Genomic DNA, 57,671 nt, shown 5'->3' on the forward strand with positions numbered 1-57,671 from the left:
GCACCGCGTCGTCCCCGGGTCCCGACCCCTCCCCCAGCCGCTCCAGCCGGTCGAACCGGACGTCGCCGTGGGTCAGCGTGCCGGTCTTGTCCAGGCACACGACGTCCACGCGGGCCAGGCCCTCCACCGCCGGGAGCTCCTGCACGAGGGTCTGCCGGCGGGCCAGCGTGAGCGTGGCGACCATGAACGCCAGGGTCGTCAGGAGCACCAGCCCTTCGGGGACCATCCCGACCAGGGCGGCGACGGTGCCGGTGACCGCCTCTCGCCACCCGACGTTCTCCGCGCTCCGGAACTGGCTCCACAGGACGGCCGGCGCCACCACGACCAGCACGACGGCGATCCAGCGCAGCAACCGGTTCGTGCCGGCGACGAGCTCGGAGAAGGTGGTGCTGAAACGCCGGGCCTCGGTGGCCAGGCGGGCCGCGTAGGCGTCGTCGCCCACCGCGGTGGCCTGCGCGCGCCCCCGCCCGGCGACCACGATCGCGCCCGACCAGAGGAGGTCGCCCGGCTCCTTGGCCACCGGCTCGGCCTCACCGGTGAGCAGCGACTCGTCGACCGCGAGCCCCGTGGCGGTGCGGACGACGGCGTCGGCCGGGACCTGGTCCCCGGCCCGGATCTCCAGCAGGTCGTCGAGGACGACGCCCGCCACGGCCACCTCGGCGACCGTGCCGCCGCGCACCACCCGGGCGGTCGGCGCGTTGAGCACCGCGAGCCGGTCCAGCGTCCGCTTGGCCCGCAGCTCCTGGACGATCCCGATCCCCGCGTTGGCGACCACCACCATGCCGAAGAGCGCGTTCTGCCAGCGCCCGGTGAGGACCGCGACCACCCACAGCGCCGCGAGCAGCCCGTTGAAGAAGGTGAGGACGTTGGACCGGACGATCTCGCCCACCGTGCGGCTGGTGCGGACGGTGGAGGTGTTCGTCCGGCCGGCGGCCACCCGCTCGGCGACCTGCGCCGCGGAGAGCCCCGCCGGCGGTGTCACCGGGCGGTCCGGCACGGCCGCGCCGGCGGCAGGGGACCGCGGGGTCTCGACGACGTCGGCACCCATGTCGCTCCTCTGCCTGGTCGTGCGGGGCGGGTCCACCTGACCAGGCCCGGTGGGCACCCGGAGGTGCCCGAGTGCCCGTGCCCGCCGGGACGTTGGTCCCTCCACCGGCTCCCCGCCGCGGCGGCACGGTGGGTCCCACCGCACGGGGAGGACGGGCCGGTGACCCACGGAGGAGGAGCCATGCGCGTGGAGGAACTGCTGGGCCAGGCCCGGGACGCGGTCACGGTGCGCCGCGTCTTCGGCGAGCCGTACGAGAAGGACGGCGTCACCGTCATCCCGGCCGCGCGGATCGGGGGCGGCGGTGGCGGGGGCAGCGGCTTCGACCAGGCGGGCCAGGAGAACTCCGGCGGCGGCTTCGGCGTCGGCGGCCGCCCGGCGGGTGCGTTCGTCGTCCGGGACGGCCGGGTCTCCTGGCAGCCCGCCGTCGACCCGAACCGGGTGATCGCCGTCGCCGGCGCGCTGCTCGGGATCTGGCTGCTGACCCGGTCCCGTCCCGCCCGGGCCCACCGGGGTGGCTGATCCGGCGTCCCGGATCCCCGGGGACGGGGAACCGCACACCGGGGCGGAGGGCTGGCTGCTGACCTACGAGGGGTACGACCCGGCGCAGGAAGCCCTCCGGGAGGTGCTCTGCGCGCTGGGCAACGGCCGGTTCGCCACCCGGGCCGCGGCACCCGAGAGCCGCGCCGACGGCGTCCACTACCCCGGGACGTACGCCGCCGGCGTGTTCGACCGGCTGGTCGACGAGGTCGACGGGCGGCAGGTGCCCAACGAGAGCATCGTCAACCTGCCCGACTGGCAGTCGCTGGCCTTCCGGCTCGGCGACGGCGGGTGGGTCGACCTCGCCGGTGCGGCCGTCTCCGGCTACGTCCAGGAGCTGGACCTGCGCCGGGGCGTCCTCACCAGGCGGTTCGTCGTCCAGGACGCCGAGGGCCGCCGCACCCGTGTCGCCCAGCGGCGGGTCGTCTCCATGGCCGCGCCCTGCCTGGCCGCCCTGGAGACGACCTTCCGCGCCGAGAACTGGTCGGGCACCGTGACCGTCCGCTCCGGCCTGGACGGCCGGGTGCGCAACTGCGGGGTGGCCCGCTACCGGGGCCTCCGGGGGGACCACCTGCGGGTGGAGGAGACCTCCACCGAGGGCGGGCTGCTCGTGCTCGTCGCGGAGACCGTCCAGTCACGCGTGCGCGTCGCGCTCGCGGCGCGGCACCGGGTGCGCGTGGACGGCACCGAGCACCCGGTCACCACCCGGACCACCACCCACGACGGCTACGTCGGCTGGGAGGCGGAGCTCTCCCTGCCCGACGGCGTGCCGGTCACCGTCGAGAAGACCGCGGCGCTGTGCACCTCGCGGGACCGCGGCGCGGGTGAACCGGGTGAGGCGGCGCGTGCCGAGCTGGACCGGGCCCCCGGTCTCCCAGAGGTGCTCGACGCCCACGTGCTCGCCTGGGCGCACCTGTGGCGGCGCTGCGACGTCGCCGTCACTGGCTCCCCCCGGACCTCGCTGGTGATCCGGCTGCACGTCTTCCACCTGCTGCAGACGATCTCCCCGCACAGCATCGACCTGGACGTCGGCGTCCCGGCCCGGGGCCTGCACGGCGAGGCCTACCGGGGGCACGTCTTCTGGGACGAGATCCTGGTGCTGCCGTTCCTCAGCGTCCGGCTGCCCGAGGTCTCGCGCGCGATGCTGCTGTACCGCTGGCGCCGGCTCCCGCAGGCGCGGGCGGCCGCCCGCGCGATCGGCCGGCGGGGCGCGATGTTCCCCTGGCAGAGCGGCTCCTCCGGCGACGAGGAGACCCAGCGGGTGCACCTGAACCCGCTCTCCGGCCGGTGGCTGGCCGACCGGTCGCACCTCCAACGGCACGTGGGCCTGGCGGTCGCCTGCAACACCTGGCGCTACGTCGAGGCGACCGGCGACGAGGAGTTCCTGTCCTCCTACGGGGCCGAGCTGATCTGCGACGTCGCCGCGTTCTGGGCCGACCTGGCCACCTACGACCGCACCGACGACCGGTACGACATCTGCGGTGTCATGGGCCCGGACGAGTACCACGACGCGCTGCCCTGGCGGGACACGCCGGGGCTCGACGACAACGCCTACACCAACGTCCTCGCCTCGTGGACCCTCACCCGGGCGCTCGAGTGCCTCGAACGGCTACCGGTCTGGCGGCGGGACGAGCTGCTGGACCTCCTCGGGCTCAGCCGGACCGATCTGGAGCACTGGGCGCACGTCAGCCGCCGGCTGCGGCTGTGCTGGCACGACGACGGCGTGCTGAGCCAGTTCCGCGGCTACGAGGACCTCGCGGAGTTCGACTGGTCCGGCTACCGCCGCCGGTACGGGGACATCGGCCGGCTGGACCGCATCCTGGAGGCGGAGGGCGACACGACCAACCGCTACCGGGTGTCCAAGCAGGCCGACGTGCTCATGCTGTTCCAGCTCCTGCCGGCCGACGAGCTGTACGCCGTGCTGGACCGGCTGGGGTACCGCTGGGACCGGCGGACGATCCCACGCACCGTGGCCTACTACCTGGCGCGGACGAGCCACGGCTCGACGCTGTCGAAGACGGTGCACTCCTGGGTGCTGGCCCGCAGCGACCGCCGCCGGGCGTGGACCTACTTCCTCGAGGCGCTGGACAGCGACATCACCGACGCCCAGGGCGGCACCACCGCCGAGGGCATCCACCTGGGAGCGATGGCGGGCACGGTCGACCTCCTGGTGCGCGGCTTCACCGGGCTGGAGACGCGGGGCGAGGCCCTGGGCTTCGACCCCTACCTCCCCGATGCACTTCACGAGCTGCGGTTCCGGCTGCGCTACCGCGACCACCCCGAGCTGGAGGTCGTGGTGGGGCACGACGCGCTGGTCGTGGGCGGCAGCTCCGCCCGTGCGACGACGCTGCCGGTGCGGGTGCGGGGCGGGGAGCACCGGATCGACCCGCGCGCCACCCTGGAGGTCCCGCTGCCCCGCCGGCGGGCCGACCGGCCCTGAACGCTCACAGCAGGCCGCCCGCCCGGAGGTTGAGCGCGGCGAGTGCGACGGTGAGGGCGATCCCGCCGACCGTGGCCAGGGCCAGCAGCAGGCGCCGGGCGCTCCAGCGCTGGATGCGGATCCTCGGGTGGTGCGGCAGCGAGGCGCGGAACTCCGCCAGCAGGTCGCGGCCGGACGCGTCGATCCGCCGGCGCAGCTGGCGGGGAACGGTGACCGACCCGGTGGCGGCGAAGGCCTCCGCCAGCTCCTGCTCGTCGAAGTACTGCCGCGCCCGTGCCAGCACCCGCTCGGTGCCGACGGCCAGCGCGAGGACGAGCAGCATGTTCGCCAGGTCCACCGCCTGCCGCCAGCGTGAGGGGCGCAGCTCACCGAAGGACACGTCGACGAGGACGGCCCGGGCCCCCTGCGCCAGCACGTTGGAGGGCTTGATGTCCCGGTGCGCGGCGCCGGCGGCCCAGAGCCGGCGGACCTGCACCAGCGCGTCGTCGACCAGCGCCTCCCCCACCGGCGCGTCGAGGACCTCCACGGCGTCGGGCACGAGCTCGGTGACCAGCAGGTACTCCCGCCCCGGCACGACCTCCACGACGCCGACGGGCTCGGGCACGCGGACGCCGGCGTCGCGCAGCAGGCGGAGCATGTAGTCCTCGTGCTCGACCAGGCGGCGGACGGAGGAGAACGGCGCCTCGTCCTCCAGCCGCCCGTAGCGGAGCACGCGGGCCAGCTTGTACCAGCGGTCCGAGTGCAGGTGGGTGCTCGAGTAGAGCTTGCCGAAGAGGAGGCCCTCCGGGGGACCGGCGATGCGCAACCGGCAGGGGGTCGATCCCGCCGAGCCGTCGAGCCGGTACGGCTCCAGGGCGGTCAACCTCAGCCCCAGCTGCTCGCGCACCGCCCGGGACACGGCCGCGCACCGCTCACCGTCCAGCCGCAGGTGGGCCTTCACCTGCCGGCGGAACGAGACCGGGAAGGCGTCCTCGGGCGCCAGCACGTGGAAGGCGACGGCCGCCAGACCGCAGCCCAGCAGCGCGCTGAGGACCTCGGTCGACGCCACGTCGTGCCCGAGCGCCACCCGCCCGGCCGAGACGACGCCCAGGAGCAGGACGACGGCGGACCACCCCCACCTCCGCGCCGGTCCGGAGGGGGTCAGCACGAGGAGCGTCGCCGTCGCCACGGTGGCGAGCACGAGCAGGGGCCAGGCCGGCAGGTGGACCGCGTCGGGCGAGCCGGTGAGCTCGTCCCGGAAGGCCCGCGCCAGCGTCGCCGGCCCCAGGGCGAGCTGGGCGACGGCGGCGACGACCGACACGGTGCCCAGGTAGACCACCAGGTGCCGCCACCGCGTCGTCCACACGAGGACCAGCAGCACGGGGAACCACAGCACCCGGTAGCCGAGCACCCCGCCGAGCCGGTTCATGCTCTCCGCCCAGCCGGGGACCTGCTCCTCGGCGCCGAGGAGCAGGTCGCGTGCCTCGCGGTCGAGGCCCGCCACCAGCTCCGGGTGGGCGCTGCGGACGAGCAGGCCGGCGACGGCCGCCACGACGGCGACCGACCATGCCAGGACCACCCGCGGGAGCCGGCGGCGGCCCGTCGGCTCCAGTCCCGAGGGCCGGCGCCACCGGTCCTCGTCGGGCCACCGCGGGCGGCGCACGTCCGCACCGACGGCGTGGCCGCGGTCCTGGGTCTCCACCTGCCGTCCTCCCGCCCGTCCGCTCGGTCGCGTCCCGGCGGTGCTCCCCTTGGATCGTCGACCGGTCACGCTCGGGGCACGCGGGCCCGCCGTCCCGCGGCGCAGGGCCGAAGGTCCCTCCCGCGACCTCGCGTCGCCGTGGCCGCGCGGCGCCGAAGGTCCCCGCGGGACGGGGTCGGGAGACCCCGGGCAGGCCCCCGGTGCGCGTCTAGCGTCGCCAGCACCGCCCGCCCGCCGTCCCGGGGAGTGCCCGTGCCACGCCTGCTGCCGCTCCTGCTGCTCGCCCTGCTCGGCGTCCTCGTCGGGGCCGTCGACGCCGCCCGGGGCGGCGACGGTGACCTGGTGGTGCTCCTGGCCGCCGTCGGCGTCGTGCTCGCGGCGGCGCTCGTCCTGGTGCTGCGCTCCCGGCACCGGATTTCGCTGCGTCCCGACCTCGCCACCTGGCTGCGCCGGCGGGCCGCGGCGACCGGCGAGCCGGCCGACCGGCTGGCCGACCGGTGCGTGGCCGCCTACCGCGCCGGGCTGACCACCGCCGGGGACGCGGGCCGGTGACCGTCACCACCGGTGTCCGGCGCGACGCCGTCGCCGAGCCGGTGGTGGTCCTCCGCCGCGGCAACCCCGCACCGCCCGGGGAGCTCGGCGGCAAGGCGGCCTCGCTCGACCGCCTGGTGCAGGCCGGGTTCCCGGTGCCTCCGACCGCGGTGGTCAGCGCCACCACCTACCGGTCGGTCGCCGCCCACCCCGACCTCGCCGGCCTGCTCGGCCGGCTGCGCGCCGGGGAGACCGTGCCCGCCGGCGAGGTCGACGCCGCGTTCCTCGCCGTACCGGTCCCGCCGTCCCTCGAGGAGCGGCTCGTGGCCACGGCCCGGTCGGTCGGGGGTGGCGCCCCGGTGGCGGTGCGGTCGTCGGCGACCGTCGAGGACATGGCCGGGGCCTCCTTCGCCGGCCAGTACCGCTCCTCGCTGGACGTCCCGCCCGACGACGTCCTGCACGCGGTGCGCCTGACCTGGGCCTCGCTGTGGCACCCGGCCCCGTGCGCCTACCGCCGCGCGTGGGGCATCGGCAGCGACGACGTCGCCATGCCGGCGGTGCTCATGCGGATGGTCCCGGCGCGCTCGGCCGGCGTCGTGTTCACCGTCGACCCGGGCGGCTCTCCCGGCCAGGTGCGCGTCGAGGCCGTGCCGGAGCTCGGCGAGGCGCTCGTCTCCGGCGCCCGCACGCCCGACGTCTGGCTCCTCCCCCGGCAGCCGCCGGGCGAGGCGGCGGCCCCCGCCCACGTGCGGGAGGCGGCGGCCCTGGCCCTGCAGGTCGAGGCGGCGTCCGGCGGCCGGCCGCAGGACGTCGAGTGGGCCTGGGACGGCAAGCGGACGTGGGTGGTCCAGGCGCGGCCCATCACCACCGGGCCCGACCGCACCGACGACGGCGCGGACACCCCTGTCGACGACGCCGAGCTGACCACCGCCGGGATCGGCGAGACGCTGCCCGGCGTCCTCCCGCCGCTGGTGTGGGACGTGGCCTCCTTCCTCGTCGAGGAGGCGCTGCGCGACGTGCTCGGCCGGTCGTGGGGGCTGCCCGCCGACCGGTGCGGTCCCCACGAGCTGGTCCGCCGCGTGCGTGGGCGGGCCGCCCTGGACCTGGACCTGCTCAAGAGGGCCGCCCGCAGCGTCCCGGGCGGATCCGAGGCGGAGCTGGAGCGCCAGTACTTCGGCTCCGCCGAGCCCGACGCCGACGAGGGGGCGCCGGCGTCCCGGTGGCGGACCGCACGGGTCCAGCTCCGGGCGGGCGCGGCCCGGCGGCGCGCGACGGCGGAGGCCGCGGTCGTCCTGGCCGCCACCGACCAGCTCCTGGCCGATCCGCCCGCGCTGCCCGCGATGGCGATCCCCGACCTGCTGGCCTACCGCCGGAGGCTGGTCGACCTGGGCACCCGCGGCATGACGGTGGAGTTCGCCGTCGCCTCGGCGGCGGTGGGCGCCTACGCGGAGCTGGAGGCGACCCTCGCCGGGCACCTCGGCGAGCAGGAGGCGGCCTCCGCCGCGCAGCGGGTGACCTCCGGTGCCGGCGCGCGGCGCACGCGGTCGGCCGGCACCTCCCGCTCGGTGTTCGCCGGCCCGACGTGGGCCGAGGGCGGGCAGGAGTCCCTCCCCGCGCACCGGTCCCGCCGGGTCGAGCGGGAGACGGCACGGCACGAGCTGGAGCGGCGGCTGACCGGGCAGCGGTCGTGGCGGCGGGTGCGGATCCTCACGGGGCAGGTCGTCGACGTGCGGCTGCACGTGCTCCGCCGGCTCGTGACCGACGCGAGCGACGGGCTGGCCCGCCGGGAGAACGTCAAGGCTGCGGTCCTGGCCCTCGGGGGCGAGGTGCGGCGCGTGCACCTGGAGCTCGGCCGGCGGCTGACCGGGGCGGGGGCGCTGCCCGATCCGGAGGCGGTCGACCTGCTGCGCGAGCACGAACTCGCGCCGGCGCTGGCCGGTGCCCCGCCCGCGCCGGCCGAGCTCGCCCGCCGGAGGCGCTGGCTGCGGCAGCGTGAGGAGGAGCCGCCGTTGCCGGTCCGGTTCACCGGCGACCCCGGCACCGCGCCGGTCGCGGTGCCGGTGGGGGACCGCCTCGACGGCTGGGCCGCCGCACCGGGCCGGCACACCGGGCGGGCGCACGTCCTGCGCGCACCGGACCCGGACCTCCTCGAGCCCGGGGAGGTGCTCGTGGCCGCCGCGACGGACGCGGGGTGGTCCCCGCTGTTCCTCCGCGCCGGCGCGATCGTCGTCGAGCGGGGCGGGCCGCTGTCCCACGCGGCGATCGTGGCCCGCGAGCTGGGTGTGCCGGCGGTGCTCAACGTCGCCGGCGCCACGAGCGTGCTGGACGGCCGCACCGTGACCATGGACGGGGACGCCGGGACCGTCGTCCTGCACGCCGGGGACGGCGCGCACGGGACCGGCGCCCGGGACGCGGGGGTGGCCCCGTGAGGCGCCGGGTCCGCGAGGACTGGTGGGCGCAGGCCGACGTCGACCGGGCGCAGATCTTCGTGCCCGCCATCATCGGCGCCGGCATACTCGTCTCCGCCTTCACGCTGGTGCGCGACGCCCTGCACGGCCGCAACCGGCGGGGGCGGGACCGGCGAACGTCGCTGCAGGGCCTGGCCACGGCGCACGGCGTCCGGACCGGCGACCCCCCGGAGGCCGCGCTCCCGGCCGGTCTCCGGCTCCGCGTCCACTACCTGCTGCTGGCCCTGAGCGCCGGCGCGCTGGCGGTCTACGGGGCCCGGGGCGCGACGAAGAACTACACCCAGGCCGCGGGCATGTTCGGCGCCGGCGTGTCGTGGCTGTACGCCCTCCTCCTCCTCGCCGCCGGAGCGATGGCCGCCCTCGCCATCACCTCCCTGGTCCTCCTCGTCCGCTGGCCCGACGTCCCCGGGCCGGTCCGGCCGCTGCTGGTCAGCACCCCGCTCGGCCGGCGGCCGCCGGCACCGGGCGCCCCGTCCGGGCTCGGGGTGCTGCTGCTCGGCTGGGCCGCGGTGCTCACCGGCGCCGCCGCGGCCCAGTTCACCTTCACCGTCGCGGGGGCACCCCAGCTGCTCGAGGGGGTGGACGAGACCGTGCCGGAGCTGCCCGGGTGGACAGGGCTGCCCCTGGAGCTGGTCGGCACGGTGCCTGTCGCCGTCGCGCTGTCGGTCCTGGTCGGCCTGCTCACCCGGCGCTGCCCGCCGTTCGCGCTCGGGCAGCTGACCGTGGTGGGCCTCTCCCTGGGGGCGCACCTGTGGTTCACCGACGCGGTGGAACGCGCCCACCCGCCCGACGGCCCGCTCGCGGGCCTGCTCGACTCGCTGCCCAGCGGCCCCGCCCTGCAGGCGACGCTGCTGGCCGGGTTCGTCCCCCTCGCCGTCCACGTGCGCACCCGCCGGCGCGGGCCGGCGCTGGCCGTCCTCGGCGGCACCGCCGCGCTCCTGGCCGGCTACGCGGTCCAGCTCGTGCGCGACCGGCTCTACTGGCCCTCCGACGTCGGCGCCGGCGTGCTCATCGGCACGGCGCTGGTGCTCGGCACCTGGTGGGCGCTGGAACGGCGCGGGCTGCACCGGGACTGCAGCGGATGCCCGTGGCAGCCGGCCGGTGCCACCCCGACCCCGGGCCTGGTGAGCCTGGGGCCCGCGCGTGAGCGGACCGTCCGGCGCCTGGCCCGGGCGTGGCTGGCCGGGGCGCTGGCGTTGTTCGCCGTCCTCGCCCTGGTGGAGGGGCTGCCCACCAGCCCGGAGGGCGACACGATGGGTGCGGAGCTGTCCCGGACCCTCCAGCTCGGGCTGCTCGCGCTGGCCGCGGTGGGGCTGCTGGTGGCGCTGCGGTCCGAGGCCGTCGGCGCCCTGCTGGCCGCCGTCGCCGGCACGGCCCTGGGCATCTTCGCCGCCATCACGTACCAGCCGTGGGTGAGCCTGCTCGTCGGTGCCGTCTTCCTGCTGCCGGCCGTCGGCTTCTGGCTGGTCTGGCAGCACCGCAGCTCGCTGCGGGCGGTGACCACCCTGGCGCTGGTGACCGCGCTGGTGCTCGGCGGCACCTACGGCGCCGCGGCGGCGGTGTACGAGCGGCTCTTCGGGCCGGCGCACCCCGTCTCCGCCACCCTGCCGCTCGAGGTGGACCGGGTGCTCTGGGCCTGGTCCGGCGGCGTGACCGGGCGGTCGGCACAGGTGGTCGCCGGCCTGGCGGACCCGTCCTCCACCGCCCGCCTGGCGGTGACCCCGGTCGACGGCGGCGCACCGCGGCGCTCCGCCGCCGTCGCCCCCACCGCACGCGGCGTCGTCCGGCTCGCCGTCGACGGCCTGTCGCCCGGCACGGCGTACCGCTGGACGGTCGAGGTCGACGGCCGGCCGGACGAGGGGCGCGGCCGGGGCGGCTTCCGGACCGTCCCCGAGGGCCCGGCGTCGTTCACCCTCGCGGTCGCCGGCTGCGCGCGCACCGGCTCCAGCGGGGCGGTGTTCGACGCGATCGCCCACGTCGACCCGCTGCTCTACCTCCAGACCGGCGACCTGCACTACGCGGACGTCTCCCGGGACGACGTCGGCGCCTTCGGCGACCGGTACGAGGACGTGCTCACCGCCCCGGCCCAGGCGGCGCTGTACCGCGAGGTCCCGGTGGCGTACGTGTGGGGTGACCACGACTTCGGCGGGGACGGGTCCGACGCCTCCTCCCCCGTCGGGCCGGCCGCGCGGCAGGCCTACCGCGAGTACGCGCCGCACCACCCCCTGCCGGACGAGGGCGCCGTGTACCAGGCCTTCACCGTGGGCCGGGTACGCGTCGTCATGACCGACACCCGGTCCGAGCGCACCGCGACCTCGATGCTCGGCGCCGAGCAGAAGGCCTGGCTGGCCGACGAGCTGGTGCGCGCCGCGCGCACCCACGCGGTCGTGCTCTGGGTGAACCCCGACCCGTGGGTGGCGCCGGCCGGACCCGGCCGGGACGACTGGGGCGGCTACGCCGACGAGCGGCGCGAGCTGGCCGACGTCGTCGCCGGTGCGGGCATCGACAACCTCGTCATGCTGTCGGGGGACGCGCACATGGTCGCCGTCGACGACGGCACCCACACCGGCTACGCCACCGCGGGCGGGCCGGGGTTCCCGCTGCTGCACGCGGCGGCGCTGGACCGCCCGGGCTCGGTCAAGGGTGGGCCGTACAGCGAGGGCGCCTTCCCGGGGGCCGGCCAGTTCGGCACGGTCGCGGTGGCGGACGACGGCGGGCCCACGGTGACCGTCACCCTCGCGGGCTGGACGTGGGAGGGCGAGCAGCTGGTCTCGCACACCGTGACGGTGGCCGCGCCGCCCGGCTGACGCAGTGCGGGAGGTCCCCCGGCCCGGGCCGGAAGACCCTGCTGCCGGGGGCGGCCACGGGGGTGCACTCCTGGGGTGACCACGCAGCTGCAGGTGGGCAGCCGGGACCTGGGACCGGGCGGCTCGGGACCGCCGCGGGCCGGCCGCTCCCCGGTGCACCGCTACCACGTCGACCTCGTCCGCGTCCTCCTCGGCGCGGCGGTGCTCGGCCTCGGGTTCCTCGTCGCGCAGCGCGGTGAGCTGCCCACCTTCGAGCGCGACCTGTTCCAGCTGGTCAACGGCCTGCCGGCGGGCATCTTCCCGGTGGTGTGGGTGGTCATGCAGCTCGGCAACGCGGTGGCCGTCCCGGTCCTCGCGGCCGCCGCGCTCGCCGCCCGCCAGGTGCGCATGGCGCGGGACCTGCTGGTCTCCGGGCTGCTCGCCTACGTCGCGGCCGACCTGGTGAAGGGAGTGGTCCGGCGGGAGCGGCCCGGCGGCTTCGCCGTCGAGGTGAACTTCCCCGAGGGCCCGGTGGGTGGCCTGGGCTTCATCTCCGGCCACTCCGCGGTCGCCGCCGCCCTGGCGACGGCCGCGGTGCCCTACCTCTCCCGCCGCATGCGGCGCGTCGTCTGGGTGCTGGCCTGGTCGGTGGCGCTGGGCCGCATCTACGTGGGCGCCCATCTGCCCCTCGACGTCGTCGGCGGCGTCGCCGTCGGCTGGGCCATCGGCTCGCTGGTGCACTGGGTCTTCGGGGTGCCACGGCGCGAGGTCGACCCGCGCCGGCTGAGCGGCCTGCTGACCCGGCTGGGCATGCCCGTCCGGGACCTCTGCCCGGCCGAGGTCGATGCGCGCAGCTCGCACCCCTTCGAGGCCACGACCGCACACGGCTGGCGGCTGTACGTGAAGTACCTGGAGCCGGACCGCGCCGAGCGGGACTGGCTGTACCGCCTCTACCGGCTGCTGGCCGTCCGGGACGTCAAGGACGCCGACGCCGTGGCGCCCCTGGGGCAGCAGGCCGAGCACGAGGCGGTCGCCGCGATGACCGCCCGGGAGCGCGGGGTGCGGACGCCGCGCATCCTCCTGGCCCGGGGCGACGACCGCGGCGCCGTCGTCGTGCAGGAGTTCCTCCCCTCCCGGCCGCTCGACGAGCTCCCGGCCGAGGCCCTCACCCCGGAGCTGCTGGACGCGGTCTGGGAGCAGGTCGGCCTGCTGCGCCAGGCGCGCGTCGCCCACCACGACCTGGTCGCGGGCAGCGTCGTGGTCGACGACGTCGGCCGGCCCTGGATCGTCGACTTCGGCAACGCCCTCACGGGCGCCTCCGACGACTCGCTGGCCGGGGACGTCGCCGAGCTGCTGGCCGCCCTCGCCCTGCTCGTCGAGCCCCGGCTGGTGGTCGCGTCGGCCGTGGACCGGCTCGGACCGGCACCGGTCGCCGCGGCGCTGCCCGCCCTCGCCCCGCTCAGCCTCTCCTCGGCGACCCGCGCCCGGCTGCGGGCCCGGCCGGACCGCCTGCACCTGCTGCGCGCCGAGATCCGGGCGCGGCTCGGCCTGCCCGACCCCGACCGCCCGGAGTTCGCGCCCGCCGGCTGGCCGGCGCGCACCGCCGTGGCCGTGGGCTCGCTCGGTGCCCTCGTGGGTGTGCCGCTGCTGGCCGGGGCCGGCCCGATGGCCGAATCCGTCGAGCGCGGTGGCTGGCGGTGGCTCGGCGCTGCCGTGGCGCTGGCGGTCCTCGCCCGCGCGGCGATGGCCGTGGGCGCGTTGCTGACCGTGGAGCGGCGGATCGCCCTGGGCCGGACGTACGGCGCCGGGATGGTGGCCGACAGCGCCATGCTGCTGCACGGTCACGACGGATGGCGGCGCGCGGCCGCCCGCTTCCTGGAGCGGGCCGGGGTGCTGCCGGAGGCGGCCCGGGCGGCCCTGGCCCGGTTCACCGCCGGGGCCGTGGTCGCCGCCGTCCTGGTCGCCGTGGCGACGTTCGCCCTCGCCGTGGTGGAGGGTCGGCTGACCGGCTGGCGCACGCCCGAGGCGCTGGTGCCCGCCGTCCTCGTCGGGCTCGGGGCGTGGGCGCTCGTGCTCACCGGGCAGTGGCTCGCCCTGCGCGGGTCGGGGGCGACCCCGGCCCGGACCGCGCCACGGGAGGACGTCGGGCAGGCGCTGCGCGACCTGCTGTCGCTCCGCCGGCAGGGCGTCGAGCGGCCGCCGTGGCGGCGCGGTGCCCAGCTGGCGTGGACGGTCGCGGGCGTCTTCCTCGAGGCCGCCGTCCTGGCCGCGGCGCTGCACAGCGTCGGCGGTCAGGTCGCGCTCCTCGCGACCGCGACGGTCTACGGCGCGCTCCACCTGCTGTGGTCGGTCGTCCCCGTCACGGCCGCACCCGGTGCCGCCGACGTGGCGCTGCTGCTGGCCCTCACCGGGCTGGGGGCGCCGCTGGCCAGCGCCTGCGCCGCGGTGCTGCTCTTCCGGCTGCTCACCTTCTGGCTGCCGGCCGCGGCGGGAGCCGCCCTCACCGCCCGGTTCGAGCACCGCTTCGGGCTGTGAGCACGCCTCTCCCCGGCCGGTCCCGCCCCGGTCGCGCCCGGGCGGTCCTCACCGGCCGGGTCGCGCGGGCGCTCCTCACGGTCGGCGTCCTGGTGGTCGTCTTCGCCGGCATCCTGCCCCGCATCGCCGACTACGACCGGGCGTTCGGCCTGGTGCGCGCGCTCACGTGGCGGGAGGTGGTCCTCGTCGCCGCCGTCGCCGCGGTGAACCTGGTCTCCTACGCGCCCCTCTGGATGGCCGCCGTACCCGGGCTGCGGCTGGGCCGGGCGGTCCTCGCCGACCAGGCGTCCACCGCGATCGCCAACACCGTGCCGGCCGGGTTCGCCTTCGGGGTGGGGACGACGGCGGCGATGTACCACTCCTTCGGCGTGCCACCGGCGGCCATCGCGCGCGCGGTCACGCTCACCGGCGTCTGGAACAACCTCGTCAAGCTCGCCATGCCGGCGGTGGCGCTCGGTGGTCTGGCGCTCGCCGGCGACACCTCGCCGGCCCTGGCGACCGCGGCCGCCCTCGGCAGCGGCCTGCTCGTGCTGGCCGTCGCCGCCCTGGTGCTGGCCCTCACGTCCCACCGGGCCGCCGCGACGCTGGCCTCGGGGGCGGAACGGCTGTCGGCCCGGGCACTGCGCCGGTGGGGGCGCCGACCTCCCTCCGGCTGGGTGGCGCGCACCGAGACCTTCCGGACGGAGTCCCTGGGGCTGGTCCGCGACCGGTGGCACCTCCTCACCGCCGCAGCGGTGGGCAGCCACACGGCCCTGTTCGTCCTCCTGCTCGTCTGCCTGCGGACCGTCGGCGGGGAGGGCGCCGGCGTCCCCTGGCTCGCCCTCCTGGCCGTCTTCTCGGTCACCCGGCTGGTGACCGCGGTACCGATCACCCCCGGAGCGCTCGGCATCGCCGAGCTCAGCTACGTCGCGGGGCTCACGGCCGTCGGCGTGGACGCGGCCGCGGCGGCCGGGGCGGTGCTCGTCTTCCGGCTGCTCACCTGGTTCCTGCCCATCCCGCTGGGCGCGCTCGCCTGGGTGCTGTGGCGCCGGGGTGCGGGTCGGGTGACCGCTCGCGTGCCGCAGGGCGCCGTGGTCCGGGGGTGACCGTGGACGTGCGGCGCCGGTGGGCCGATGCCGCCACCGTCGCCGGTGGTGCGGCGATCGCGGGGCTCTGCGCGCGGGTGGTGGCGCCGGGCACCGTGGGCGACCTCGAGCGCCGGGTGTTCGAGCTGGTCAACCACCGCTCCGACGTCTGGCAGTGGCCGCTGTGGTCGGTGCAGCTGGTCGGGGTGCTGGGCATGCCGCTGCTCGTCGCGACCGGCGCGCTGGTGCTCCGCCGGTGGCGCCTCGCCGGTGCGCTGGTGCTCCTCGTGCCGCTCAAGCTCCTCGTCGAACGGGCGGTGCTGAAGGAGCTGGTGCACCGCGAGCGCCCGGGGACGACGATCCCCGGAGCGGTGCTGCGCGACGTCCCCTCAGCGGGCGCCTCGTTCCCCTCGGGGCACGCGATCATCGCCTTCGGGATCGTCGTGCTGCTGCTGCCCCACCTCCCGCGAGGCCGCTGGCGGGTGGCGGTGGTGGTCCTGGCCGTGCTGAACTCCGCGGCGCGCGTCTACCTGGGCGGGCACGCGCCGCTGGACGTGGTGGGTGGCGCCGCGACCGGCGCGGCGCTGGGGGCCGTGCTCAACCTCGGGGTGGGCGTCCCCCGCCGGACGGCGGAGCCACGGCCGGCCGGCCGGCCCGCTCACGGGTGACGGCCCCACCGACCGGCGCACCGGGGCCGATCGTCACCTGCGACCACGACCGTCGCCCCTGACCCGCCGCATCCGGTCCCGCGACCATCGGGTGGTCACGCGCCACCCGCCGGAGGGACCGGGCACGCCGATCCACCTCCGCCCGTCCCCCGCCGGCACGGGTGCGTGGTCCGCCGGTGCCCCGGCGGCGTCGCGACCGCTCGGAGGTCAGGGTGAGCACGGTGCGCCAGGCCCGCTGGACGGGCATCGCCCTCGCCGCGGCGGCGCTGGTGGCCCTCGTCGTGGCGGTCGTGCTGGCGGGGGGTGGGGGATCCGGCGACCGCGCCGCGGACGGCACCGGATCCGCCCCGGCGACCACCACCGTGCCGCCCTCGACGGTGCCGCCCTCCGCCGTCCCGCCCGAGCCGTCCACGAGCCCGGCGCCGTCCACGAGCACGGTGCCGGGTCCGCCGGCCACCGTGCCGCCGGCCTCCCCCTCCCCTCCGGCGGCCGCGGTCCCCGCGGCGCTCCGCGGCCAGGACGTCTCCACCGTCCCCACCGACCGGCGGGTGGTGGCGCTCACCTTCGACGCCGGGGCCGGCAGCTCGGGCCTCGCCTCGATCCTCCGGACGCTCGCCGACGAGCGCGTGCCGGCGACGTTCTTCCTCACCGGCCGCTGGGCCGCGGCCGATCCCGCCGGCGTCGAGGCCATCCGCGCCGCCGGGCACCGCATCGGCAACCACTCGGCCACCCATCCCCACCTCACCGGGCTGTCCACCGCCGCGATCGCCGCGGAGGTGCGCGGCGCGGAGGCCACGCTGCGAGCCGCCGGGGTCGATCCGCGGCCGCTGTTCCGCTTCCCCTTCGGGGACCGCGACGCCCGCACCGTCACCGCGGTCAACGACCTGGGGTACGTGGCGGTGCGGTGGACCGTGGACACGCTCGGCTGGCAGGGCACCAGCGGCGGCCGCACCGCCACATCGGTCGTCGACCGGGTGATGGGTGCGCTGCAGCCCGGCGAGATCGTCCTCATGCACGTCGGCGCGCACCCCGAGGACGGCAGCACGCTCGACGCCGACGCGCTGCCGGCGCTGGTCGACCGGATCCGCGCGGCCGGCTACGGGTTCGTCACCCTCGACGCGCTGTTCCCGGGCTGACGCCGGCGAGCTCGTCGAGGCGGCGCTGCAGGGCCTCCCGGAGCACGGGGAGGTCGGTCACCGCGCCCGCATCGGCGACAGCGGTGACCGTGAGCGTGCCCGCGTAGGACAGGGCGGTGAAGGAGACCGTGAGGTTGCCGGACTCCCCCACCGCCACCGGCACCACCGCGGTGACCGGGACGCCCCCGAGGGACCGGGGCACCGGCGGCCCGGCGACGTCGCTCACCAGGGTGTGCATGCGGCGCTGCCGCCGCAGGTACCAGCGGTAGCACCCCCCGGCGGCCAGCACGCGGAACACCGGGCCGAGGAGCGCCGGGAGGGACGGGCCGGCGGCCTGCTCCCGCCGCGCCGCCACCACGCCGGCGACGGTGCGCAGCCCCTCCTCGGCGCCCCCGCCCACGGGCACCGCCACGACCAGCGGGGCCGCCGCGTTGCCCGGCCGGTCCGCCCGGGCGGTCCGGCGCCCGGACACCATGACGGCGACCCGGAGCACGTCGAGGTGCTCCCCGCGGTGCCGCAGGAGGTCCCCGAGCGCCGCGGCGACCGCCGCCAGCAGCGCGTCGTTCACCGATGCGCCGGAGCGGTGCGCCGTCGCCCGGAGCGGGGCGAGCGCGGCGCGCGCCACCGCGAGGGCCACCCTGCCACCCGTGGGGGCCAGCAGTGAGCAGGGCGCGGCGGCGCCGGGGTGCGCCCCGCCCCCGGCCGACAGCGCCCGTCGCAGCTCGGGGAGGGCCCGGCGGAGCCGGCGGACCCCGGCGATCCGCGCCCGCCACGCGTCGGCGACGAGGCGGGCGTAGGCGGGCCGCGACGTCCCGGCCGGGCTCCCCACCGGCGGGGCGTCGTGGCCGTCGAGGAGGCGGTCGAGCACCGCCATCCCGCCGATCCCGTCGAGGACCGCGTGGTCGACGACGAGCAGCACCGCTGCCCGGCGGTACCCGGTCAGGATGGTGGCCGACCACAGCGGGCGGTCCCGCGGCAGCCGGCGGCCCACGACGTCGGCGGCCAGCCCGAGCAGCGCGTCCTCCTCGCCGGGCCCCGGCCACGGCAGGTGCCGCACGTGCCGGTCCGGCGCGAAGGCCGGGTCGTCGACCCAGACGGGCGGGCCGGCCAGGGGCAGGGCGGCGAGCAGGCGCCGGCGCAGCCGCGGCACGGACGCCAGCCGCGACACCAGCAGCCGCTCGACGGCGTGCAGGTCGTCCGCCGGGCCGGTGCCCAGGAGCAGGAGGACCCCCAGCTGCCCGGGTCGTCCCCGGCGCCCCATGGCCGCCATGGCCCGGTCGGCCGGCGAGGCCCGGTCGATCGGCTGGTCGGTCGCCACGCGTCCCTCCCCGGCAGTCGTGCGACGACGCTGCCCACCCGGGTCCGGCCCGGGGAGGGCCGAAGGTCGCCGACCACGGGGGCCGCTCGACCCGGACCGGAGGACTTCCGCACCGGGACCCACCGGCGGCCGGTCCCCGACGCTGGACCGCGGTCGGGTCACCGGCCCGCTGCCGCCGTCCGGATCCGGAGCGCCCGATGCCCGACGAGGGCTCCCTCCCCTCCCCCGCCCAGATGCGGCGGCGTCGACGGTTCGCGCACCACCTGCTGGTCTTCGCGACCGTCAACGCCGCCCTCGTGGTGGTCTGGGTCGTCGGCGCCCTCGCGACCGGCTCCTGGTTCCCGTGGCCGCTGGTACCGGTCGCGGTCTGGGGCGCGGTGCTCCGCCTGCACCGGCGCAGCGCCTACGCCGACCGGGACGCGGCCCACCGGGACCGCGCGTGACCGGGGACGTCGCGGCCGCCACCCCGGCCGGCCTGTCCTCGGCAGAGGTGGCGGGACGCCGGCCCGAGGGCGGGAACCGGCTGCCGGTGGAGGGACCGCCCCCACCGGTGCGGCTGCTGGCCGCCCAGCTGGTGCACTTCTTCGCGCTGCTGCTGTGGGCCGCCGCCGGGCTGGCCTTCGTCGGCGGCATGCCGGAGCTGGGCGTGGCGATCGCGGTGGTCGTCGTCCTCAACGGCGTGTTCGCCTTCGTGCAGGAGTACCGCGCCGACCGGGCCGCCGAGGCACTCCGGGACCTGGTGCCCCACCGGGTGACGGTCGTCCGCGACGGCGTGCGCCGGCAGGTCGACGCCGTGGACCTGGTCCCGGGCGACCTGGTGCTCCAGGAGGCGGGTGACCGGGTGGCGGCCGACCTGCGGGTGGTCGAGTCGCACGGGCTGCGGGTCGACGAGGCGCTCCTCACCGGGGAGAGCGAGCCCGTGGGCAAGGACGCCGGCGACCCCCTGTCGGCGGGTTCCTTCGTCGTCGAGGGCGAGGCCTCCGCCGTGGTGACCGCGATCGCCGGCGACACCCGCCTGGCATCGATCGCCCGCCTGACCCGCACGGTCGAACGCGCCAGGACACCGCTGGCGCGGGAGCTCCACCGCGTCGTCCGCACGGTCACCGTGCTGGCGGTGGGCATCGGCACCGTCTGCTTCCTCACCGGCACCTGGCTCGGCCTGCCCGCCGGCGAGGGCTTCCTCTTCGCGGTCGGGGTCACCGTGGCGCTGGTCCGCCGGCTGGAATCCGTGGAGACCCTGGGCTCCACCACCTTCATCTGCACCGACAAGACCGGGACCCTCACCCAGAACCGCATGGCGGTGGTGCGGGTCTGGACGCCGGCGGGCGACGTGGCGGTCGAGGGCACCGGTTACGAGCCGGTGGCCGAGGTCCGCGGCGTCGAGGCCGCGGTGACGGCCGCCGGTCGGCTGGCGCGGACGGCGGCCGCGTGCTCCACCGGCCGGGTCCACCGGGACGACGACGGCGGCTGGGTCGCGGTCGGCGACCCGATGGAGGCGGCGCTGGACGCGCTGGCGCGTCGGCTCGGCGTCCCCGGCACCGAGGCCGGCGCACCGCCGGGCGCCCGGCGGTTCACCTTCGACCCGCGGCGGCGCCGCATGTCGGTCTGGTCGGACGGCACGCTCGCGCTCAAGGGGGCACCGGACAGCGTGCTGCCCCGGTGCACCGCCCCGGGCGGCGCCGCCGACGAGGCGGCCCGCATGGCCGCCGACGGGTTGCGCGTGCTCGCCGTCGCCCGCCGCTGCGGCCCGCTGCCGGACGGTGCGGACGCCGACGCCGCCGAGCGGGACCTGGAACTGCTGGGCCTGGTCGGGCTGGAGGACCCGCCCCGACCCGGCGTCGACGAGGCGCTGAGCCGCTGCCGGACCGCCGGCATCGCCGTCGCCATGATCACCGGGGACTCGGGCGCGACGGCGACGGCGATCGCCCGCCGGACCGGGCTCTGGCGCCCGGGCAGCCGGGTGCTCGCCGGCCGGGACCTGCCGGCCGACGAGGCCGCGCTGGGCGAACTGCTCGACGCCGACGGCACGGTGGTCTGCCGCGTCGCGCCCGAGGACAAGCTGCGCATCGCCCGCGCGCTGCAGGCCCGCGGCCACGTCGTCGCCATGACCGGCGACGGGGTCAACGACGGCCCGGCGCTGCGCGCCGCCGACATCGGCGTGGCGATGGGCGTGAGCGGGACCGACGTGGCGCGCCAGGCCGCCGACCTCGTGCTGCTGGACGACCACTTCGCGACGATCGTCGACGCCGTCCGCCAGGGCCGGGCGACCTTCGCGAACATCCGCCGCTTCCTCACCTACCACCTGACCGACAACGTCGCCGAGCTCACGCCGTTCGTCGTCTTCACCGTCACCGGCGGCTCGGTGCCGCTGGCGCTCGGCGTGCTGCAGGTGCTCAGCCTCGACATCGCCACCGACCTGCTGCCGGCCCTGGCCCTGGGCGCGGAACCGGCCTCGGCCCGCGTGCTCGACGGCCCGCCGCCGCGCCGGCGGCTGGTCGACGGCGCCCTGCTGCGCCGGGCGCTCCTGGTCCTCGGGCCGGTCGAGGCCACCATGGCGATGGCCGCCTTCCTGGCGGTGCTGCTCCCGGCGGGCTGGTCCTACGGCGCCGAGGTCCCGGCCGGCACCCTGGCCGCCGCCTCCGGGGCGGCCTTCGCGGCGGTCGTGCTCGGCCAGTTCGGGAACGCGTTCGCCTGCCGCAGCACCACCCGCCCCGCGTGGCGGGTACCTCCGCGCACCAACCCGCTGCTGGCGTGGGCGGTCGCGGTCGAGCTGCTCGTGCTGGTGGCGGTCCTCGCCGTGCCACCGGTCGCCGGCCTGCTGGGCCAGGCCGTCCCTCCCCTGGCGGGGCTCGTGGTGGCGGTCGCCGCCGCGCCCGCGGTGCTGCTCGCCGACGCCGCGGTGAAGGGGGCAGCGGCGCGGCGGCACCGGGCCGGCGTCGGCTGAGCACCGGGCCCCGTCGCGCTCTGCCTGCGTGCTGCCCGGTGCGGCCGGTGGTCATCCGTCGGTGGGGACGTTGGTCGGCGCGGCAGGGGGTCCGGCGTCAGCGGCGCCGCCGCGCGCGACGGTCGATCCTGGGAGGACCGTGCCACCCCGAGGAGGGACCGTGCTCCCTGGCAGACCTCCGGACCCGCGGCGCACCGCCCGGGCGCTCCAGGACGCGGCCGTCGCCGCCCTCCTCGCACCCTCGGCGAACGGCGCCCGGCCGTGGCTGGTGCGGGTGCGACCGGGGTCGCTGGAGCTGCGCGCGGACCGCTCCCGCAGATCGTCCGTGCCCGACCGACGGGCCCGCGAGCCCCTGCAGGGCGCCGGGGCCGCGCTGCTCGACGCCCGCGTGTCCCTGGCCGCCGCCGGCCTCGCCGTCGAGGTGCGCCGCCTCCCGCTGGCCACGGATCCCCAGCTGCTCGCGGAGGTGTGCCCCGTCGCGGGGTCACCGGACCCCGCCCTCGCCGCCCTGGGCCCGGGGACGGCTCCGGTCCCCGCCGCCGGCGAGCCGTTGCCGGGCCCGCTCGAGCCCACCCCCGCCCGGCTGCCACCGGAGCTGGTGCGCGCGCTCGTGGAGGCGGCCTCGGCCGAGGACGTCACGCTGGTCCCCGTGGACCGCGAGGACCGGCTGCGGTTGCTCGCCGACCTCGTCCGGCTCGCCGAGCCCGGCCCGCGCGCCGGCCCCGCCGATCGTGCGGAGCCGGTGGACGTCAGGCCCGGCGCGGGGCAGACCGTGGTCCTGCTGGCCACCGCCCGGGACGACGAGCTCGCCTGGCTGAGGTCCGGCGAGGCGCGCCGGCGCGTGCTCCGCATCGCCGGCGCCCGCGGCTGGACCGGAGATCCGCTGCACCAGGTGGTCGAGGTGCCGGTGGTGCGCATGCAGGTCCGCTCGGCGCTGAGCTGGCACGCCCACCCGCAGGACCTGCTCCGCCTCGGCCGCGTCACCGCGCCCCCGGCCGGCACGGCGGCACGCGGCCGCGCCACCCCCTCGACGGGCTGATCGCGGGACCGGCCCGGTCAGGCGTGCAGGACGGCCGCGCCGCCGAAGCGGCCGTGCGCCAGGTCGGCCAGCGCACGGGGGGCCTCGGCCATGGGGTAGGGCACCGTCGTCGCGGTGATCCCGAGCCGGGCCGCCAGCCGGAGGAACTCCTCGCCGTCGCGGCGGGTGTTCGCGGTGACGCTGCGCAGGCGGCGTTCCTGGAACAGCTCCGCCGCGTAGTCCAGCCCCGGGACGGCGGAGAGCCAGATACCGGCGACGGCCAGCGTCCCCCCGCGGTCCAGCGCCCGCAGTGCGACGGGCACGAGCTCCCCGGCCGGTGCGAACAGGATGGCGCCGTCCAGCGGCTCCGGTGGCGCGTCGGCCGCCCCGCCGACGGAGTCCGCCCCCAGCGCCCGCGCGAGCTCCTGGTTGTGCCGGCCGCGGGTCAGCACGTGCACGCGCAGCCCCTGCGCGAGGGCCACCTGCGCCGTCAGGTGCGCACTCCCCCCGAAGCCGTAGATGCCCAGCCGCCCGCCGGGCGGGACCTCGGCGCAGCGGAGCGCCCGGTAGCCGATGATGCCGGCGCACAGCAGCGGTGCGGCCTGCTCGTCGGTCAGCCCGTCGGGCAGCGGGTGGGCGAACGCCTCGTCGACGAGGCACGCCTCGGCGTAGCCGCCGTCGACGTCCCACCCGATGAACCGGGGGGCCGTGCAGAGGTTCTCCCGCCCGTCCCGGCAGAACCGGCAGGTGCCGTCGGTCCGGCCCAGCCAGGCGACCCCCACGCGGGCGCCCACCGCGAACCTGCCGGCGCCCGGACCCAGCGCGTCCACCCGCCCGACCACCTCGTGCCCGGGGACGACGCCGGGACGGCGCGGCGGGAGGTCCCCCTCGACCAGGTGCAGGTCGGTCCGGCACACCCCGCAGCAGCTGACCGCGACGCGGACCTGGCCCGGGCCCGGCTCGGGCAGCGGCTTCTCGACGCGGCGCAGCGGCACCCGGTCGACGGGCGCCGGTGCGTCGAGCACCCACGCGAGCACCGCGACCGGCTCAGCCCTGGGTGGCGGCGGCGGCCATGGCCGGCCCGGCCGCCTCCTCGGTCCGCGGCGGGTGCACCACCATGACCGGGCACTCCGCCCGGACGACGGTGCGCAGCGCCACCGACCCGAGCACGATCCCGGCCAGCCGGCTCCGGCTGCGGCTGCCCACCACGAGCAGCGCGGCCCCTCGCGCCCGGTCGACCAGCACGTCGTCGGCCGGCCCGATGCCGGCCACCACCCGGACGTCCTCGCCGCGGGACGTGTCGAGCACCTCGTCGGCGACCTGCCGCCCGAACCGCTCGGCGTCCTCGCGCAACTCCCGCTCCGACGGACCGCTGTACGGCGCGAACTCCGTCCAGGTGTCCACCGGCGTGCTCGCGACCACGACCTCCAGCCGGCCACCGCGACGCCGCGCCTCCTCGGCACCCCGCCGCAGGGCGGCCCGGCCGGCGGTCGAGTCGTCCAGCCCCACGACGACGCGGTCGTCGTGGGGCTGGTCCGCGGACCGGACCACGACCACGGGGCAGCGGGCGTGGACCGAGCACTGGAGCGCCACCGAGCCGAGCACGGTGCTGCGCACGGCGCCCCGCCCGCGGCTGCCGACGACGAGCAGCTCGGCCCCGTCCGACCACCGCACCAGCTCCTCGGCCGCCCGCCCGGCCACCACGTGCAGGTCGACGGGTACGTCACCGTCCGGCTGCGCCGTCGCCCGCCGCACGTCGTCGAGGAAGGCCCGGGCCCTGGCCGCGGTCTCCGCGCGCATGCTCTCGACGTGCCCCTCCTCCAGGAGGTAGGCGTCCCCCCAGACGAAGTCCACCGGGAAGGTGGTCACCACGTCGAGAGCGGCCGAGCGACGAGCCGCCTCCGCCAGGGCCCAGCCGAGCGCCCCGCGGGAGTGCTCGGACCCGTCGATGCCCACCACGAGGCGCGCCCGGTCGGAGCTCCCTCCGGGATCGGTCGGCTGCTGTGCGGTCGTCTCCGTCACCGGTCTCTCCTCGCTGTCGCCGTGGGTGGCCCGCCCAGCGTCGCCAGGTGGCCCGGCCGCGACCGCAGGCCGATGTCCCGCCACCGCGGGACGTTGGTCCCCCGGTCGACCGCGAGCGCTGGTACGCCGAGGAGCTCGTCGCCCGGTGCACGGCCCTCCCGCCGGGGCACGCTCCGGGGCCGGGACCCGCCGGCCACGGCGCTCAGCGCTGCTCGGCCCGCGCCGCCAGGCCCCGCAGCATCCGCTGCTCCATGACGTAGCCGACCGGCTCGACGAGGCGCCACAGCAGCGCCTGCGACCGGGGGTGCACGAGCCGCTGCCGCACGACGACCCGCGTGGCCCGCCCGCCCCGCTCCGGGCGCAGGACCCACTGCCAGGTCGCGACCGTCGGGTCCCCGGTCACCGCCCCGGCGCGGTGCGGGGGCCGCGGGTCGGCGCTCACCAGCACCAGCGCGCCGGGTGGCTCGGCGGTGTGCACCCGGAAGCACGGGTAGCCCTCCGGGCCGAGCCGGACCAGGTCACCGGGCTGCAGGCGCTCCTCGGCCGGCAGCAGGGTGCGCAGGCTGCGGATGCGGCAGCCGACCAGGTTCTCCAGGCCGTCGTAGCTGTACAGCCCGGCCCGGCCCTGACCGATCTGGGCGAGCCACGGCCAGACCCGCTCGACCGGCGCACCCACCGTCACGGCCCGCGTGTACCCCCGCACGGGTACCGGGACCAGGTCGTCGCCCGGCATCTCCCCGGCGACCTCGTCGGGAGTGGCGCCGCGCACCGCACGCCGACGGCGGAGCAGCGGGGAGCTGAGCAGCGCCAGCAGGACCCGGACGCCACCTCCCAGGACGTCGGCGAGGGAGCGGACGACGTCGGCGGACCCGCCCCCGACCACGGGTCCGGCGACGCCGCCGGCCGGCGCAGTCACGCCGGCACGGGCGGCGCCGGCCGGTCCGCCCCGTGCCCGGCCCCGACGGGCTCCGGCGCCCGGTCCTCCCGGGGGTGGACGACCATGACCGCGCCGAGCGCGTGCATGGCGCACTCCAGGGCGACCGACCCCAGGACCAGACCGCGCAGCACGCCGCGCCCGCGGCTGCCGACGACCAGCAGGTCGTCTGCCCCGGCGGCCGCCACCAGCACCTCGGCGGCGCGCCCCTGCACGACCGTCGTCCGCACGTGCGGCACCACGCGGCCCGCCGCTCCCCGCTCCGCCAGGACCGCGTCCACCGTCGCCCGGGTACGCGCCGCCAGCTCGTCCCGGATCCGCTCCGGCGACGGCACGACGGCCGTGGTCAGGTCGATCCAGAGGTCCTCGACGTCGAAGGCGACCACGACGTCGACGTCGGCACCGGCCCGCGCGGCCTCCTCCACCCCGGTGACCAGCGCCGCCCGGGCTCCCGGCGAGCCGTCGTCCCCGACCACCACCCGCCCCGGCGCACCACCCCCGGCGTGCACCACGACGACCGGGCAGGCCGCCCGCGTGGCGCAGTGCAGCGCGACCGAGCCGAGCAGCACGCTGCGGACGGCTCCGCGCCCGCGGCTGCCCACGACCAGCAGGTCGGCGTCCCCCGACCGCTCCACCAGCGCCTGCGCCGGCGGCCCGGGCAGCACCTGCAACCGGACCTCGACGTCGCCGGCACCCGGCACGGCCGCGACCGCCGGCGCCGACCGCGTGCCGGCCACGAGCGCACGGACCCGCGCCGCCGTCTCCTCGCGGATGAAGGCGACGTCGGGCAGCCACACCGGGGCCCCGCCCAGGTAGGCGACCTCGACGGCGTACCCGGCGACGACCTCCAGGACCGCACCCCGGCGGGCCGCCGCCGCGAACGCGTGGGTCAGGGCCGCGCGCGACGCCTCCGACCCGTCCACGCCGACGACCACCAGGGGTCGCTGCACCGCTGCACCGTCCACGCGCCGCTCCTCCGCTCGTGCCCGGCCGCTGCCCGGCAGGCCCCGACGATGCGCCCGGTCCCCGCCGTCGCCCCCGGGTCCGCCGTCCTGCGGACGGGGGACCAACGTCCCGTCGCATCCGGCCCCGCGGCCCTGCGGCGACCGGCGCCGCCGGCCCTAGCGTCGGCCCGACCGCCCCACCGACGCCTGATCAGGAGCGCATCGTGCAGGTACGCGACGTCATGACCCGCGGGGTCGTCACCGTCGGCCCGGACACCTCGGCCAAGTACGCCGCGGAGGTGATGGCCGAGCACGGCTACGCGGCGCTGCCGGTCGTGGACGGCGCCGACCAGCTCGTGGGCATCGTGGCCGAGGCCGACGTCCTGCGCGACCGGCTGCCGGCCGACCCGCGCCTGCACCTCCGCCGCGACGACCCGGGGGGCTCCGCCCCGCCGCTGCTCGTGCGCGGCGTCATGACGCAGGGGGTGCGCACGGTGGACGAGGGCGCCGACGTCTCCGACGTCGCCCGCCTGTTCGTCGACGACCGCCTGCGCAGCGTCCCGGTCCTGGCGAACGGGCGGCTGGTCGGCATCGTGAGCCGCCGCGACCTCCTGCACGCGCTGGTGCGCCCGGACCCGGACATCGCGCGCGACCTCGCCCGCCTCGTCGAGGGGTACACCGGCGACCTGGGCGACTGGGACGTCGCGGTCGTCGAGGGTGTGGCGACGGTCCGGCGCACCGCCGGCGTCCCCGAGCCCTCCGCGGCGGTGGAGGCGAACGCGCTGCGGGCGCTGGCCCGGACCGTGCCGGGCGTCGTCGGGGTCCGGGTGCTCCCGTCCCCGAGCGGGGACGACGGGCACCGCGGGAACCCGGTCGACGCGGACGCCACCACCTGAGCTCCCGGCCCGGCTGGAAGGACCTCCCATGACCACCTCCCCGCACCCCCGCCCCGTCGTCGTGGGTGTCGACGCCTCGGAGGCGGCGCTGCACGCCGTGGCCTTCGCCGCGGACGAGGCCCGGCGGCGCGGCGCACCCCTGTCCCTCGTGCACGCCCTGACCTGGCCCTTCGGCGGGTTCAGCGACGCGAACGCGAGCCCGGAGGTGCAGTCGCTCGTCCGCGCCGCCGCGGAGGAGGTCCTCGGCGCCGCCGCAGGCGGTGCCGGGGGCGGTGTGGAGGTCACCGCCTCGCTGGCCGACGGCGACCCCGTGCACGCCCTGCGCGAGGCCGCGGCCACCGCCCAGCTCCTGGTGGTCGGCAGCCGGGGGGCCGGCGGCGTGACCGGGCTGCTCGTGGGGTCGACGGCAGCCGGGGTCGTCGGCCACGTGGCCTGCCCGGTGGTGGTCCTGCCGGACCCCGCCGCTGCCGTCGTCCGGCCACGCCGGTCCGTGGTCGTGGGCGTCCGCGGCGCCCCCGACGACGACGAGGTGCTGGACTTCGCCTTCGCCGCGGCGGCCGCGCGCGGCACCGACCTCGTCGCGGTGCACGCCTGGCAGGACGTCGTCCTCGAGACCGCCTACCGGTCGCTCAGCCCGCTCGCCGAGCAGGCGGGCGTCGGCGGCGACGCGCAGCGGGTGCTCGCCGAGGCGCTGGCCGGCTGGCGGGACAAGGAGCCCGGCGTGCCGGTCCGCGAGGTCGTGGTGCGGGACCGGCCGGCGCGGGCGCTGGTCGCCGCCGGCGCGACCGCCGAGCTCCTGGTCGTCGGGCAGCGTCGCCGGCGCTGGCCGGGCCCCACCACCCACGGTGTGCTCCACCGCGCCACCTGCCCGGTGGCCGTGGTCCCGCTCCGCGAGGAGGCGGACCGGTGAGCGGCTCCCCGCGCCGGGTGCTGGTCACCGTGGCCAGCCGGCACGGCGCCACCGCCGAGATCGCCGCCGCGATCGCGCAGCGCCTGGCCGGGGGCGGCGCCGGCCTGGTCGCCGTGCCGGTGCCCGTGACGCAGCGCCCCGACCCCGCCGCGTTCGACGCGGTGGTCCTGGGCAGCGCCGTGTACGTCGGCCGCTGGCTCGAGGCCGCCCGCGAGTACGCCGCCACGCACGCGCCGGCGCTGCGCACGAAGGCGGTGTGGCTCTTCTCGAGCGGGCCGATCGGCGAACCGCCCTTCCCGCGCGACCTCCCGCACGACGTGGAGCCGCTGACCTCCCTGACCGGGGCACGGGGCCACGCGCTGTTCCCCGGGCGCCTCGACAAGGCGCACCTCACGCTCGGGGAGCGGGCGATGGTCACCGCGATGCGCGCGCCCGTCGGGGACTTCCGGGACTGGCCGGCCGTCCACGCCTGGGCGGACGGCATCGCGGCCGAGCTGGCGTCCCCCGCCGCGGTGCGGTCCTGAGACCGCCCGGCGCGGGGATCGGAGGTGGGTCCGTGGGTGAGCTGTCCCTCCCGCCCGGGGTCCTGCCCGTGGGTGCCCGGGTGCTCGACGAGGACGAGTGCCGGTCGCTGCTCCGCACCGCGGAGGTGGGCCGGCTGGCGGTCACCACGGGTGCCCTGCCCGCCATCGTCCCGGTCCCGTTCGCGGTGCACGACGGCGCCGTGGTCATCCCGACGTGCACGGGATCGGCCCTCGTCCCCGCCGTCCGCGGCGCGGTCGTCGCGTTCGCGGTGGACTCCTACCGCCCGCGGGACCTCGGCGGCTGGGGGGTGAACGTGGTCGGCCCGGCTCGCGTGGTCGCCGACCCGGCCGAGGCCGAGGGCCTCGCGGCCCTCCGGCTCTTCCCGGATGCGCTGACCGCGGGACGGTGCTTCGTCAGCGTCCGCATCGGTCTCCTGAGGGGGTGGCGGGTCGAGGATGACCGCCTCGGTTGAGCGATCCGGTACCGCTTCGGCCCGCGGCGTCTTCCACCCCGCAGGCACCGGTGGCAGGCTGGGCCCATGGCGGAGACCGGGCCGGACGTGCAGGGCCGCTACGCCGTGCCGCCGGCCCGCCGTGGGAGTTCTGCGTCCCCGGAGGCCGCCGCCGCGCTGTCGGGGATGCGCCTGACCGAGCTGCTCGACGAGGTGCAGGAGCGGCTCGGCGTCGTCGCCCGCACCCAGGCGCGGGTGCAGCACCTGCTCGACGCCTTCCTCAGCGTGTCGACGGGGCTGGACCTGGACACCACGCTGCGGCGGATCGTCGAGGCCGCGACCGGCCTGGTCGACGCCCGCTACGGGGCGCTGGGCGTCCTCGGCCGGGACGGCGGCCTGGCCGCCTTCCTGCACGTCGGCATCGACGACGAGCTCGCCGCCCGGATGGGGCACCTCCCCGAGGGCAAGGGTGTCCTCGGGCAGCTCATCACCGAGCCCTACCCCCTGCGGATCGCCGACCTCCGCCAGCACCCGTCGTCCGTGGGGTTCCCGGACCACCACCCCGAGATGCGGACCTTCCTCGGTGTCCCGGTGCTCGTCCGCGGCGAGGTCTTCGGCAACCTCTACATGACGGAGAAGGCGTCCGGTGAGTTCACCGCCGAGGACGAGGCCGTGCTCACCGCCCTCGCCGGCGCCGCCGGGATCGCGATCGACAACGCGCGGTTGTTCGAGGAGGCGGAGACGCGGCGCCGCTGGACGACGGCGGTGTCCGACATCCGCGAGTCCCTGCTGGGCACCACCTCCCCGGAGGACGCGCTGGGCCTCGTGGCCGACCGGCTCACCGGGCTCACCGGGGCCGAGGCCACCTGGGTGCTCAGCGGCCCCGACCCGGCGGACGGCCGCTACACCGTGACCAGCCAGTGCAGCGTCCTGGAGCTGGAGGACACCGTCGGGGAGCGCATCCGGCCGGTGGACAGCCCGGTCCTCGGAGCGGTCGACGCGGCGGGGGCCGTCGCCTCCGTCGACCTCTCCGTGGTGGACTACACCGGGCCCAACGCCCACGTCCGCTGGGGCCCCTGCCTCGGCGTCCCGCTGCGCGGCTCGGAGGCCGGCCCGGCCGTCGTCGTGCTGGCCCGGCGGGCCGGGGCGCCCCCGTTCCCCGACTCGCTGCGACCGCTGGTCGGCGCCTTCGCCGACCAGGTGGTGGTCGCCCTGGACCTGGCCGCCCGGCAGCGGCTCTCCCGCCGGCTCGACGTCTACGAGGACCGCGACCGCATCGCGCGGGACCTCCACGACCTGGTCATCCAGCGCGTCTTCGCCGCCGGGCTGGCCCTCCAGTCGGTGATGCCGCGCGTCGCCGACCACGAGGCCCGTCGCCGCATCCAGGGGGTCGTCGAGCAGCTCGACGGCACCGTCCGCGACATCCGGACGACCATCTTCGACCTGCACACCACCGACTCCTCCGGGGAGAGCCTGCGCCGGCAGCTCCTCGACGTGGTCACCGAGACCGCGGGCGACGCCGTCCACGCCACCGTGCGGATGTCGGGGGCGGTCGACAGCCTGGTGTCCGGTGAGCTCGCCGCGGACGTGCTGGCGGTCGTGCGGGAGGCGGTCAGCAACGCCGCTCGGCACTCCGGCGGCCGGCACGTCACCGTGACGCTCGACGTCACCGACGACGTGGTCGTCGAGGTGGTGGACGACGGGCGCGGCATCGACGAGGGCGCGGCACGCAGCGGGCTGCGCAACCTGGCCGATCGGGCCCAGCGGCGGGGTGGCGCCGCCCTGGTCGCCGCGCTGCCCGACGGCGGGAGCCGGTTGCGCTGGAGCGCCCCGGTCCGCTGAGCCGGGCCGCGGTCAGCGCGGCCGGCCGCCGGGGGCCGCGTTGCGCAGCTCCGCGGCGAGCACGGCCGCCTGGGTCCGTCGCTCCAGGCCCAGCTTGGCCAGCAGGTGGGAGACGTAGTTCTTCACCGTCTTCTCGGCGAGGAACATGCGCTCCCCGATCTGCCGGTTGGTGAGACCTTCCCCGATCAGCTCCAGCACGGTGCGCTCCTGGTCGCTGAGCTTCGCCAGCGGCCCCGCGGGCTCGGCGGCGCGGCGCATCCTCTCCAGCACGGCCGTGGTCGCGGTCGGGTCGAGCAGCGAGCCGCCTGCCGCCACGGTGCGGACGGCGCTGACCAGGTCCTGCCCGAGGATCTGCTTGAGCAGGTAACCCGACGCGCCGGCCATGATCGCCTCGAAGAGCGCCTCGTCGTCGCTGTAGCTGGTGAGCATGATGACCTTGAGGTCGGGCATCCGGGACCGCAGCTCGCGGCAGACCGTCACGCCGTCACCGTCGGGCAGCCGCACGTCGAGGACGGCGACGTCGGGCCGGAGCGCCGGGACCCGGGCCAGCGCCTCCGCGGCGTTCTTGCCCTCGCCGACCACGGTGATCTCGCCGGAGCCCTCCAGGACGTCGGCGACGCCCCGGCGGACGATCTCGTGGTCGTCGACCAGGAAGACCTTGACGGGGCTGGGCTGCTCGGTGTTCACGCGACCATCCTGCGGGGTGTCCGCCCGTACCCGGGCGCGGCCGTCGGGCGGCACCGGCGGGCGCCCCCGTCCGGGCAACGCTAGGGACCCAGCGGCCGGGTGGCGCAGGGCCGAAGGTCCCGACCTCGCACCGCCGACCGGCGACGCGGGCAGGGCCCGCCAGCGGCCCGCCGGGGACCTCCGTCCCTCCCGGGCACGTGGCCGCTCGGGCACCGTGGCGCCATGGACGCACCGCTCCGGGTCACCGTCGCGCACGCCTCCGCTGCCGGGTCCACCGCCGAGGTGGCCGAGGAGATCACCGCCGTGCTCACCGGCCGGGGGTACCGGACGACGTGCCGGCCGGCCGGCCCGGACCTCGACCCGCACGACGCCGATGCCCTCGTCGTCGGCAGCGCGGTGCACGACATGGCGTGGCTGCCCCCGGCGCTGGAGTTCCTGGGCCGGGCGGCGGCCTCCGGGCGACCGACCTGGTGCTTCAGCGTCGGCGGCCTGGCCGAGCCGTACGGGAGCCGGCGCGCGCGGTTCCTGAGCGCAGGAGAGCTGCGACGCATCGAGCAGGGCTTCCCGCGCGGCTTCCGCCCTCGCGACCACCACATGTTCGCCGGTGTGGTGGACCTCGCCCGCGCCCCGCTGTGGGGCCGGGTGTTCTACCGCCTGACCGGGACGGGTGCCGGTGACCACCGCGACCGGCCGGCGATCCGGGCCTGGGCCGCCACGGTCGCCGACGGGCTCGACGACGCCGCACCGCGGCCCGGGGAGCCGGCGCCGCCCGGGCGACGCGCGGCACCGGACGGACCCCGCCCGCAACCGGGCCGATCGAGGAGTTGACGTGCTGACCACCCACCTGGACCGGACGACGGCCCGTGCGGCCATCGCGCTCGCCAACCGCGCCCCCTCGGTGCACAACTCGCAACCGTGGCGGTGGCGCATCGGGGACGACTCCGTCCACCTCTTCGCCGACCCCGGGCGCGCGCTCCCGGCCACGGACCCCGACGGCCGGGACCTCCGGTACAGCTGCGGGGCGGCGCTGCACCACCTCCGCGTGGCGCTGCTGGCCGCCGGCCTGGGCTCCACCGTCCACCGGCTGCCCGATCCGCACCACCCCGAGCACCTCGCCGCCGTGGAGCTGGCGCACGGGCGGCCGATGCCCCCGGACCTCGCGCTGGCGCAGGCCATCGAGCGGCGGCACAGCGACCGGCGGGTGTTCTCGACCTGGCCGGTCCCGCCGGAGTTCCTCGAGGAGCTCCGCGACGCGGCCGACGGCCAGGGCGCGCAGCTGCAGGTGCTCGAGGGCTCCGCGCAGCGGGACCTCGTGGCCCGCCTCGTCGAGCACGCCGGCGTCGAGCAGGCCCTGACCCCCGGCCTGGCGCAGGAGACGGCGACGTGGACCGGGCGGTCCCGCGGCGCGCGGGAGGGCGTCCCGGCGGCCAACGTGCCCGGCAGCCCGGACGGGGTGGTACCGGTCCGGCACTTCGGGGCCGGGGAGCAGGGCCAGAACGCCCTCGGTGAGGAGGAGTCCGACGGCACGGTGCTGGCGGTGCTGGCCACCCCGGCCGACGACCCGGTCGAGCAGCTCCGGGCGGGCGAGGCGCTGAGCGCCGTCCTCCTCACGGCGACCCGCCAGGGCCTGGCCACCGATCCGATCAGCCAGCCGCTGGAGGTGCCGGAGACGCGCGCGCGGCTGCGGGACGTCCTGGCCGACGGCGGGGAGCCCCACATGGTCGTGCGGCTCGGGTGGGCCCCGATCAGCGCCGAGCCCGTCCCGCGCACCGGCCGCCGCCCGCTGGCCGACACGATCGAGCCGCTGGACCACCCCTGGCCCCCGGGCCAGGGCTCCTGAGCACGCGGTGGGGGCCGCCGGACCGCTGGTCCGACGGCCCCCGCACGTCGTCACCTCCGGGAGATGCTCACCTTGAGCGCCTCGGAGGCGACCGGGTCGTCGAACACGTCGTAGGCCCGGGGCACCTCGTCGAACCCGAACCGGTGGGTCACCATGCGCCCGGCGTCCAGCCGACCGGCGCGCAGCATGCGCAGCAGCATCGGGGTGGAGGAGGTGTCCACCAGCCCGGTGGTGATCGTGACGTCCCGGATCCAGAGGTCCTCGAGGTGCAGTGTCGTGGGCCGGCCGTGGACGCCGACGTTGGCCACCCGCCCGCCGGGCCGCACGAGCTCCACCGCCATGTCGAACGTGCCGGGCAGCCCGACGGCCTCGACGGTGACGTCGGCGCCGAGCCCACCGGTGAGGCCACGCACCGTCTCGGCCACCGCGTCGTCGGGCGACAGCGCCAGGTCGGCGCCGAACGCGGTCGCCGCGGCCCTCCGGCTCGCCACCGGGTCGACGACCACGATGCGCTCCGGGCTGTAGAGCCCCGCGGTCATGACGGCCGCCAGGCCGATCGGTCCGGCGCCGACGATGACCACCGTGTCGCCGGGCCGTACCCCACCGTTGAGGGCCCCCACCTCGTAGGAGGTCGGGAAGATGTCGGCGAGCATGAGCGCGGCCTCGTCCGAGACGTCGTCGGGGAGCCTGTGCACGGAGCCGTCGGCGAAGGGCACCCGCACCGCCTCGGCCTGCACGCCGTCGACGGTGTGCCCCAGGATCCACCCGCCGCCGCCCTGGCACTGGCCGTACCGGGCCTCGCGGCAGAAGCGGCACCGACCGCAGGCGGTGATGCAGGAGACGAGCACCCGGTCACCGGGTCGCACGGTGCGCACACCGGGGCCGACCTCCTGCACCGTGCCGACCGCCTCGTGGCCCAGGACGCGGCCGCTGGCCACCTCCGGCACGTCACCGCGCAGGATGTGCAGGTCGGTGCCGCAGATGGTGAACGCGTCCACCCGGACCACCGCGTCCTCCGGGTCCTCGATGCGGGGGTCGGCCACCTCCTCCCAGGACCTCTTACCGGGGCCGTAGTAGACCAGCGCCAACATGTCCGTCTCCTCGTCGTCGGGGGGGGTGCCCGGTCAGTCCAGCCGTGGTGCCGGGGCCGCCACCACGTCCGCTCGTCCGTCGCCGGGGGGCCGAAGGTCCGGCGGCGCGCCCGGAGGGCGCCGGTCCGCTCCCCGAGGGCCCTAGGTCCGTGCCGGGCCGGGCCCCCGGACCCGGGTCGCGCGGGCGTCACCCCAGCAGGCTGGGGCCCGAGACGCCCCGGGAGAGGAGCAGCCATGCCAGGACAGGTGCGCACCCCGTCGACCGCCCGCCACCACGAGGTGCGGCGGTGACCGCCCAGGCGCCGGAGCGGACCGGGCTGGTCGCCCGGCTGGCCGACGTCCGGCTGGCGGACGTCGACCGGGTCGGCGGCAAGGGGGCCAACCTGGGGGCGCTGCTGGGCGCCGGTCTCCCGGTCCCGGACGGCGTGGTGGTGACGGCCGGCGCCCTGCGCACGGCGGTCGCGACGGCCGGGCTCACCGCGGAGCTGGCCCGGCGGCACGACGCGGCGCTCGCCGCGGCCCGGCCCGGCGCACCCGCCGCCGTCCGCGACGGCCTGGCGGGGAAGTGCCGGGCGGTGCAGGACCTGGTGCACCGTGCCGGGGCGCCCCCGGCCCTCGTGGCGGAGCTGCGCACCGCGTACGCCGCCCTCGGGGAGGACCCTCCCGTCGCGGTCCGCTCGTCCGCCGTCGGCGAGGACAGCGACGAGGCCTCCTTCGCCGGGATGAACGCCAGCTTCACCAACGTGGCCGGTCCCGATGCGGTGCTCCGCGCCGTCGTGGACTGCTGGGCCTCGGTCTTCGCCCCGCGGTCGGTCGCCTACCGGGCCGAGCGGGGCCAGACCGACGTCCCGGACCTGGCCGTCGTCGTCCAGCTGATGGTCACCGCCCGCCGGTCAGGGGTGGCCTTCACCGCCGACCCCGTCAGCGGCCGGCGCGACCGCGTGGTGGTGGAGGCCGCCTGGGGCCAGGGCGAGGTCGTGGTGAGCGGCGAGGTGGAGCCCGACACCTACGTGCTGGACGCCGCCGGTCCCCGGCTGCTGGGGGTGCACCGGGGCACCCAGCGGGTGCAGGTGGTCCGCGGTGCGGACGGGGCCGACCGCACCGCACCGGTCGATGCTGGCGGCCCCCCGGTGCTCTCCGAGCAGGACGCCGTCGAGGTCGCCGGCCTGGCCCTGCGGGTGCAGGCCCTGCACGGGCGGCCGCAGGACGTCGAGTGGGCGGCCGACGACGAGCGGTTCTGGCTGGTCCAGGCCCGGCCGGTCACCACGCTCGGCCGCGGTGCACCCGACCCGACCGGGGCGGAGCCCGGCACCGCGCCCCTGCTGCGCGGCCTGGCCGCCTCGCCGGGCCGCGCGTCCGGCCGGGTCCGGGTGCTGCACTCCCCCGGTGAGGGTGACCGGCTGCAGGACGGCGAGGTGCTGGTCGCCCCGCTGACCAACCCCGACTGGATGCCGGCCATGCGCCGCGCGGCGGCGGTGGTCACCGACAGCGGCGGGATCACCTGCCACGCGGCGATCGTCGCCCGCGAGCTCGGCGTTCCCGCGGTCGTCGGCACCCGGACGGGGACGACCGCCCTCTCCGACGGCACGGCGGTCACCGTCGACGGGGACGCCGGCGTGGTGCTCGCCGGCCGGCACGCTCCGGCCCCGGCGACGGCGGCGCCGTCCCGGTCGGCCGGGACGCAGGAGGCGGTGGAGACCACCGGCACCGGGCTGCACGTCAACCTCGCCGACCCCGGGCAGGCGGCCGCCGCGGCGGCGCTCCCGGTGGACGGCGTGGGCCTGCTGCGGGCCGAGCTGCTGCTGACGCGGGCGCTGCGCGGCCGGCACCCGTCGGAGATGATCGCGCGTGGCGAGGCCGACGAGGTGGTGGCGGCGCTGGCCGGCTCGCTGCGCACCATCGCCGCCGCCTTCGCCCCCCGGCCGGTCGTCTACCGCACCGCGGACCTGCGCTCGAACGAGTTCCGCGGGCTGGCCGGCGGGGCGGCCCACGAGCCGGTCGAGGACAACCCGATGATCGGGCTCCGCGGCTGCATCCGGTACGTCCACGACCCGTCCCTGCTCCGGCTCGAGCTGGCCGCGCTGGCGCAGGTCCGCGAGGAGTTCCCCGGCGTCGCCGTCATGGTCCCGTTCGTGCGCACCCGCTGGGAGCTGGAGGAGTGCCTGCACCTGATCGACGCCAGCCCGCTGGGGCGCCAGCGCGGCCTCCGCCGGTGGGTGATGGCCGAGGTCCCGTCGGTGGCGTACTGGCTGCCGGAGTACATCGGCCTGGGCATCGGCGGCGTCTCCATCGGCAGCAACGACCTCACCCAGCTGGTGCTCGGGGTCGACCGCGACTCCGCGGACCTCGCCGACCTCTTCGACGAGGCCGATCCGGCCGTGCTCGCCGTCATCGGCTCGGTGATCGCGACCGCCCGGCGGATGGGCGTCCCCTCGTCGCTCTGCGGCCAGGCCCCGTCCCGGCGGCCGGAGTTCGTCGAGCACCTGGTCCGGGCCGGCATCGGCTCGGTGTCGGTGGAGCCCTCCGCCGTCGGCGCGACCCGGCTCGCGCTGGCGGCCGCCGAGCGCCGGTTGCTCCTGGAGGCGGCCCGGCGCTCCCCGGGGGTGCCGGCGTGACCGGCACGGCGGTGGGCCGGCCCGTCGCCGTCGGCGTGGACGGTTCCGCCGACGCCTCGGCGGCGTGCCGCGCCGCCGGTGAGGAGGCGGTCCGCCGTGGTGTGCCGGTGGAGCCGGTGCTCGTCTTCCCGTGGCGCCCCGGCGAGCGCGTCCCCGGCCCCCGGGGCTTCGACACCCGCGCCGTCCTGCGGGTCGCGGCCGACCTCGCGCTGGACACCGCCGTCGACGAGCTCCGCCGGCGGCACCCGGGGCTCGCCGTGCGGCCGCGGCTGGTCGAGGGCGACCCCGTCGACGTGCTGGTCGGTGCCTCGCGGTCGGCGCAGCTGCTCTGCCTCGGCTCGCAGAGCACCGGCTCGCTCGAGGACGTGCTGCTGGGGTCGACGGCGGCGGGCGTGGTGCGCGGCGCGGCCTGCCCGGTCCTCGTCGTCCCCCGGCGGGCGGTCAGGACGGTCCGCGGCCGGGCCGGCGTCGTCGTCGGCGTGGAGGACGGCACGGACGACGACGTGGTCGCGGCCGCGTTCCGGGCAGCGGCCGACCGCGCGTGCGGGCTCGTCGCCGTGCACACCTGGCGGCACCCCGCCCCCGGGCCCGCCCACCTCGCGTTCGACCCCCTGGTCGGGGACGAGGCCGCGCAGCGGCGCGAGGAGGACCTGCTGTCCGATGTGCTCGCGCCGTGGACCGCGCGGTACCCGCAGGTCCCGGTGCGGCAGGTCGTCGAGCGCGGCCGCGCGGCGGAGGTGCTGCTGTCCGCCTCGCTGACCGCCGAACTGCTCCTGGTGGGACGCCGTTCCCGATGGGGCGGCGTGCTGGGCGGGCTGCGGTCCACGACCAACGCGGTGCTGCACCGCGCCGGGTGCCCCGTCCAGGTCGTGCCGACCGGCGCCCCGGCGAGGTCCCGGTCGACCGCGCCCGCGTGAGCGCCCCGGTCAACCGCGCACGGGGCGGACCCGCACGCGCACGTCCAGCGCCTGCGCGTCCTGCGGCGTCACCACCAGCGGGTTGACGTCGATCTCGGCGACCTCCGGCAGCGCGTCGGCCAGCCAGGCGACCTGCCGCAGGCACCTGGCGACCGCATCGGCGGCCAGCGTCCGCCCGTGCACGGTGGCGAACAGGCCGGTGCCCGCCAGCATCTCCGCGACGTCCGCCTCGCCGACCGGCGCCAGGCGGTGCACGCGGTGGCCGAGCGCGTCGGTGGCCCGGCCGCCGGGCCCGAGCACCACCACGGCACCGGCCGCCTCGTCGTGCACCGCGCCGACCAGGAACTCGTCCCCGGCGGGCACGACCGGCTGCACCACCGCACCCAGCCAGTCCCCCGCGGCGCGGCGCTGCCACGCCGCGACGATCCCGGCCACGTCCCCGGCGGCCACGGGCAGCCGGAGCAGGCCGGCATCCGCCTTGTGCACCGCACCCCGGACCACGCCCTTGACCGCCACCGGCCCGGCGAGCCCGGTGGCCGCGGCCGCCGCCTCCTCCGGCCCCTCCGCCCACGAGGTCGGGACCACGCGCAGCCCCGCCGCGTCGCACAGCGCGGCGACCTCGTCCGGGAGGAGCCAGTCGCCCTCCGGCGCCCGGGCGAGCGCGGCCCGCACCACGGCCCGCGCGGCCACGACGTCGCCCGACGCCGGGGGGACCGCCCCGCGCGGACGGCCCAGCCACGCGGCGCGCCGCCACGCCACCCCGAGCGCCCGGGCAGCGACGGCGGGCTCGGTGACCGAGGTCAGGAACCGGCTCCCGCCGGGGAGGGGCAGGGCGCACGCGACGCCGTCCCCGGCCAGGCGCACGTCGACCACGGGTGCGGGGTCGACCGCGGCGGCCAGCACGGCGGGCACGGCCGGGCCGGGATCGCTCACGGCCGTGGGGACGGTCACGGTGACGACCGCCCCGACGCGGGGGTCGCCGGTCAGCACGCGGAGCGCGGCGGCGAACTCCGACCGCGTGACCGCCGCGCCGGCGTCCACGGGGTTGACGGTGCTCGCCAGCGGCGGGAGCAGTGCGGCGAGCCGCGCCCGCAGGTCGTCGGGCAGCGGCTCCAGCGGCAACCCCTCGGCGGCGCACGCGTCCGCCGCCAGCACTCCCCCGCCACCGACGTTCGTGAGCACCACGACCGTCCCGGTGCGGGGCAGCGGCTGCCCCCGCAGCAGCCCGACCGCGGCCGTCAGCGTCGACAGGTCCGCCACCGGCTGGATGCCGGCCGCGGCGTAGGCGGCCTCGCGGACGGCGTGCGGCGACGCCGACCGGGCGGTGTGGGACGCGGCGGCCCGCGCACCCGCGGTGGAGGTGGCCGACTCGAGCGCGAGCACGGGCACCCGGCGGGCCAGGTGCTCCGCGGTGCGGACCAGCCCCCGGAGGTCGGGCTCGGACTCCGCGTAGAGGACGACGACCCGGGTGGCCGGGTCCTGGTCCAGCCAGGCCAGCACGTCCCGGGCCCCGGCGTCGTGGGCGTCGCCGATCGCGGCCATCGCCGACAGCCCCAGCCCGAGCCGCTGGAGGGCGGCGGCCACCGCGATGACGACCCCGCCGGACTGCGCCACCAGGCCGACGTCGCCCACCGGGACGGCCTGGCCGGCGAAGGTCACGTCGAGGTGGGCCGGCGGGCCGGGCGAGGCCACGCCGACGCTGTTGGGCCCCACCATCCGCATGCCGTACCGGTCGGCCAGCTCCCGGACCCGGCCACCGAGCCCCGGGACGCCGGGGAAGCCCCCGGAGAGCACCACCAGCGCCCGCACGCCGGCCTCGCCGCACTCGGCGACGACCTCCTCGATGCCGGCCGCCGGCACCGCCAGGACGGCGAGGTCGACGGGTGCCGGGACGTCGCGCACCGACGCCCGGCAGGGGTAGCCCTCGATCTCGTCCGCGTGCGGGTTGACCGCGTGCACCGGCCCCGGGAAGCCCGCCGCCCGGAGGCTGCGGAGGACCGCGCGGCCCACCGAGCGCTCGCCGCGGCCGGCGCCCACGACCGCGATCCCCCGCGGCCGGAACACCGGGTCCAGGCCGGCCGCCGCGGCCGTCCGGAAGCGGTCCTCGGCGGCCGTGCGGTAGCGGTCACCGGGGTCCAGGACGATCTCGACGGCGGTCCCGGTGCCCTCGCGCGTCGTCGCCATCGGCATGCCCAGGCCGGTGAGCACCTGCATCATCGGGCCGTTCTCGGCCAGCACGTAGGCCTGCAGCCGCCGCACCCCCCAGCGCAGCGCGACGGCGGCGACCTCCTCGAGCAGTGCCGTGGCCACGCCCTCGTGCCGCTGCGCGGGGTCCACCACCGCCGCCACCTCGGCCAGGTCGCCGCCGGCCGGGAGCAGCTGGACGGCGCCCACCAGCCGGCCCCGGACCCGCGCCCCCAGGGTCAGCGCGCCGCCGTCGGGGTCGAGCGTGCGGACCACGTACCCCTCGAGGTCCCCGGGGTGCAGGGTGGCGAAGCGCAGGTAGCGGTCGCGGTCGGGCAGCCGCCGGTGCAGGTCCAGCAGCTCCGCGGCGTCCCGCGGCCCCAGCGCGGTCAGGACGGCCGGCACCCCCGACCGGAGCAGCACGCGTGCGGGCCGCGCCGGCACCTGCCGGGCCGCCACGGCACCGGGCGTCGTCCCGCTCACCGCACCTCCCCGCAGCCGGGTGCCCGGCGGGCGTCCACCACGGCACGCTGCCGGAACCGCCCGCCGCCGGGACAGGGACCTCCGGCCCCCTCGGCCGGGACGTCCGCAGCGCTGCCGGGCCGCGAGCCGGCGGGCGACCCGGACGGCACCCGAGCTCCGTCGCCGTGGCCACCGGGGCGCCCGCGGTGGCGCCCGATGTACGAACTGTGCTTCACTCTTCTCGCGGAGGGGAGTACCCCCCAGCACCTCGTCGTCAGTACGGGTCCCCGTGGGTCCCGGCGAGGTGGGCCCCGGCAGGGGCCGGGAGAGACCTCCGGTTGGCCCCACCGACCGGAGGAGAAGCGCTCGTGGACGTCCCCCTGTGGCTCTGGGCCGCCGTGCTCGGCCTGGTGCTCGGCATGCTCGCCGTCGACCTGTTCGCCCACCGCCGTGCCCACGTCATCGGGGTGCGGGAGGCGGCCGCCTGGTCGGCCGTGTGGGTGGCGATCGGCGTCGGCTTCGGCGCCTGGGTGTGGTGGTCCTACGGGGCCGAGCTCGGGCAGCAGTACTACGCCGGCTACCTGATCGAGAAGTCGCTGGCCGTGGACAACGTGTTCGTCTGGGCCATCCTCTTCACCTACTTCGCCGTCCCCCGGGAGTACCAGCACCGGGTGCTGTTCCTGGGCGTGGTGGGCGCGCTGGTGTTCCGCGGGCTGTTCATCGCCGGCGGCTCGGTGCTGATCGCCAGCTTCGGCTGGGTGCTGTACGTCTTCGCCGCGTTCCTGCTGCTGACCGGCTACCGGATGCTCCGCCAGCGCAACGACCACCTCGACCCGGACCGGTCCCGCGTCCTCCGGCTGTTCCGCCGCTGGGTGCCGATGACCGACGTGTACCACGGGCAGCGGTTCCTGGTCCGACGCGGCGGGAAGCTGCTCGCCACCCCGCTGCTGGCGGTGCTCGTGCTGGTCGAGGTCACCGACGTCCTCTTCGCCGTCGACTCGATCCCGGCGATCTTCGCGGTCACCGACGAGCCCTTCCTCGTCTTCACGGCCAACGCCTTCGCCGTCCTCGGGCTGCGGGCCATGTACTTCCTGCTCGCCGACCTCATCCACCGCTTCGTGTACCTGAAGACCGGGCTGGCGCTGGTGCTGGTGTGGGTCGGCATCAAGATGCTGCTCAAGATCGACGTCTTCTACATCCCGACGACGATCAGCCTCGCCGTGGTCGCGACGATCATCGGCACCTCGGTCTGGCTGAGCCTCCGCGCCACCCGGGGTCAGGGGCGGCAGGCCCTGCCGGCGCCGGCCGACCCCCCGTTCGCGGTCGCGACCCCGGAGGAGGACGCCGTGCTCGAACCGGTGTGGCGCCGTCGCCCGGTTGCGGCGGAGCGGGGTCGCACCGACGACCAGGTGCGCACCTGAGGGCCCCGGGACCTCGGTCCCGGGGCCCGGGGCCGTCGGGCGGTGCCGGGGACGGTCCGGTCGCCGTAGCGTCGGCCCCGCCCGGACGCCCTCGCGGCGTCACCCCTGCCGGCAGCGCCCCTGAGGAACCCATGCTCACCTCCACGTCAGCGGGTCGCGGCACCGTCCCGCACGGCCGGCCCCCGCGGCCCTTCCGCCGGAGGGTCGCCGCGAGCGGCCTGCCGCAGGGCCCGCCCACCCCGGGCACCGTCTCCGAGGCCGATCTCGCCCCGCTGCCCCCGGCGGCCGCGCGGTACCTGCGGGCGATGGGGGTGCTCGGGCGGCCCCGGACGTGGTCCCTCCGGGCGCACCTGGTCGGCCGGTTCCGGCTCCGTCCCGGCGGGCCGTGGCTGCCGCTGGACGCCTGGCAGTACAACTCCGCCGTCGACGTCGCCCGCCTGTTCCGGATGCGTCTGCTCGTGGGGGGCGTGGTCCCGATGTGGGGGTGGGACACCTACCAGGACGGCGCCGGGCGCATGCTCGGCAAGGCCCTCGGTGTGGTGACCGTCGCCGACGGCTCCGGGCCGGAGTTCGACGTCGGCGAGCTGACCACCTGGCTCGACGACGCGGTCCTGCTCGCGCCGGCGATGCTCGTCCACCCGCGGACGAGGTGGGAGGACGCCGGGGAGGACGGCTTCTCCGTCGCGGTGACCGACGCCGGGCGGACCGTGCGGGCGACCGTGCTCCTCGACGACGACGCCCGGCCGCGGGACGTCCGCAGCGACGACCGCTGGGCGGACCTGCCGGGCGGGCCGGTGCGCACCACGTGGAGCACGCCGGTCGACGGCTGGCGCGTCGTGGACGGGATACCGCGGATGACCGGTGGGGCCGCCGTGTGGCACCTCCCGGACGGGCCGTACCGCTACGCCGAGCTCCGGGTCGCCGACCTCGCGTGGGACCTCCCGCCCGGCCGGTGACCTCAGCCGCCGAGCAGCTCCACCACCTGCCGGTGGATCTCCAGGTCCTCCCGGGCGGTGACCACCACCGTCCGCGCCGCCGCTCCGTCGGCGCTGACGTCGGCGTCGGTGGCGGCGACCTCGTTGCGGCCGGGGTCCAGCGCCAGCCCCAGGAAGGGCAGCGCGCCGGCGACGGCGGCCCGCACCCGGGGTGCGTGCTCTCCCACCCCGCCGGTCATCACCAGCAGGTCCAACCCGCCCGCGGCCGCCGTCATCGCCGCGACCTCGCGCACCAGCCGGTGCAGGTAGACGTCGAGGGCGAGCACGCAGTCGGCGTCGCCCGCGGCCACCCCGTCCAGCACCTCCCGCAGGTCGCCGGAGGTGCCGGACAGGCCCTTGAGGCCCGCGTGGTGCTCGAGCACGTCGGAGAGCTCCGGCACCGGGACGCCGCCGTGCTCCAGCAGCCACAGCACGAGCCCGGGGTCCAGCGTGCCCGGGCGGGTGTTCATGACCAGGCCGGCCAGCGGGGTGAAGCCCATGGTGGTGTCGACCGAGCGCCCGCCCCGCACGGCGGCCAGCGAGCCACCCGCGCCCAGGTGGCAGGAGACGATCCGCAGCTCCTCGACGGGGCGCCCGACCAGCTCGGCGCCGCGCCGCACGGCCCAGGCGTGGGAGAGCCCGTGGAAGCCGTACCGGCGCAGCTGGTAGCGCTCGTTCCACTCCCGCGGCACCGCGTACGTGGCCGCCGCCGGCGGCAGGGTGGCGTGGAAGGTCGTGTCGAAGCAGGCCACCGCCGGCACGCCGGGGAGCAGCTCCCCGGCCGCCCGCACGCCCGCGAGCGCACGCGGGTTGTGCAGCGGGGCGAGGTGGCTGATCGACCACAGGTAGGGCACCAGCACGTCGTCCACCACCGCCGGGCCGGAGTGCCGCGGGCCGCCGTGCACCACGCGGTGCCCGACGGCGTCCACCGGGCCGCACCCGGCGAGGAACTCCGTCAGCGGCGCCAGGTCGCCCTCGCCCCGCCAGCCCTCCACCGTCGTCCCCGCCGCCACCGTCCCGTCGTCGTCGACGACCGCGAGCTTCAGGCTGCTCGACCCCGCGTTGACGACGAGGACCCTCACGCCTCCGGCTCCCGCAGGGGCGAGGCGCCCCCCGTGACGGGCCCCGCCCCGGCGCCCCACTGCCAGCGGCGCACCTCCGGCAGGTCCTCCCCGTGGGTGCGCACGTACCGCCGGTGCTCGATCAGCGTGTCCCGCAGCCGGTCGCGGGCGTGCGCGCCCACGTCGCGCAGCCGGGGGACCCGGTCGATGACGTCGATCGCCAGGTCGAACCGGTCGATCCGGTTCATCACGCACATGTCGAACGGGGTGGTCGTCGTCCCCTCCTCCACGTAGCCACGCACGTGCAGGTTCTCGTGGTTGGCCCGCCGGTAGGTCAGCCGGTGGATCAGCCAGGGGTAGCCGTGGTAGGCGAAGATCACCGGCTTGTCCGTCGTGAAGTAGGAGTCGAATTCGCGGTCGGAGAGGCCGTGCGGGTGCTCCCGGTCGTCCTGGAGCCGCATGAGGTCGACGACGTTGACCACGCGCATCCGCAGGTCGGGGAAGAGGCCGCGGAGGATCTCGACGGCCGCGAGCGTCTCCATGGTCGGCACGTCGCCGGCGCAGGCCAGGACGACGTCGGGCGCGGTGCCCGCGTCGGTGCTCGCCCACTGCCAGATGCCGATGCCCTTGGTGCAGTGCTCGACGGCGGCGTCCATGTCCAGGTACTGCAGCGCCGGCTGCTTCCCGGCCACCACCACGTTGACGTACTGCCGGCTGCGCAGGCAGTGGTCGGCGACCGACAGCAGGGTGTTGGCGTCCGGGGGCAGGTACACCCGCACGACCTCGGCCTTCTTGTTGACCACGTGGTCGATGAAGCCCGGGTCCTGGTGGGAGAACCCGTTGTGGTCCTGGCGCCACACGTGCGAGGTGAGCAGGTAGTTCAGCGAGGCGATCGGCCGCCGCCACGGGATGCCGTTGGTCGTCTTCAGCCACTTGGCGTGCTGGTTGACCATCGAGTCCACGATGTGGACGAACGCCTCGTAGCAGGAGAAGAACCCGTGCCGGCCGGTGAGCAGGTACCCCTCCAGCCACCCCTGGCAGGTGTGCTCGGAGAGGATCTCCATGACCCGGCCGTCGGGGGCGAGGTGGTCGTCGTCGGGGTGGCGCTCCGCGACCCAGGTGCGGTCGGTCGCCTCGAGCACCGCGCCCAGCCGGTTCGAGTTGTTCTCGTCGGGCGAGAAGACGCGGAAGGTGGACCCGTTCCGCCGCATCACGTCGCGCAGGAACGTGCCCAGCACGCGGGTGGCCTCCACCGCCCCGGTCCCGGGCTCGGGGACGTCGACGGCGTAGTCGCGGAAGTCGGGCAGCCGCAGCGGTTGCAGCAGCGCCCCGCCGTTGGCGTGCGGCGTCGCGCTCATCCGCCGCTCCCCCACCGGGTGCAGGTCGCGGACGGCGGGCACCGGGGTGCCGTCGGCGTCGAAGAGCTCCTCGGGGCGGTAGCTGCGCAGCCACTCCTCCAGCACCCGGCGGTGCCCGTCGTCGCCCCGCGCGTCGGCGAACGGGACCTGGTGCGACCGCCAGGAGCCCTCGACGCGGACGCCGTCGACCTCGGCCGGGCCGGTCCAGCCCTTCGGGGAGCGCAGCACGACCACCGGCCAGCGCGGGCGGGTGGCGTCGCCCTCCTGGCGGGCCCGGCGCCGGATCTCGGCGATCTCGTCGAGGCACTCGTCCAGCACCGCGGCGAACTGCTGGTGCATCACCGCGGGGTCGTCGCCGGCCACCAGCCGCGGGGCGTGGCCGTAGCCCCGCAGCAGCTCCAGCAGCTCCTCGTCACCGATGCGGGCGAGCACCGTCGGGTTGGCGATCTTGTAGCCGTTGAGGTGCAGGATCGGCAGCACCGCGCCGTCGCGGGCGGGGTCGAGGAACTTGTTCGAGTGCCAGCTGGTGGCCAGCGGGCCGGTCTCGGCCTCGCCGTCGCCGACGACCGCCGCCACGACGAGGTCGGGGTTGTCGAACGCCGCCCCGTAGGCGTGGGAGAGGACGTACCCGAGCTCCCCACCCTCGTGGATCGAGCCCGGGGTCTCCGGCGCCACGTGGCTGGGGATGCCGCCCGGGAAGGAGAACTGGGTGAACAGCCGGCGCATCCCCGCCTCGTCCTGCGAGACGTCGGGGTAGATCTCGCTGTAGGTGCCCTCCAGCCACGCCGCCGCGACCGGGCCGGGGCCGCCGTGCCCCGGCCCCATCAGGTACATCATCGAGAGGTCGCGCGCCCGGATGACCCGGTTGAGGTGCGCGTACACGAAGTTCAGGCCCGGGGTGGTGCCCCAGTGCCCGAGCAGCCGCGGCTTCACGTGCTCCGGCCGCAGCGGCTCGCGCAGCAGCGGGTTGCCCATCAGGTAGATCTGGCCCACGGAGAGGTAGTTCGCCGCCCGCCACCAGGCGTCCAGCGCCTGCAGCTCGTCGTCGGTCAGGGGTCCTGCCGGGCCCGCACCGGGCCGCTCGTCCACCGAGATCGCCACCCGTCGCACGCTAACGGCCCGGCGGGGCGGGGGCGAGGGCTCGGCGGCTCCCGCCGCGGTCGGGGATCATCGGACCTCCGGCGGGTCACCCGGCCGCCGGCCCCCAGCAGATCGCGAGCCAGCATGCCCGAGACGTCGACCGCCGCCCCCACCGAGCCGGGGACCAACTGGGCGGGCAACGTCGCCTACCGGGCCGCGCGGCTGCACCGCCCGGCGAGCCTGGCCGAGCTGCAGGCGGTCGTGGCCGGCAGCGAGCGGGTCAAGGCGCTGGGCTCCCGCCACTGCTTCAACGACATCGCCGACACCCCGGCCGACCTGGTGGCCCTCGACCGGCTGCCCGGCGAGGTCGAGCTGGAGCCCGCCCCGGACGGCGAGGGTGGTACGGCCTGGGTCCCCGGTGGTGCGCGCTACAGCGACGTGGTGCCCCGCCTGGCCGAGCACGGCTCCGCGCTGCACAACCTCGCCTCCCTGCCGCACATCACCGTCGCGGGCGCCACGGCCACCGGGACGCACGGCTCGGGCAACCGGAACGGCTCGCTCAGCACCGCCGTCGTCGGCCTGGAGCTGGTCCGCGCCGACGGCGAGCTGGTGCGGCTGTCGCCCGGGGACCCCGGCTTCGCCGGCGCGGTGGTCCACCTCGGCGCGCTCGGCGTGGTCACCCGGGTCGCCCTGCGGTACCAGCCCACCTTCCGGGTGCGCACCGACGTCTTCGTCGGGCTGACCTGGGAGCGGCTGTTCGCAGACCTCGACGCCGTCGCCGACGCCGCCTACAGCGTCAGCGTGTTCACCGACTGGCGCGAGGTGACCCAGGTGTGGGTCAAGGCCCGCACGGACGAGCCCGGCGTCGTGCCGGAGGAGTTCTTCGGGGCCCGCGCCGCGACGGAACCCACCCACATGCTCCCGGGCACCCCGGTCGAGAACCTCACCGACCAGCTGGGGCTGCCCGGTGAGTGGCACGAGCGGCTGCCGCACTTCCGCGCCGAGTTCACGCCGAGCAGCGGCGAGGAGCTGCAGACCGAGTACTTCGTCCCGCGGCGGCACGGGCGCGCCGCGTGCGAGGCGCTGCGCGCGCTCGCGCACCGGATCACGCCGCTGCTTCAGGTGAGCGAGCTGCGCACGGTGGCGGCCGACGAGCTGTGGCTGAGCCCGGCGTACGGCCAGGACGTGCTGGCGCTGCACTTCACCTGGCGGCCCGAGGAGGAGCGGGTGCGCGCGCTGCTGCCCGCGATCGAGGCGGCGCTGCGCCCGTACGGCGCCCGCCCGCACTGGGGCAAGCTCTTCACCACCGGCGCCGACGAGCTCGCCGCCCTCTACCCGCGGATGGGCGAGTTCCGCCGGCTCGTCCGCCGCTTCGACCCCCGGGGGGCCTTCCGCAACGACTACCTGGACCGGACGGTCGCCGCCTTCGGCTGACCGGCCGGGTCAGCCGGTGGCCGCGTGCCGCACGACGCCGAGGTGGTGGGCGGCGGTCTCGGCCAGGGAGGCGGCGTCGACGGCCGCCGTCACCACGGTGGCGCCCTCGGCGGCGAAGCCGGCCGCCTCCTCGCCGCTGCGCGCGTGCACCCCCACGGGCACCCCCGCCGCCCGCGCCCGGGCGATGATCGAGGAGAGCACCGCGCGGAGCTCGTCCCGCTGCTCCTCGCCGGTCAGCTCCAGCGAGAGGGCCAGGTCCGCCGGCCCGACGTACAGCCCGTCCAGCCCCGGCACCTCGAGGACGGCGTCGAGGTCGGCGAGCATCGACGCCGCCTCCACCATCACCAGCAGGAGCGGCTCGTCCGCTCCCCCGGAGAGCCGGCCGATCGACCGTCCGCCCGCGGGCGCGTACCGGCAGGCGGCGACGATCTCGCGGGCGTGCCCGGCGTCGCGCACGTTGGGCACGACGAGGCCCCGGGCGCCGAGGTCCAGCGGCCGCCCGAGGTCGGGGAACAGCGAGCTGCGGGTGCGCACCAGCGGCACGGACCCCGCCGCCGTGATCGCCGCGCAGGTGCCCGGGAGGTCGGCCTCCGCGGTGGCGCCGTGCTGGAGGTCGACGACGACGTAGTCGGCGCCGGTCCGGGCCAGCACCTCACCGGTCACCGCCCCGGGCAGCAGGCTCCACAGCCCGTGGCAGGGCCGGCCCTCCGACCACCGTCGCCGCAGCTCCGCCTCGCCCGCCATCCGGCTCCTCCTCCGTCGTCATCCCTGGACCGGTCCGATCCTGCGCGAACGGCCCGCCGCCCGCGACCGAGGGGGCGGGCGCCCCCGCGGGCAGGGTCCAGCCGCACCGGTCGACGAAGAGCCGCGTGCCCCTGCGGCCCGACCCGCCCGGGCGCGGCTCGACCCGCCGGCGGACCGTAGCGCGCCGGCCGCGGGTCAGGCGGGCGGCACCTCGGCGCCGCGCGGCAGCCGGCCCATCAGGAAGAACTCGGGGTTCGGCGTGATCGCCGCGAAGTGCGCGAGCCGGTTGGAGAGCGCGAAGAACGACGTGATCATGCCGACGTCCCACACGTCGTCCTCGGTGAGCCCGTGCTCGGTGAGGGCGGCCAGGTCCGCGGCGGTGACCGAGGCCGGGTCGGCCGCCAGCCGGGTGGCCACCGCGAGGACGGCGTGCATGCGCGGCGACAGCGGGGCCTTGCGCCAGTCCACGGCGACGTGGTCGGCGATGTGCGGGTCCTTGGTGCGGATGCGGGCCACCGCACCGTGCGCGACGACGCAGTAGAGGCAGTCGTTGCCGGCGCTGGTCGCCACCACGATCAGCTCGCGGTCGGCCTTGGACAGCCCCGGGGTCTCCTTGTCCATGAGCGCGTCGTGCATCGCGAAGAACGCCCGCGCCTCGTCCGGCCGCCAGGCCAGCGCGGCGAAGACGTTGGGCAGGAAGCCGGACCTCTCCCGGACCTCCGCGTAGCGCTCGGCGAGGTCCGGGGGCAGCTCGTCGGCGGGGCGGAGGGGGAAGCGGCTGATCGGCGTCTCGGTCACCGGTCCACCCTGGCAGCGCGCGGCGCCGCCGTCACCCCGCGGTGGTGACGGCGGCCAGCACCGCGGGGTAGGCCGCCTCGGCGGCCGCCCGGAGCTCCGCGTCGGTGCGGTCCTGCACCGGGTGGGGGACGAGCACGCACGGCGCCGGGAAGCCCAGCGCGGTGCCCTGCGCGCGGGCCGCCTCGGCGAACGCCTCGCTGGCGAGGAACACCCCGACGACGCCGCGGCGCTCGAGGTCGGCGATGTCGTGCACACTGCACGACGTGCAGGAGCCCTAATCGGCCAGCGCCTCGATGACCACCTCGCACTGCTCGGCGATCTCGTGCCGCAGGTCCACCGGGGCGGTCCGGGCGAAGGTCGGCTTGCGGTAGCGCCGCACGACCGCGCCGTCCGCGGCGAGCAGCTCGGCCAGCCGGTCCAGGACGACGTCGCCGCGTGCCTTGCTGATGTCGAGCAGCCCGACGCTCCGGCCGCGCAGCGAGGCCGGGCGGGGCAGCGGCTCGCGGGCGGCCGCCTGCCGCTCGCCGGTCGGGTCCAGGACCGTTCTCATGCGCGCACCTCTCTCGTCACCGGGGCGCTCCCGGTCTGACCGGCCACCCAGCCTCCCACGATCGCGCTGAACAACCCGGCGTCGCCGCCGGCGTGCGCGACCAGCAGACCACCGGGCCGGAACTTCGGCAGCTCCGCCCCCGCCAGGCCGGCGGGCACCCCCTCGGCCATGCCGCCCGCCCCGCGCACCAGCTCCGCGCCGGGCAGGGTCAGCAGCTCCTCCAGCTCGGCCAGCAGGCGGGCCCGGTCCCACCCCGCCTCGCGGAACACCCGGCCGTGCTCGGGTGAGACCACGAGCATCGCGTCGAAGGCCATCGGCAGCTTGGGGTGGGCGTTGACGCGCAGGCAGGCGGCGAAGGTCCGCGCCAGCGACGCCGGGTCGCGGCTGAGCTGGTCGACCACCGGCTGAACGCCCGACCCCGCGAACACGGTCACCGCGTCGCCGGGCACCCCGCGGTCGGCGGCCAGCGGCGGGAACGGGCTGTCGTGCTCGCGCTCGGCGAAGCAGAAGGTGAACTTGCCGGGGTTGCCCAGGGTCGCCCGGTCCACCTCGCCGGGGCGCCCGCCGCCGACGTTGCGGACCACCAGCTGCAGCGCCCGGCCGATCGTGGCGTTGGCGCGGTTGCCCTGCCCCAGGGCGTTGACCCCGCCGTTCATGCCGATCCGCGCGGCGACCGGCCCGTTGACCACCACCACCGGCCCGGCGAAGTACGTCGTCGCCAGCAGCCCGTGCAGCGCGAACTCCTCGGCGGCGGCCGCCTCCAGGGCGGCCAGCACCACCGGCAGGTGCTCGGGCAGGCACCCGGCCATGACGGCGTTGACGGCCACCTTCTCGACGGTGCACTCGACCAGATCGGGCGGGACGACGGCGACCACCTCGCCCGGGTCGCGGGTGGTGCCGCGCAGCATCCGCAGCACCCGCTCCGGCGTCGGCGGCACCACGGGCAGCCCGTCGGTCCAGCCCCGGTCGAACAGCGCCTCGTGCTCGTCCTCGAGCTCGGCGAGCTCGATCCGCCGGCTGACCAGCCCGGTGCCGCCGTACCGCGCCTCCAGTGCGTCGATGCGGAACGGGTCCACCGACAGCGAGCCGCAGCCCGGCCGGTGCTCGGGCAGCCCCTCCCCCAGGTCGGCGACGCCGGTGAGCTCGGCCCACTGCTCCCGGCTCCACCCGACCACCCGGGCGGTCTCGGCGCCGTCGACCACCCGCAGCAGCGTCGGGACGGTCTCGATGCCCAGCCGGTAGGAGAGCTCCAGCTCGGTGTCGTCGCCGTCGAACCACCCGGCGTCGTCCTGGCACCACACGGCGGCGCCGAGCCGCCGCAGCACCGGCTCCACGAGCACGCAGGTGGGGCAGTCGCGCTTGACCACGGCCACGAGACCGTCCGGGAGCTGCACGGCGCGACCGTACCCACCCCGCCCGCCGGCCGTGACGGCGGTCACCGCGGCGCGTCCCGGTGCGGCGGCCCCGGCCGGGACGGCCCCGGCCGGCCCGGGGGCCCGTTCAGCCGGCCCGGGGGCCGAACCGCATCAGGCGGACGGCCTCCGGCAGCGCGGCGAGCCCCGCCAGCAGGTGCGCGGGCAACGGGGCGCTGACGTCGGTGACCGCGTACCCGTACTCCCCGCGCGTGGCCAGCACCTGGGCGTCGACGTTGAGCCCGTGCTCGCCGACGAGGGCGTCGACCCGCGCCAGGACGCCGGGCACGTTGCGGTGCAGCAGGGCGAAGCGGTCGGTCGAGGAGCCGTGCAGGACGACCGTGGGCAGGTTGACGCTCAGCGTCGTCGTCCCCGTGGCGGTGTAGTCGACGAGCTTGCCGGCCACGAACCGCCCGATGTCGTGCTGCGCCTCCTGGGTCGAGCCGCCGATGTGCGGGGTGAGGATGACGTTGGGCAGGCCGCGCAGCACCGAGGTGAACTCGTCGCCCTGCTCCCGGGGCTCGTGCGGGAACACGTCGACCGCCGCCCCGGCGATGTGGCCGCTCAGGATGCTGTCGCGCAGCGCCTCGTGGTCCAGGACGAACCCGCGCGAGAGGTTGAGGAAGATGCTGCGCGGGCGCATCCTGGCGAACTGCTCGGCGCCGAACAGCCCGGCGTTCCCGGCGCGCCCGTCCACGTGCAGCGTGACGGTCTCCGCCCGCTCGAGCAGCTCCTCCAGGCTGTCGCAGCGCTGGGCGTTGCCGAGCGCCAGCTTGTCCTCGAGGTCGTAGAAGATCACCCGCATGCCCAGCGCCTCGGCGAGCACCGACAGCTGGCTGCCGATGTTGCCGTAGCCGATGATGCCGAGCGTCCGCCCGCGGATCTCGTGGCTGCCGGCGGCCGACTTGTCCCAGGTGCCGGCGTGCAGGGAGCGGTCCCGGTCGACCAGCCGCCGGGCCAGGATGATGATCTCGGCGATCGCCATCTCCACCACGCTGCGGGTGTTCGAGAACGGCGCGTTGAACACCGCCACGCCCGCGGCCGCGGCCGCGGTCAGGTCGATCTGGTTCGTGCCGATGCAGAAGGCGCCCACCGCCTGCAGGTCGGGGCGGCTGCGCAGCACCTCCGCGGTCACCTGGGTCTTCGACCGGATGCCGAGCAGGTCCACCCCGTCGAGCGCGGCGACGAGGTCCGCCTCGTCCAGCGCCCCGCGGAGGGACTGGACCTCGTAGCCGGCGGCACCGAGGATCTCGGTCGCGACCGGGTCGATGTTCTCCAGCAGCAGAGCTCTGGGCACGTCCAGGACCTCCTCGACCGTGGGACCGCCGGCCGGTGCACCGGCGCGTCGCCGGGCGTGCGCGACGCCGACCAGTATCCCGGCGGCGCCGGAGCGCCCTGCGACGGGTCCTGCTGCGCCCGGCGCCCGGCGCTGGTCTACTTCCCGGGCGGCCGCACCGGGCGGTCGCGGAGGGAGGCGGTGCGACGTGTGGGCCCACCGGCTGAGCGGACCGTTCGCCTTCGAGCGGGTGGAGGTGGCCGCCCCGCGCGCGGAGGACCTGGCCGCCGGTCAGGTGCTGCTCGCCACGCGGGCGGGTGGCATCTGCGGCAGCGACCTGCCCTTCTTCAAGGGCGCCCCCTTCCTGCACGCCCCGAACCCCGCGGACCGGGCGGCCACGCCGGCGCCCGGCTTCCCCCTGCACGAGGTGGTCGGCGAGGTGGTCGCCAGCCGGCACCCGGACCACTCCCCCGGCGACCTGGTCGTCGGCTGGGCGGCCGCCTTCGACGGGATCGCCGAGCTGGTGGTCACCGACGGCGAGGGGCTGGCCGGCTACGACACCGCGCTGCCGCCCACGACCGCCGTCATGCTGCAGCCGCTGGCGTGCGTCCTCTACGCCGCCGAGCAGCTGGGCGACGTGCGCGGGCGGTCGGTGGGCGTCGTCGGGCAGGGGCCCATCGGGCTGCTGTTCAGCCACGTGCTCAAGCAGCGCGGCGCCCGCCGCGTCATCGGGGTCGACCGGGTGGACCGCAGCGCCGCGGCCGGCGTCTTCGGGGTGGACGAGACCGTCACCGCGAGCTCGAGCCGCTGGGCCGCGACGCTCCCGGACACCGACCGGCCGTCCGTCGTCGTCGAGGCGGTCGGCCACCAGGTGACGACGCTGCAGGACTGCCTGACCGCCGTGGCGCCCGGGGGCGACGTCCTCTACTTCGGGATCCCCGACGACCCGGTCTACCCGCTGGACATGATCACGTTCCTGCGGAAGAACCTCACGCTGCGCGCCGGGGTCACGCTGGAGCGGGCGCGCGTGCTGCGGGACGCGGGCGCCTACCTCGCCGAGCACCCCGGCCTGCGCGACGTCTACGTCAGCGACGTCCACCCCGTCGACGACGTCACCGCCGCCTTCTCCGCCGCGATCCAGCCGCGGGCGGGCCAGTACAAGGTCGTGCTCGAGACGGCCTGACCGGGGGCGCCGGTCAGCCGTCCCTGTGCGACTCGCCCGGGTCCCGGTGCGAGCGCCCGGCGAGCCACCTCTGCCACTCCGCCCGCTCGCCGGCTCCCGGCGCGGCGGAGAGCGCGATCACCGCGACCACCGCCAGGACCGCCACCGCGAGGACGACGGCCGCCACGACCTCCCACTGGAACAGCGGGGGGACGGTCAGGTTGCCGGGGACCGGCGCGGGGCTGGGCGGTGCCATGCGGCACGGTGTGCCCCGCGCCGCAGGCCCGGGAACCCCCGCCGCCGGCGGCTCACCCGAGCGGGCGACGTCACGCAGCGCGACGGGTCCCGGGGCCCCCGACCGGTCCGGGTGCGCACCCCACCCGGGCGGGTGAGCGGCCCCCACCTCGGCGGGCGGACCCCCGTCCGCCCGCCCTAGCGTCGGCCCGATGCGAGCCGGACACGCACGGGAGGAGGCCGCCGGATGAGCACCGCGACCCGGCTCGATGGCCCTGCCGAGGCCACCGACGGCGCCCCGCGCCCGCACCCGAACGTCTCCGGCGACCTGCCGACGCTGTTCCGGGCGGCGCCGATGTTCCGCCGGGCACTGGCCGGCTACGACCGCTTCCAGGTCGACACCTACGTCCAGTGGGCGGAGGACGAGCTGGCGACGGCGGAGCGCGAGCGGGAGCACCTGCTGGACCGCTGCCTGCAGACCCGGACCGCCCTGGACGAGGCGCACCGGCTGCTCGACCACTCCGCGGGCGGCGGTGAGCTGCTGCGGCTCTCCGGGCGGATCGGCTCGATGCTCGCCGCCGCGGCCGACGAGGCGCAGGGCATGACCGCCGAGGCCGAGCAGCTCCGCGCGGCTGCCCGGGCCGAGGCCGAGGAGCTGCGCGCCCGCGCCGCCGACGAGCTGGCCCGCGCCCGCGCCGGCGCCCGCGAGACCGCGGCCGCCGCCACCGCCCGGGCCGGGATGCTGCTCACCGTCGTGGGACGCACCCTCGACGCCGCCGAGCAGATCCGCGCCGACGCGGTCGCCGAGGCCGAGCGCCGCGGAGCCGAGGCGCACGAGGTGGAGCAGCGCGCGGCCGAGCGGGCGGCCCGGTTCGCGGAGGAGGCCGCCGCCGAGGTGGCCCGCGGCCGGCTGCAGGGCCACGCGGAGGTCCTCCGCGTGCTGGAGGCCGGCCGGGAGCAGCGGCGCCGGGCGGACGCCGAAGCGGCAGCCCACCGCGAGCGCCTGGACCGGGAGGCCGCCGACCGGCGGGCGGCCCTGCTCGCGGAGGTCGCCGCCCTCGAGCACCGCCGGGCCGAGCTCGCCGCGGAGGTCGAGCGCGCGGCCCGCACCGTGCCGCCCCGGGCCGACGACCCGGCGGCCGGGACGAGCGGCCGGTTCCGCGACCGCGTCCGCCGCCTCCGGTCCCCGCGGGCGGGCACCGCCTAGCCTCGAGGCGTGGCCTTCACCGTCCCGGACGCGCACCTGCTGGCGCTGGCCGCGCACGAGGGCCAGGTGGACCGGGACGGCCACGACCACTACCTCGCCGTGCTGCGGCCGCTGGCCGAGATGCTGCGCCCGCACGGTCCCGAGGCCGAGATGGCCGGGGTGCTGCGCGACGTGCTGGCCCTCACCCGGGACCACCCCGATCCCGCGCGGCGCTACGACGTCGGCCGGCTGCGTTCCCTGGACGTGCCCGAGGTGGTCGTCGCCGCGGTCGACGCGGTGACCCCGCGGCCCGGCGAGCCCTACATGGGCGGCTCGGTCCGCCGGGCCGCCGCCGACCCCCTGGGCCGGCTGGTCATGCTCGTCGGCAACGCGCTCGACCTCGCCGCCAGCGAGGCGCTGGCCGGCACCGACCCCGACAAGGCGCGCACCCTCCGCGAGGGGCGGTACCGGCCGGCCCGCCGGATCCTGCTCGCCGCCGAGGCCGCCGACCGCCTGCACGGCCGGCGCATCCTCGTCTGAGCCCGGCCCACCGCCCGTCAGCCGGGAGGTCCGGACCCGTCCGGCCGGAAGGTGGCCAGGGCGGTGGCGAGCATGGCGTAGTACCCGACCAGCCAGACCAGCGCCGCCAGCGCCTCGACGCCCAGGACCGACGCGGCCTCGGCGTAGCCGTCGTCGTCCAGCTCGCCGCCGTCGAGCAGCCGCCACGTCGTCGCGACGACGACCTCCTCGGCCGGGTCCAGGCCCTCGGGCACCCGGCCGTCCAGCAGGGCCTGCAGCTGGGCGGTGGCGATGCCGGCGGCGCGGGCGGCCTGCTCGTGCGCCAGCCACTCGAAGTGCGACCGGCGCCGTGCCGCGACGGCGAGGATCGCCAGCTCCCGCGCCCGCGGGCCCAGCAGCTGCTCCCCCCGCAGCGCCGCGCCCACCGCCTGCACCGCCGAGCCGATCCCGGGCGCCAGCAGCATGGCGGCGAACGGCCCCAGCAGCCGGCCGGCGTCGTCGGTGATCGGGACGACCGACGCCTGGGCCTGCCGGGGGCCCTGCGTGATCTCGGCGTGCAGCCGGGCGCGCTCGCCGTCGAGCGCCGCGGGGTGCAGCAACGGGATGCGGGCCGGCCCGCGGGGCACCGGCCGGCCGGTCAGGTCCTCGGACACGGCACCCTCCTGTCGCGGCACGGGATCCTGAGCCTAGGGGCCGCGGCTACGCGGCGGGACGCAGCAGGGCCGCGACCTCCGGCCGGGCCGCGTGCGCGCCGGCGGCGAGGAACGACCGCGAGACCACGTCGTCGAGCCGCGCGCGCGACATCATGTCGTTCCCCATCACCTCCTGCTCCTCCGGGCCGGGCGTGAAGACGACGGTGCGCACCCCCTCGGCCTCCAGCGCCCGCACCTCCCGGCGCAGCAGCCGGTCGGCGTACCGGCGCGCCGCGGGGAACACGCCGGGGCGCCAGCCGGTGGGCCCGCTCATCGGGGCGACGACGACCACGACGTCGAGCCCCTGCCCGCGCAGGACAGCGGCGTTGGTCGGCGAGTGGGCGCCGCCGTCGACGTAGGCGTGCCGGCCGATGGGCACGGGCGCGAAGTACCCCGGCACCGCGCAGGAGGCGCCGATCGCCCGGTGCAGCGGCGCCGGCGGCGCGCCCGGCCGGCCGAACACGACCCGGCGGCCGTCCCGGCGGCGGACGGCGGTGATCCACAGGTCGCGCGCGGGCCAGCCCGGGCCCTCCAGCTCGCGCAGCGCCGACAGCTGCTCGAGGACGTCGTGCCGGCCGGGCGCCATGAGCGCCATGCCGGCGGCCAGCGGCCGGAACAGCAGCGGGCGGGTGAGAGCACGCCGCACCATCTGCGGACCGGGCGGCCGCAGCGGGCGGCGCAGCAGCTCCCACGGCCGGAAGGGGGCCAGCTCCGGCAGGGGTGTCTCGGTGATCTGCCGCAGCACCTCACCGTCGTCCGACAGCGGCGCCCTGACCGTCCAGGCCGCGAGGTCCTCGGGTGAGACACCCAGCCGCAGCAGCGCGCCGGTGATCGAGCCGGCCGAGGTGCCGACGACCACGTCGGCGGACCGGGCGTCGAAGCCGACGTCGTGCTGCAGGACGGCCAGCACGCCGGAGTGGTAGGCCTGCCCGACCACCCCTCCGCCGCCCAGCACCAGGCCGACCCGGGTCACGGTCCCGAGCCTGCCACGGCTCCACCGGGCGAGCAGGTCGTGAACGGGCGCGGAGGGGGCGGCGCCGGAGCCGGCCGCGGCGGGCGCACCGCCGCGCCGCCACCGGGGATCAGTGCAGGGCGGCGTCGGGCGGGCCGGTGACCCACCGCCGGAAGCGGACGACGAGACCCGCCCGGGTGGGGGCGCAGCAGTACGGCCCGGCGGCGACCGGCACGCCCTCCGGGAAGGGGCAGAGGCGCACCAGCCGGAACGGCTCGTCGTCGACCCGGGCCCGGACCGTCACCGCGTCCCCGGCCCGGCTGG

General features: G+C 77.5%; 47 protein-coding genes and 1 pseudogene (1 of these 48 running past the window's edge). 27 read left to right on the forward strand and 21 right to left on the reverse strand.

All coding sequences use genetic code 11. The features are described 5' to 3' along the window. On the reverse strand, positions 1-1,048 hold a 1,048-nt coding region (locus tag E9549_RS07655), incomplete at its 3' end, for an HAD-IC family P-type ATPase (protein WP_236825941.1). Between the two features lie 180 nt (positions 1,049-1,228). Between E9549_RS07655 and E9549_RS07660 the strand changes: the two genes are divergently transcribed. Both E9549_RS07660 and E9549_RS07665 read left to right on the forward strand, forming a co-directional pair. Beyond that, positions 1,229-1,567 carry a hypothetical protein gene (locus E9549_RS07660; protein ID WP_236825942.1) on the forward strand — a complete coding sequence of 113 codons (339 nt, stop codon included), beginning with the start codon at positions 1,229-1,231 and terminating at the stop codon, positions 1,565-1,567. After that, positions 1,560-4,025 carry a glycoside hydrolase family 65 protein gene (locus E9549_RS07665; RefSeq protein WP_236825943.1) on the forward strand — a complete coding sequence of 822 codons (2,466 nt, stop codon included), beginning with the start codon at positions 1,560-1,562 and terminating at the stop codon, positions 4,023-4,025. The genes E9549_RS07660 and E9549_RS07665 overlap by 8 nt, the downstream gene beginning before the upstream one ends. 4 nt (positions 4,026-4,029) lie before the next feature. Here the strand turns inward: E9549_RS07665 and E9549_RS07670 are convergent, their stop codons facing one another. Beyond that, positions 4,030-5,706 (reverse strand): hypothetical protein, encoded by a 1,677-nt coding sequence (locus E9549_RS07670; RefSeq protein ID WP_236825944.1) that lies wholly within the window; start codon positions 5,704-5,706, stop codon positions 4,030-4,032. Positions 5,707-5,958: 252 nt separating this feature from the next. On the opposite strand from E9549_RS07670, the gene E9549_RS07675 reads away from it, so the two are divergent. The 7 genes from E9549_RS07675 (at position 5,959) to E9549_RS07705 (ending at position 16,894) form a co-directional block, all read left to right on the forward strand. After that, positions 5,959-6,258, forward strand: a complete 300-nt coding sequence (locus E9549_RS07675; protein ID WP_236825945.1) for a hypothetical protein — start codon at positions 5,959-5,961, stop codon at positions 6,256-6,258. Then, a complete protein-coding gene (locus E9549_RS07680; RefSeq protein WP_236825946.1) occupies positions 6,255-8,666 on the forward strand; it encodes a PEP/pyruvate-binding domain-containing protein in 2,412 nt (803 codons plus the stop codon). Before E9549_RS07675 ends, E9549_RS07680 begins: the two co-directional genes overlap by 4 nt. Then, entirely contained in the window at positions 8,663-11,512 is a 2,850-nt protein-coding gene (locus E9549_RS24080) for an alkaline phosphatase D family protein (RefSeq protein WP_236825947.1), read from the forward strand. Before E9549_RS07680 ends, E9549_RS24080 begins: the two co-directional genes overlap by 4 nt. Positions 11,513-11,587: 75 nt before the next feature. Further along, complete coding sequence (locus E9549_RS07690; protein WP_236825948.1) at positions 11,588-14,026, forward strand: phosphatase PAP2 family protein; 2,439 nt, start codon at positions 11,588-11,590, stop codon at positions 14,024-14,026. After that, complete coding sequence (locus tag E9549_RS07695) at positions 14,023-15,111, forward strand: YbhN family protein (RefSeq protein WP_236825949.1); 1,089 nt, start codon at positions 14,023-14,025, stop codon at positions 15,109-15,111. Before E9549_RS07690 ends, E9549_RS07695 begins: the two co-directional genes overlap by 4 nt. Then, the gene (locus tag E9549_RS07700; RefSeq protein WP_236825950.1) at positions 15,108-15,758 is read left to right on the forward strand and encodes a phosphatase PAP2 family protein; all 651 of its coding nucleotides are present in this window, start codon (positions 15,108-15,110) and stop codon (positions 15,756-15,758) included. Before E9549_RS07695 ends, E9549_RS07700 begins: the two co-directional genes overlap by 4 nt. A gap of 212 nt (positions 15,759-15,970) precedes the next feature. Next, the gene (locus E9549_RS07705) at positions 15,971-16,894 is read left to right on the forward strand and encodes a polysaccharide deacetylase family protein (protein ID WP_236825951.1); all 924 of its coding nucleotides are present in this window, start codon (positions 15,971-15,973) and stop codon (positions 16,892-16,894) included. Here E9549_RS07705 and E9549_RS24085 read toward each other — a convergent pair. Then, positions 16,866-18,212, reverse strand: a complete 1,347-nt coding sequence (locus tag E9549_RS24085) for a wax ester/triacylglycerol synthase domain-containing protein (protein WP_236825952.1) — start codon at positions 18,210-18,212, stop codon at positions 16,866-16,868. The genes E9549_RS07705 and E9549_RS24085 overlap by 29 nt on opposite strands. A 197-nt stretch (positions 18,213-18,409) precedes the next feature. Between E9549_RS24085 and E9549_RS07715 the strand changes: the two genes are divergently transcribed. The 3 genes from E9549_RS07715 to E9549_RS07725 all read left to right on the forward strand — a co-directional run bounded on the left by E9549_RS07715 (position 18,410) and on the right by E9549_RS07725 (position 22,195). Further along, complete coding sequence (locus E9549_RS07715; RefSeq protein ID WP_236825953.1) at positions 18,410-18,655, forward strand: 2TM domain-containing protein; 246 nt, start codon at positions 18,410-18,412, stop codon at positions 18,653-18,655. Continuing rightward, a complete protein-coding gene (locus E9549_RS07720) occupies positions 18,652-21,156 on the forward strand; it encodes a cation-transporting P-type ATPase (protein WP_236825954.1) in 2,505 nt (834 codons plus the stop codon). The genes E9549_RS07715 and E9549_RS07720 overlap by 4 nt, the downstream gene beginning before the upstream one ends. Positions 21,157-21,316: 160 nt before the next feature. Beyond that, on the forward strand, positions 21,317-22,195 hold the full coding sequence (locus E9549_RS07725; RefSeq protein WP_236825955.1) for a hypothetical protein: 879 nt from the start codon (positions 21,317-21,319) through the stop codon (positions 22,193-22,195). Between the two features lie 17 nt (positions 22,196-22,212). Here E9549_RS07725 and E9549_RS07730 read toward each other — a convergent pair whose 3' ends face one another. From E9549_RS07730 to E9549_RS07745, 4 genes are all read right to left on the reverse strand, one after another. Continuing rightward, positions 22,213-23,199 (reverse strand): zinc-dependent alcohol dehydrogenase family protein, encoded by a 987-nt coding sequence (locus E9549_RS07730; RefSeq protein ID WP_236825956.1) that lies wholly within the window; start codon positions 23,197-23,199, stop codon positions 22,213-22,215. A gap of 22 nt (positions 23,200-23,221) precedes the next feature. After that, positions 23,222-24,196 carry a universal stress protein gene (locus E9549_RS23775; protein ID WP_236825957.1) on the reverse strand — a complete coding sequence of 325 codons (975 nt, stop codon included), beginning with the start codon at positions 24,194-24,196 and terminating at the stop codon, positions 23,222-23,224. A gap of 202 nt (positions 24,197-24,398) precedes the next feature. Next, the gene (locus E9549_RS07740; RefSeq protein WP_236825958.1) at positions 24,399-25,112 is read right to left on the reverse strand and encodes a hypothetical protein; all 714 of its coding nucleotides are present in this window, start codon (positions 25,110-25,112) and stop codon (positions 24,399-24,401) included. After that, a complete protein-coding gene (locus E9549_RS07745) occupies positions 25,109-26,095 on the reverse strand; it encodes a universal stress protein (protein WP_236825959.1) in 987 nt (328 codons plus the stop codon). The genes E9549_RS07740 and E9549_RS07745 overlap by 4 nt, the downstream gene beginning before the upstream one ends. A 203-nt stretch (positions 26,096-26,298) precedes the next feature. Here E9549_RS07745 and E9549_RS07750 point away from each other — a divergent pair, with 203 nt between their 5' ends. The 5 genes from E9549_RS07750 to E9549_RS07770 all read left to right on the forward strand — a co-directional run bounded on the left by E9549_RS07750 (position 26,299) and on the right by E9549_RS07770 (position 30,698). Next, a complete protein-coding gene (locus tag E9549_RS07750) occupies positions 26,299-26,970 on the forward strand; it encodes an HPP family protein (RefSeq protein ID WP_236825960.1) in 672 nt (223 codons plus the stop codon). Positions 26,971-26,998: 28 nt separating this feature from the next. Beyond that, positions 26,999-27,880, forward strand: a complete 882-nt coding sequence (locus E9549_RS07755; RefSeq protein WP_236825961.1) for a universal stress protein — start codon at positions 26,999-27,001, stop codon at positions 27,878-27,880. Further along, entirely contained in the window at positions 27,877-28,404 is a 528-nt protein-coding gene (locus tag E9549_RS07760; RefSeq protein WP_236825962.1) for a flavodoxin domain-containing protein, read from the forward strand. Before E9549_RS07755 ends, E9549_RS07760 begins: the two co-directional genes overlap by 4 nt. A 32-nt stretch (positions 28,405-28,436) precedes the next feature. Then, on the forward strand, positions 28,437-28,877 hold the full coding sequence (locus E9549_RS07765; RefSeq protein ID WP_236825963.1) for a pyridoxamine 5'-phosphate oxidase family protein: 441 nt from the start codon (positions 28,437-28,439) through the stop codon (positions 28,875-28,877). Between the two features lie 66 nt (positions 28,878-28,943). Next, complete coding sequence (locus E9549_RS07770; protein WP_236825964.1) at positions 28,944-30,698, forward strand: GAF domain-containing protein; 1,755 nt, start codon at positions 28,944-28,946, stop codon at positions 30,696-30,698. A gap of 12 nt (positions 30,699-30,710) precedes the next feature. Here E9549_RS07770 and E9549_RS07775 read toward each other — a convergent pair whose 3' ends face one another. After that, a complete protein-coding gene (locus E9549_RS07775) occupies positions 30,711-31,385 on the reverse strand; it encodes a response regulator transcription factor (protein ID WP_236825965.1) in 675 nt (224 codons plus the stop codon). 222 nt (positions 31,386-31,607) lie between these two features. On the opposite strand from E9549_RS07775, the gene E9549_RS07780 reads away from it, so the two are divergent. Next, on the forward strand, positions 31,608-32,213 hold the full coding sequence (locus tag E9549_RS07780) for a flavodoxin domain-containing protein (RefSeq protein WP_236825966.1): 606 nt from the start codon (positions 31,608-31,610) through the stop codon (positions 32,211-32,213). Between the two features lies 1 nt (position 32,214). Beyond that, positions 32,215-33,225, forward strand: a complete 1,011-nt coding sequence (locus tag E9549_RS07785) for a hypothetical protein (RefSeq protein ID WP_236825967.1) — start codon at positions 32,215-32,217, stop codon at positions 33,223-33,225. Between the two features lie 50 nt (positions 33,226-33,275). Here the strand turns inward: E9549_RS07785 and E9549_RS07790 are convergent, their stop codons facing one another. Next, positions 33,276-34,316 carry an alcohol dehydrogenase catalytic domain-containing protein gene (locus tag E9549_RS07790; RefSeq protein ID WP_236825968.1) on the reverse strand — a complete coding sequence of 347 codons (1,041 nt, stop codon included), beginning with the start codon at positions 34,314-34,316 and terminating at the stop codon, positions 33,276-33,278. Positions 34,317-34,603: 287 nt separating this feature from the next. On the opposite strand from E9549_RS07790, the gene ppsA reads away from it, so the two are divergent. Then, positions 34,604-36,931 carry a phosphoenolpyruvate synthase gene (ppsA, locus tag E9549_RS07795; protein WP_236825969.1) on the forward strand — a complete coding sequence of 776 codons (2,328 nt, stop codon included), beginning with the start codon at positions 34,604-34,606 and terminating at the stop codon, positions 36,929-36,931. Then, positions 36,928-37,848, forward strand: coding sequence for a universal stress protein (locus E9549_RS07800; protein WP_236825970.1), 921 nt, complete (start codon positions 36,928-36,930; stop codon positions 37,846-37,848). The genes ppsA and E9549_RS07800 overlap by 4 nt, the downstream gene beginning before the upstream one ends. A 9-nt stretch (positions 37,849-37,857) precedes the next feature. Here E9549_RS07800 and E9549_RS07805 read toward each other — a convergent pair whose 3' ends face one another. Continuing rightward, on the reverse strand, positions 37,858-40,515 hold the full coding sequence (locus E9549_RS07805; protein ID WP_236825971.1) for a GNAT family N-acetyltransferase: 2,658 nt from the start codon (positions 40,513-40,515) through the stop codon (positions 37,858-37,860). A 347-nt stretch (positions 40,516-40,862) separates the two neighbouring features. On the opposite strand from E9549_RS07805, the gene E9549_RS07810 reads away from it, so the two are divergent. Next, complete coding sequence (locus E9549_RS07810) at positions 40,863-41,915, forward strand: TerC family protein (protein WP_236825972.1); 1,053 nt, start codon at positions 40,863-40,865, stop codon at positions 41,913-41,915. A 131-nt stretch (positions 41,916-42,046) separates the two neighbouring features. Next, positions 42,047-42,871, forward strand: coding sequence for a DUF6544 family protein (locus E9549_RS07815; RefSeq protein ID WP_236825973.1), 825 nt, complete (start codon positions 42,047-42,049; stop codon positions 42,869-42,871). A 2-nt stretch (positions 42,872-42,873) separates the two neighbouring features. Here the strand turns inward: E9549_RS07815 and E9549_RS07820 are convergent, their stop codons facing one another. Continuing rightward, positions 42,874-43,971: an acetate/propionate family kinase gene (locus tag E9549_RS07820; RefSeq protein WP_236825974.1), complete on the reverse strand. Its 1,098-nt coding sequence runs from the start codon at positions 43,969-43,971 to the stop codon at positions 42,874-42,876. Beyond that, complete coding sequence (locus E9549_RS07825) at positions 43,968-46,409, reverse strand: phosphoketolase (protein ID WP_236825975.1); 2,442 nt, start codon at positions 46,407-46,409, stop codon at positions 43,968-43,970. Before E9549_RS07825 ends, E9549_RS07820 begins: the two co-directional genes overlap by 4 nt. Before the next feature lie 123 nt (positions 46,410-46,532). Here E9549_RS07825 and E9549_RS07830 point away from each other — a divergent pair, with 123 nt between their 5' ends. Further along, entirely contained in the window at positions 46,533-47,822 is a 1,290-nt protein-coding gene (locus E9549_RS07830) for a D-arabinono-1,4-lactone oxidase (RefSeq protein WP_236825976.1), read from the forward strand. A gap of 9 nt (positions 47,823-47,831) precedes the next feature. On the opposite strand, the gene E9549_RS07835 is transcribed toward E9549_RS07830, so the two are convergent. The 5 genes and pseudogenes from E9549_RS07835 to serA all read right to left on the reverse strand — a co-directional run bounded on the left by E9549_RS07835 (position 47,832) and on the right by serA (position 52,623). Further along, positions 47,832-48,566 carry an HpcH/HpaI aldolase/citrate lyase family protein gene (locus tag E9549_RS07835; RefSeq protein ID WP_236825977.1) on the reverse strand — a complete coding sequence of 245 codons (735 nt, stop codon included), beginning with the start codon at positions 48,564-48,566 and terminating at the stop codon, positions 47,832-47,834. A 195-nt stretch (positions 48,567-48,761) separates the two neighbouring features. After that, entirely contained in the window at positions 48,762-49,364 is a 603-nt protein-coding gene (locus E9549_RS07840) for a peroxidase-related enzyme (RefSeq protein WP_236825978.1), read from the reverse strand. 31 nt (positions 49,365-49,395) lie between these two features. Beyond that, a pseudogene (locus tag E9549_RS23780) lies at positions 49,396-49,914 on the reverse strand (UGSC family (seleno)protein). Then, entirely contained in the window at positions 49,911-51,308 is a 1,398-nt protein-coding gene (locus tag E9549_RS07855; RefSeq protein WP_236825981.1) for a thioredoxin family protein, read from the reverse strand. The pseudogene E9549_RS23780 and the gene E9549_RS07855 overlap by 4 nt, the downstream one beginning before the upstream one ends. Before the next feature lie 106 nt (positions 51,309-51,414). Continuing rightward, positions 51,415-52,623, reverse strand: coding sequence for a phosphoglycerate dehydrogenase (gene serA, locus E9549_RS07860; RefSeq protein ID WP_236825982.1), 1,209 nt, complete (start codon positions 52,621-52,623; stop codon positions 51,415-51,417). A gap of 187 nt (positions 52,624-52,810) precedes the next feature. On the opposite strand from serA, the gene E9549_RS07865 reads away from it, so the two are divergent. Beyond that, entirely contained in the window at positions 52,811-53,785 is a 975-nt protein-coding gene (locus tag E9549_RS07865) for a zinc-binding dehydrogenase (protein WP_236825983.1), read from the forward strand. A gap of 13 nt (positions 53,786-53,798) precedes the next feature. Here E9549_RS07865 and E9549_RS07870 read toward each other — a convergent pair whose 3' ends face one another. After that, the gene (locus tag E9549_RS07870) at positions 53,799-54,020 is read right to left on the reverse strand and encodes a hypothetical protein (protein ID WP_236825984.1); all 222 of its coding nucleotides are present in this window, start codon (positions 54,018-54,020) and stop codon (positions 53,799-53,801) included. Between the two features lie 225 nt (positions 54,021-54,245). Between E9549_RS07870 and E9549_RS07875 the strand changes: the two genes are divergently transcribed. Both E9549_RS07875 and E9549_RS07880 read left to right on the forward strand, forming a co-directional pair. Continuing rightward, positions 54,246-55,205, forward strand: a complete 960-nt coding sequence (locus E9549_RS07875) for a hypothetical protein (protein ID WP_236825985.1) — start codon at positions 54,246-54,248, stop codon at positions 55,203-55,205. 9 nt (positions 55,206-55,214) lie between these two features. Continuing rightward, positions 55,215-55,724: a phosphohydrolase gene (locus tag E9549_RS07880; protein ID WP_236825986.1), complete on the forward strand. Its 510-nt coding sequence runs from the start codon at positions 55,215-55,217 to the stop codon at positions 55,722-55,724. A gap of 17 nt (positions 55,725-55,741) precedes the next feature. On the opposite strand, the gene E9549_RS07885 is transcribed toward E9549_RS07880, so the two are convergent. The 3 genes from E9549_RS07885 to E9549_RS07895 form a co-directional block, all read right to left on the reverse strand. Beyond that, positions 55,742-56,356, reverse strand: a complete 615-nt coding sequence (locus tag E9549_RS07885) for a carboxymuconolactone decarboxylase family protein (RefSeq protein ID WP_236825987.1) — start codon at positions 56,354-56,356, stop codon at positions 55,742-55,744. A gap of 46 nt (positions 56,357-56,402) precedes the next feature. Continuing rightward, entirely contained in the window at positions 56,403-57,368 is a 966-nt protein-coding gene (locus E9549_RS07890) for a patatin-like phospholipase family protein (protein ID WP_236825988.1), read from the reverse strand. Between the two features lie 109 nt (positions 57,369-57,477). Further along, positions 57,478-57,671: the 3' end of a DUF1349 domain-containing protein gene (locus tag E9549_RS07895; RefSeq protein WP_236825989.1), read on the reverse strand. Its footprint extends 400 nt past the window's final position; the window shows 194 of its 594 coding nt (coding positions 401-594); its start codon lies beyond the right edge, outside the window; it ends in the stop codon at positions 57,478-57,480.

This window comes from Blastococcus sp. MG754426 (assembly GCF_021699055.1).
Taxonomy (GTDB): domain Bacteria; phylum Actinomycetota; class Actinomycetes; order Mycobacteriales; family Geodermatophilaceae; genus Blastococcus.

Coding starts and splice junctions, on each gene's coding strand:
- E9549_RS07870 (WP_236825984.1), bottom strand. CDS start 54,020: ATGGCACCGCCCAGCCCCGCGCCGGTCCCCGGCAACCTGACCGTCCCC.
- E9549_RS07830 (WP_236825976.1), top strand. CDS start 46,533: ATGCCCGAGACGTCGACCGCCGCCCCCACCGAGCCGGGGACCAACTGG.
- E9549_RS07780 (WP_236825966.1), top strand. CDS start 31,608: ATGGACGCACCGCTCCGGGTCACCGTCGCGCACGCCTCCGCTGCCGGG.
- E9549_RS07755 (WP_236825961.1), top strand. CDS start 26,999: ATGACCACCTCCCCGCACCCCCGCCCCGTCGTCGTGGGTGTCGACGCC.
- E9549_RS07835 (WP_236825977.1), bottom strand. CDS start 48,566: ATGGCGGGCGAGGCGGAGCTGCGGCGACGGTGGTCGGAGGGCCGGCCC.
- E9549_RS07770 (WP_236825964.1), top strand. CDS start 28,944: ATGGCGGAGACCGGGCCGGACGTGCAGGGCCGCTACGCCGTGCCGCCG.
- E9549_RS07660 (WP_236825942.1), top strand. CDS start 1,229: ATGCGCGTGGAGGAACTGCTGGGCCAGGCCCGGGACGCGGTCACGGTG.
- E9549_RS07790 (WP_236825968.1), bottom strand. CDS start 34,316: ATGTTGGCGCTGGTCTACTACGGCCCCGGTAAGAGGTCCTGGGAGGAG.
- E9549_RS07875 (WP_236825985.1), top strand. CDS start 54,246: ATGAGCACCGCGACCCGGCTCGATGGCCCTGCCGAGGCCACCGACGGC.
- E9549_RS07715 (WP_236825953.1), top strand. CDS start 18,410: ATGCCCGACGAGGGCTCCCTCCCCTCCCCCGCCCAGATGCGGCGGCGT.
- E9549_RS07815 (WP_236825973.1), top strand. CDS start 42,047: ATGCTCACCTCCACGTCAGCGGGTCGCGGCACCGTCCCGCACGGCCGG.